Origin of the sequence: Pseudomonas sp. GM25 (assembly GCF_000282255.1) — a bacterium.
Classification (GTDB): Bacteria; Pseudomonadota; Gammaproteobacteria; order Pseudomonadales; family Pseudomonadaceae; genus Aquipseudomonas; species Aquipseudomonas aphyarum.
This window is the reverse complement of record NZ_AKJQ01000041.1, coordinates 1-57249: the sequence shown is the minus strand read 5'-3', so window position 1 is coordinate 57249 and position 57249 is coordinate 1. Positions and strand designations below refer to the sequence as shown.

Sequence of the window (57249 nt, the reverse complement as noted above, 5' to 3'; positions counted from 1 at the left end):
TGATACAGGTAAATGCCATAGCGTTTTTCCAGTTCGATATCGATCAGGGTCGAATCCGGATGGCGGGCCATGGCCGTGGCCTTGACGGTTTCAATCGGCACAATGGTACCAGCGTCGATCAGTTTCCGGGCTTCATCTGCGTGCAGGTCGCAGGTATGAGCGCGGTTGGCTGTGAGACCGAACAGCAGGAACGCGATGAACAGGCTCGCGAGGATTTTCATGGAGTTCTCCGTGTGTGGGTGTTGCTTCCTTGGCGGGCACCTTAACGGTGCGAACTTAACTGAAACTGAATGGCCATCATGGGGTCTGCTCCTGCAGCCACGGCAACATGTGCTTATAATCTTTCGCTTGCTAACGATCGAGACCGGTATGACCGCCATTCACATCAAGTTCCCTTCCCTGACCCTCAAGGCCGGCCCCCGGGCCATGGCGCGCATTCGTGCCCAGGGCCTGAACGCCGCCGACGTCGGCACCCTGCCCGGCGCTGCCGGCGGGCCGAAGGCGTTGGGGATTCAGGGGCTGGATCTGGCATTGTTCGGCGAGTGGCTGCCGGCGGCGCCACGCGAGCGTTCGCTGATCGGTGCGTCGGTGGGTTCCTGGCGCTTCGCCAGCGCCTGTCTGCCGGACGCCGCCGAAGGCATTCGCCGTCTCGGTCATCTGTACACCGAGCAGAACTTCAACAAAGGCGTGACCATCGGCGACGTCAGCCGCAGTTCGCAGCGCATGCTCGATGACCTGCTCGACGGGCGCGATGCGCTGCTGCTCGACAACGCCCATTACCGCTTGAACATCATGGTGGTCAAAAGCCATGGCGGGCTGGCGGACGATCATCGCGGCCGGCTCGGGCTGGCGCTGGGTTCGGTGATCGCCGACAACCTGCGGGGCCGCGCGCGGCTGTCGCGGCACTTCGAACGGCTGATCATCCACGACCCGCGCCTGGCGCCGCCGGTGCATGCGCTGAACGATTTCCCGTCGCGCTTCGTCGCCCTTGATGCCGGCAACCTGCGTCAGGCGCTGCTGGCCTCGGGATCGATCCCGATGGTCATGGAAGGCGTGCGCGACCTGCCGGGCGCCGGTGCCGGCACCTTCCGCGACGGCGGTCTGCTCGACTATCACCTCGACCTGCCCTACAGCGGCGACGGCATCGTGCTCTATCCGCACTTCACCGACCGAGTGATTCCGGGCTGGTTCGACAAGACCCTGCCGTGGCGCAAAGCTTCGGTGGAGCGCTTGCAGGACGTGCTGTTGCTCGCGCCGTCGAAGGAATACCTGGCGCGCCTGCCCTACGGCAAACTCCCCGACCGTAACGACTTCAAGCGCTTCATGGGCGATGCGCCGAGCCGGCAGAAATACTGGCGCGCGGCGATGGACGAGAGCCGCCGGCTGGGCGACGAATTCCTTGAACTGACTGCCAATGGTCGCCTCGCCGAGCGCTTGCTGACCCTTTAGTCAGCACAGCCGGGGACAAGCTGGTAAACTCGCCGCCTGCCCGAATTCGCTGCGGCGAACGCCATCTGAACAGAGCTGAAATCACTGTGGAAATTTTCAAAGAGTTCACCTTCGAATCCGCCCACCGCCTGCCCCACGTACCGGACGGCCACAAGTGCGGACGCCTGCACGGTCACTCGTTCAAAGTGGCGATTCACCTGAGCGGCGACCTCGATCCGCACACCGGCTGGATCCGTGATTTCTCCGAGATCAAGGCGATTTTCAAGCCGTTGTACGAGCGTCTGGACCACAACTACCTGAACGACATTCCGGGCCTCGAGAACCCGACCAGCGAAGTGCTGGCCAAATTCATCTGGAATGAATTGAAGCCCCTGCTGCCGGAACTCAGTGCGATCCGTATCCACGAGACCTGCACCAGCGGCTGCATCTATCGCGGCGAGTAATTCCCGCGACACAAAAAAACCACCGAGACCGGTGGTTTTTTTACGCCTATGCTTTTTGGCTCGAACCCGCCAAGAGGACAGGCCCATGACGGACTGGCTGCTGGATCAGGTCTTTGATTTCAACGGGCGACAGATTCGCCACGGGGTGCGCGGCGACGGCCCGCCGCTGGTGTTCGTGCACGGTACGTCCTTCTCTTCCTACGTGTGGCACCGGATCGCGCCGCACTTTTTCGCCACACACCGGGTGCATTACTTCGACCTGCTGGGCTACGGGCAATCCGAGCAACCGGACGCCGATGTCTCCCTCGGCGTGCAGAACGAATTGCTCGCGCAACTGCTGGATCACTGGAATCTGCAACGCCCGGACGTGGTCGCCCACGACTTCGGCGGCGCCACCGTGCTGCGCGCGCATCTGCTCAACGGCAAGGATTACCGCAGCCTGACCCTGATCGACCCGGTGGCGCTGACGCCGTGGGGCTCGCCGTTCGTGCAGCATGTGCGCCAGCATGAAGCGGCGTTCAGCGGCCTGCCGGATTACATCCAGCGCGCCATCGTACCGACCTACATTCGCGGGGCGATCCATCGGGATATTCCCGATGACGAACTGGCGCCCTACGTGCAGCCGTGGCTGGGCGATCCGGGGCAAGCGGCGTTCTACCGGCAGATCGCGCAGATGGATCAGCGCTACACGCTGGAAGCGCAGCCGCTGTACCCGACGATCCGCTGCCCGGTGCAGATTCTCTGGGGTGAAGAGGATCAGTGGATTCCCATCGAACGCGGACGCGAGTTGCACAAGATGATTCCCGGATCGCAGTTTCATCCGATTCCGAATGCCGGGCATCTGGTGCAGGAGGATGCGCCGGAAGCCATCGTTGCTGCTCTGCTGCGGTTCCTCTGATCCAATCCCGTGACCCTGTGGGAACAGCTGCTCCCACTTGGTTCGGTGCAGCGTCCAATGCACTGCTTTCGCGCCGTTCATCCGTACCTCGTCTATAAATACCCGCAACATCGCGTTTGGCACGACCGCTGCAACCTCTTCGCGTCCTCCCCTTTCCAGCAAGGAACGCCCCCATGACGCAAAACGATCCCGGCAACGATTACCCCCTCAGCGAAGTCCCGATGCACGCGCGCAAAGGCCTGGCCTCGACGGCGATGGTGCTGCTGGGGTTCACCTTCTTCACCGCGACCATGTTTGCCGGCGGCAAGCTCGGCGTGGCGTTCAACTTCGGTGAGATGCTCGCCGTCATCGTCATCGGCAACCTGTTGCTCGGCGTGTACGCCGCCGGCCTGGGTTACATCGCCTTCAAGAGCGGGCTGAATTCGGTGCTGATGGGGCGCTTCTGTTTTGGCGAAGTCGGCAGCAAGCTCAGCGACCTGATCCTCGGGTTCACCCAGATCGGCTGGTACGCCTGGGGCACCGCGACGGCGGCGGTGGTGCTCGGCAAGTATTTCGATCTGAACGAAGCCACGGTGCTGGGGCTGATGGTGCTGTTCGGCCTGGTGTTCTGCGCCACGGCGTATGTCGGTTACCGCGGGCTGGAGATTCTGTCGTACATCGCGGTGCCGGCAATGATGTTGCTGCTGATGCTGTCGATGTGGGTCGCGACCGTGAAAGTCGGCGGCCTCGACGGTTTGCTCAGCGTCGTACCCAGCGGCTCGCTGGACTGGTCGACCGCCATCACGCTGGTGTTCGGCACCTTCGTCAGCGGCGCGACCCAGGCCACCAACTGGACGCGATTTTCGCGCTCGGCACGGGTCGCGGTGCTGGCCAGCCTGATCGGTTTTTTCATCGGCAACGGCCTGATGGTGCTGATCGGCGCTTACGGCGCAATCGTCTATCAACAGCCCGACGTGGTCGAAGTGCTGCTGTTGCAAGGCTTCGCCATGGCGGCGATGGCGATGCTGTTGCTGAACATCTGGAGTACCCAGGACAACACCATCTACAACTTCGCCGTCGCCGGCTGCAACCTGCTGCGCACCGGGCGCCGCAAGACCGTGACCCTGGTCGGTGCCGTGATCGGCACGGCGCTCGCACTGCTGGGCATGTACGACATGCTGGTGCCTTACCTGATCCTGCTCGGCACGGTGATTCCGCCGATTGGCGGCGTGATCATGGCGGACTTTTTCTTCCGCTGGCGCGGGCGTTATCCACGTCTGGCCGACGCACGGTTACCGGCGTTCAACTGGCCGGGGCTCGCGGCTTACGCGGCCGGTACCGTCGCGGCGTTCGGCTCGCCGTGGGTCGCGCCGCTGGTCGGCATCGCCGTTGCCGCGTTAACGTATATCGCAGTGACCGGCCTGCTCGGCGCCCGCAACGCGGCCGCCCCTCTACAAGATCTATAAAAGGATTCGCCCGATGCACATCATCAACGCCCGACTGCGCAACCAGGAAGGTCTGCACGAATTGCACCTCGAAGACGGCCTGATCCGCAGCATCGCGCGCCAGACCGAAGCGCCGACCCTGGGCCCCGACGACCTCGACGCCGGCGGCAATCTGGTGGTGCCGCCCTTCGTCGAGCCGCACATTCACCTCGACGCCACCCTGACCGCCGGCGAGCCGCGCTGGAACATGAGCGGCACGCTGTTCGAAGGCATCGAATGCTGGGGCGAGCGCAAGGTCACCATCACCCAGGAAGACACCAAAACCCGGGCCAAGAAAACCATTCAGACCCTCGCCGCCCACGGCATCCAGCACGTGCGCACCCACGTCGACGTCACCGACCCGCAACTCACCGCGCTCAAGGCGATGCTCGAAGTACGCGAGGAAAGCCGTCACCTGATCGACCTGCAAATCGTCGCGTTTCCTCAGGAAGGCATCGAATCGTTCCGCAACGGGCGCGAGCTGATGGAAGAAGCGATCCGCATGGGCGCGGACGTGGTCGGCGGGATCCCGCATTTCGAGTACACCCGCGACCAAGGCGTCAGCTCGGTGAAATTCCTGATGGACCTGGCCGAACGCACCGGTTGCCTGGTGGACGTGCATTGCGACGAAACCGACGACCCGCATTCGCGCTTCCTCGAAGTGCTGGCCGAAGAGGCGCGCAGCCGCGACATGGGCGCCCTCGTGACCGCCAGCCACACCACCGCAATGGGCTCCTACGACAACGCCTACTGCGCCAAACTGTTCCGCCTGCTCGGGCATTCGGGGATCAGTTTTGTCTCCTGCCCGACCGAAAGCATTCACCTGCAAGGGCGCTTCGACAACTTCCCGAAACGCCGCGGCGTGACCCGCGTCAACGAGTTGCTCGAAGCCGGGATGAACGTGTGCTTCGGTCAGGACTCGATCGTCGATCCGTGGTATCCGCTGGGCAACGGCAACATCCTGCGGGTGCTCGAAGCCGGCCTGCACATCTGCCACATGCTCGGTTACCGCAACCTGCAGAGCGCCCTGGACCTGGTCACCGACAACAGCGCCAAGGCCATGCACCTCGGTGAACGCTACGGTCTGGAACAGGGCCGCCCGGCGAACCTGTTGATCCTGTCGGCGGACAGCGATTACGAAGTGATCCGCAGCCAGGGCCTGCCGCTGTATTCGATCCGCAACGGCAAGGTACTGATGAAGCGGCAGATGCCGGTGGTGGAGTTCATGGAGAGTTGAGCGGCGGTTATGGTTCGCAGCGGTTTTATCGCGAAAGGTTAGTGCCGGACTGTCAGATCTGACAGGCGACAAGCGCCGCGGACCGGCCCACAGTAAGTCCCAAGGGATCAATCGTTCCCGGGGGGACGACCATGAAAGGGACTTCACTTTTCTGTCGGGTGCGCCGTGCCGAACAGGCGCACTCGCAGCAGTTCTCCGTCGCGCTCTTCCAGCAGGATCGGCGCGGTTCCGCCGGGCATCACCACCTGCACCTCTCCCGCTGACAACCAACCCACCCGCCACGCCGCACTCGCCACCGCACTAGCGCTGGTGCCCGAGGAAGCGGTCGGCCCCTCGCCCCGTTCGAACACTCGCGCGACGATGCGTTGATCAACGCCGCGCGTCGCCCATTGCAGGTTGACCCCGGCCGGGCATGGCTGGCCGGCGCCGCTGGGCATGGCGTAGGCGATGGCGGTCAGACGGTCCGTCAGCGGCGATTCAAGCATCTGCGCGTTGCTCGGCAATGCGGCTTCATCCTGCACCAGCGTCACGCAGTGCGGATTACCGATACGCACGAACTGGCTGTGCGCCCAGGCAGGATCAAGTTGCGCCAACGGTCGAACACGGCTGACCTCCACACCGTTGAACGGTACCGTTTCAACGCCGAGCGCACCGACCGCTGCCGGGCCGAAACCGGGCTGGCCAAGGTCCAGCCAGAAGCCCTGCACGCCCGCCACTTGCGCCGGCTTGACCGAGGTTGGCACTGGCGATTGCGCGTCGTGTTTATCGTGATGCACCTGCAGCGTCGCCCCCTCCTGCGGCATCAGCCCCTGTTCGAGCAGCGCCTGGGAGAAAATCGTCAGGCCGTTGCCGCTGCGTTCAGCCAGCGTGCCGTCGGTGTTGACGATCAGCAGGTCGAAGGGCGGCGCGGATTGAAACGGGCCGATCAACAGGCCATCGCTGCGATGGGACTTGCTGCCGGCGGGGCGCCGACCTTCGGGCCAATCGCAGCACAGCGCGATGGCAGCGGAGCTCCATGCCTGTCGCGACAGCGCGCACTGCGCGGCGCCCGTTGGTAATTCGATCCCGGCAGCGCGCAGCGCCTGGGGCGACACGACCCCGTAGAGATTGCCTCGTGCATCGTAGAACTGCGTCATGAACCGGCCCTTGTTTTTCCCGTCGACAGGGACGCCACTGTAAATCGCAACGCCCTGCCGACGCGAGCGGGCTCGCTCCCGCGAAAGAGCTGTGCAAGGATGTCCGCTGCTGAAACGTTTTTTGCCAAGGATCGTTATGACCAGCCTCACCCCTCAAGACACGTTCGTTCCCGGACGCCTCGAACAGATGTCCACGCGCATCGCCTTCTTCATTGCCGGGCTCGGCATCGCCGCGTGGGCGCCGCTGGTACCGTACGCCAAGGCGCGGGCCGGTCTCGATGAAGGGACGTTGGGGTTGTTGTTGCTGTGCCTGGGCGTCGGTTCGATTCTGGCGATGCCGCTGGCGGGGATTCTGGCCACCCGGTTTGGCTGCCGTAAAGTGGCCACCGGCGGCACGCTGCTGATCTGTGCAGCATTGCCGTTGCTGGCGACGGTGTCGTCGATCCCGGCATTGATCGCCACGTTGTTCATGTTCGGCGCCGGACTGGGCACGGTGGATTCGACGGTGAACCTGCAAGCGGTGATCGTCGAGCGGGCCAGCGGCAAGAACATGATGTCGGGGTTTCACGGCCTGTTCAGCCTCGGCGGGATCGTCGGCGCGGCGGGCGTGAGCGCCCTGCTCGGTCTCGGGCTGTCGCCACTGGCGGCGATGCTGGTGGTGGTCGTGGTGCTGATCGCGGCGCTGTTCAAGGCGGTGCCGCACATGTTGCCTTACGGCAGTGAAAGCTCGGGGCCGGCCTTCGCAGTGCCCCACGGGATCGTGCTGTTCATCGGCGGGATGTGCTTCATTGTGTTCCTCACCGAAGGCGCAGCGCTGGACTGGAGCGCGGTGTTTCTGGCGCAGGAACGCGGGATCGACACCGCCTATGCAGGATTGGGTTACGCAGCGTTCGCGCTGACCATGACGGCGGGTCGTTTGACCGGTGACCGGATCGTCCGGGCATTGGGTGCGACCCGGATCATTCTGTTTGGCGGTCTGCTGGCGGCGGCGGGATTGTTTCTGGCGACCTTCGCCCCGAGCTGGCAAGCCGCGCTGCTCGGTTATGCGCTGGTCGGTGCCGGCTGTTCGAACATCGTGCCGGTGCTGTACACGGCGGTGGGCAAGCAGACGGTGATGCCGGAAAGCATCGCCGTCCCGGCAATCACTACGCTGGGTTATGCAGGGATTCTGGCAGGGCCGGCGGTGATCGGATTTGTCGCCCACGCCAGCAGTTTGAGTTTTGCCTTCGGGCTGATGGCGACATTGCTGGTGGCGGTGGCCATCGGTGGGAAGGCGCTCAAGGTCTGAGAAACATCTTCTAAGCGCCACCCGAAACGAACCCGCTCCCACAAGATACATGCGATCCCTGTGGGAGCTGCGGTTCGACGATTCGACTTGCCCGCGATGAAGCCACCTCGGTCTATCAGAAACCGACGCTGGCCTGCACGAAGAACGTCCGTGGCGTGCCCACGTAGATCCCCGAGTTGTTGTCGCTGGAGCGGGTGAAGTACTGCTTGTCGAAGATGTTTTTCACCCCGGCGCCGAGCTTCAGGTTCGAGAGCTGCGAGCCGAAGTCATAGCCGCCACGCACGTTCCAGGTCACGTAGCCCGGAATGTCGCCGTACTGCCCGTCTGCCGTGCCTTCGGTGATGTAGTTGCCGTTGAAGCTACCGTCGGCGTTCACACCTGTACCGGGGGCGCGCTGCTTGGACTGGGCGAAACCGTCGATGTTGTAGGTCCAGCGGTTGATGTCGTAACGCAGGCCGACGGTCGCCACCTGACGCGAGTAATACGGCAGATCACGGCCCTTGAAGCCAGGAATCTCGCCTTCGTACGTGGCGCGGGTGTAGGTGAAACCGGCGTTGGCGGTCAGGCCGTCGAGGCGTGGATCGAGCGCCGCCATGTCGTAGTGCACCGACGCTTCGACACCCTGGTGTTTGGTCGCGCCGAGGTTGGTCCAGCCCACGTCGTTGCTGACGTATTGCAGCTCATCGTCGAAGTCGATGTAGAACAGCGTCACTTCCCCGCCCCACACGTCATCGTTGTAGCGCGTGCCGATTTCGTAGGTCTTGGCTTTTTCCGGTTCCAGACCGTTGGCAGTCTGGTCACCCGAGCCGCCCTGGCCGAGCTGGAAGTATTGCAGGCTGCCGAACGACGTCTCGTAGTTGGCGAACAGCTTCCACGCATCGGACAGGTGATACATCACGCTCAGGGCTGGCAGCGGCTCGTTGCTTTCGATGCTGCGGTTTTTCTCCGGGACGCGTTTGCCGGCGGTGTCGAGTACGGCGCGGTCATGCCAGTCGGTGCTGATGTGTTCGAAGCGAATGCCCGGGGTCACGGTCCAGTTGCCAACGTCGATCTTGTTGTCGATGTAGACCGAGTTGGCCTCGGTGCCACCGGTGCGATCCTGGAACACGTGACCGTCGGAGGTCTTGGTGACCACCGGCACATTGTTGACCAGCGCCAGACGGCTCGACTGCTCGTGCATCGCCTCTTTCAAATAACGGTAACCGACGCTGACTTCCTGAGTGGTCGGGCCTACGTCAAACACACGCGAAACGCGCGGCTCGATGCCCAGCGTGTAGTAAGAACGCGGAAACGAGCTGAGGGTTTTCTGATCGCGGGCGGCGATGGTGCTGCCGCGAAAACTGTCGGAATAGTAGGTCAGCACTTCCGCCTGGGTGCGCTCGTCGATCTGCCGGATCCACTTGAACGACACGTCCTTGCGGCGGCCGCTGAAGCCGTCGTAGTCGCGATCGGACTGGAACGGTTTGTCGTCGTACTGCTTCTGCGTCAGGCCGCCGGGCATGTCGGCGCTGGCGTCGTAGTAATGGAAGTTGAGGCTGAAATCGTCCTGATCGGTTGGTGCCCAGTGGGTCTTGAGGATCACGTCGTCGATGTCGTTGCCGTTATTGCGCTCGCGGTAGCCGTTGCCGTTGACGCCCGAGTACAACAGCGCCATGCCGATACCGTTGTCGGCAGTGCCGCCAAGGAATGCGGTGTCGATGTGTTTCCAGCCACCGTGCTGCGAGGTTTCCAGGGTCGTGCCGATTTCACCGGTGGTTTTTTCCGGGATCGCGCGGGTCACGAAGTTGATCACACCGCCGACGTTCTGCGGCCCGTAACGCACGGAGCCGGCACCACGGACCACGTCGATGCTGTCGAGGTTGCCGGAAGAAATCGGCGCCATCGACAGTTGAGGCTGACCATACGGGGCGAACGCGGCCGGCACGCCGTCGATCAATACGGTGGAGCGCGGCGACAGACGCGACGTCAAACCCCGCACGCCGACGTTCAGCGAAATATCGCTGCCGCCGGTGCCGTTGGCTTCCTGCACCTGCACGCCCGGCACGCGACGCAGTACGTCGCCGACGTTCATCGCGCCCTGCTCGACCATCGCTTCGCGGCGGATCACGGTGCGCGCGCCGGGGTGGTTCTGCACCACGGCGGCGTTGGCGTCGCCGAGCCAGTCGCCGACCACTTTGATGTCGGTCACGCCCAGTTCCAGCGGGCCATTGGCGGCGGAAGTCGGGGCTGGGGACAGCGTCACCGAGCCTTCATTGATCTGATAATCCAGACCGCTGCCTTGCAGCAATTGGCGCAGGGCCTGTTCCGGGGAGAGATTGCCGTCCACCGCCGGCGCCTGTTTGCCGGCGACCAGGTCCGGGCTGAAAAACACCTGCAACGAGGTTTGCTGGCCCAATTCGCTCAGGGCCTGACCCAGCGGCTGGGCGCGGATGTGAATGGCTTCGGCGGCGAAAGCCATCGGCACAGCGGCGTTGACCGCCAGCGCGAGCGCCAGCGGCAACCAAGGGGATTTTTTGTTTTTGGCGGTGGAGTTTTTCACGTCGAACGGAGTCCTGTGGATCGCAAGAGTGTGCGGCTGTTAATGCAAACCAGTTGCAGTTGAACAGGAAGACGACGAACTCGAAAAAAACCTGAATTTTATTTTGAAATTATTTCCTGGCTGCCGTCGGCAAGGGTGCGCACGGCCACCGGAAGGATGCTTGGCAAGGCCTTGAGCAAGGCATCGGTATTGTCGGATTTGAACACGCTGGTCAGGCGCAAATTGGCGACGGTCGGGTTGGCGACTTTCAGCGGCTTGTCGCGATAACGCGACACTTCCTCGGCGACTTCGCTGAGGCTGGCGTTGTTGAACACCAGTTTGCCGCTGCGCCAGGCCGTCAGTTCCGCCGGGTTGACCGCATAGGCCGGCGCCACTTTGCCCTGGGCATCGATCCGTGTGCCGAGGCCGGCAGTGAGGCTGATGAAATCGGCCTCGGCCGCATCACGGCCCTGCACTTTGACCGTGCCCTGCTCCACCGCGACCCGGGTCTGCGTCACATCGCGGCGCACATCGAAACGAGTGCCGGTCACCGTGACCTTGCCGCTGCCGGCCTCGACCACGAACGGGCGGGACGTGTCGTGCTCGACACTGAACATCGCTTCGCCTTCGGTCAATTCGATGAGCCGCCGATCCTTCTCGAAACGCACCTGCAAACGGCTGCGGCTGTTGAGGTCGATCACCGAACCATCCGGCAACGCCACATGTTTGCGCTCGCCGAGGGCAGTGGCGAATTCGGCGCTGTAACCTTGCGGGTGATTCAGGCCGCTGAACAGCCCGAGCCCGAGCGCCACCGCGACCACGCTCGCCGCCACGGCATAACGCAACAACGGACGGCGTTCGCGCCGCGCCGGCGGGGTTTCGCACAAAGCTTTAAGCCGTGGCGCCGGCAGCAGATCCGCCGCCGTCCACAAGCCTTGCAGCAACTGGAATTCGTCACGGTGCTGGGGATGTTCGTTCAGCCACGCGTCGAAGCGCTGCTGATCGTCGACACTGACGGCCGGCTCCTGCAAACGCACAAACCAGCGTGCCGCGTCATCGCGCACCGTTGTTTGCCCGCACGCGCAATCACGAGTATCCATCATGGAATGTCCTGTTTGGCTGGGGATGAAAAGACGCCACGGCTCATGATTGCGCCCCGTCCAGGCGATCACGCAGATGCCGCAGGGTGCGGATCATATACTTTTCCACCATGTTCTTGGACAGGCCCAGGCGTTCGGCGATTTCCGCCTGGGTCAGGCCTTCGATCTTCTGCCAGACGAAAATCCGTCGGCAGTTGACCGGAAGCTCCGTGAGCGCCCGTTCGATGGAATCGGCCAGCTGGATCGCATGCATGTAATGCTCCGGATCGCCGGTCGGCGACTCACTGAGATCGATCGCCTCCGACTCCATGGCGCCCCGGCGGTCCTCACGCCGATAGCCGTCCACCGCGATGTTGCGCGCGGTCTGGTGCAGATACGCCCGGGGTTGCTGCACCGCCGACGAATCGGATTCGAGCACCCGCACAAAGGTGTCGTGCGCCAGATCCTCGGCCTGCGAGCGATTGCGCAGGCGACGGGTCCAGGTGCCGATCAACTCTTCGTAATGCTCGAGAAAGCCGGGTCTGCGGGGCAGCATGGGGATCATTGCGGCGTGCTGAGGAAAGGGCTGCGAATAGTAATTCTTCTTATTAAGGCGAAGCAATGGATTCCTCGGGAATGCCGACTGTTGGATCTCTTGGCTGCGGAACAGTTGGACGCGCTCTTATCCTGTAGCGGGCAGCCGCCAAGTTGCTATCGCTACTCCAGAATCATCAGGCCGATGAGATTTCGCACCGTTCTAACGGAATCCCGATAGAACGAGGCATGGTTCTGGTCGACGACATAGAAATCACTCAATGTGGATTCAACCGGCGGACGCAACACAACTAAATTCTGTGTCAGCCTGATCTACATCACCAAGGCGATGAACATCGAACTGGCCGCCGAGCGCTACGTGCCAGCCTTGCAGGCGTTGCCGAGCAGGTCATGCAACGCCTCGAAGAATGTACGCCGCGTTACCAGGGCGCCAGCTTCAGTCTCTCCGGCATCTTGCGTATCTGACCATCTGCGTGGCTTCGCGCAATCGGCTTCCCATCCCCGTCGAAGGCCTGCACGGCCAGTTCCGCCGTCACCGGATCCAGGTCGATCCGGCAGAAGTTGTCATCCTGGCAGAAGCCCCACGCCCTGTAGTGCAAGGTGCCCTGGGTCGGACTGATGGTGAAGCCATCCTGGGTAGCCGCAGCGCGTGAATCGTGGACGTAGCCAGCGGGGTCGCCATCGGCAAAAGCAAACGGCCAATAAAATGCGGAGGAGACAATGGAATAAGCCTTGAGCGCCGCAGCGGGAGCCGAGAACTCCAGTTGTGCCACGCTGGAGCAATGGATGTCTCCGGAGAGGAAGATCACGTTCTGCACGTTCCCGTCCACCATTGTTTGCAGAATCCGCCGGCGCGAGTTGGGAAAACACGGCCACGAATCATCTTTTTCCTTGTGTTTATCACTGAGCAATGTGTCCACCCCGTTTGGCAGGAAGACGCTGGAAGATACGATGAACTTCGGCACATTGCCGCGGGTTTGCTGCATGTGCGTCAACCACGCGCACACCCGATCCAACTGGCTCGGCTCGTTGGGATCAAGAGATGGCCGGCCCAGCAGGTGATTGTCGGCCAGCCCCGGCAGGTCGGCGAGAAAACGCTGGGTGCGGGTGTCGAGGACAAAGAAAGGGTAGCCGGCGCAAACGAAGTCGTAGAACAGGTTCAGCGTACCCATGCGCTTGAGCGCGGCTGGCGCGCCGTACGCAGGGTCGTTTACGTAACTGTCGATGAAGCGCGGTCCGTGACTCCACTGGTAACTCATGTAGGCACCAATGGCCAGATTGAAAAGCATCCTTTTGGCGTTGCTATTGTGCAGGCGATCCTGTGACCAGTTGTCCTCGATTTCGTGGTCATCCAGGATCATGTAGGTTGGCACGCGACTCAACAGCTTGCGCATGTTCCGCGACCCGAACGCAGTATGGTAGCGCTCCTGAAACTCGTCGTAGGTATCAGCGAGGCCGATTGGCACCAGGCGATTGAACATGTCCGAATAGATCTGATCCCCAACCATGAGTGACAGGTTGACCGGCCTTGCCTCGTGCTGCTCGAGCATGGGGCGAAAGATGCGGTCTGCCTCCTTGCGCTTCCATAGCCATCCTGGATAACGGCACGAGCCCAGCAGAAAACTGAGTGGGGATGCGGCTTGTCCTGGCGCCGGCTGCGTGGTGAACGTAGCTTCGGCAAACGCCTCGCCCAAACCATCTTCGAGATTCAACTTGTCCGCCCATACGGACGCGGATGGGAGCTTGGATGCAATCTCCTCGCTGGTTACGTTGCTGTCATTGGGATACGCGTCATCCAGATTCAGCGACGCCATGCGCACGGTGTAGGTGGTGGCGGGATTGAGCGTGTAAGGCTGCAGTAGCTTTTGCTCTGCCGCATCCTTCCAGAGGGACTTGTCTATGCCGAGATTCAACGTGCCGGTACGGTCGTATTCGCGGGGCAGGCGAAAATAGAAAATATCGCCCGGCTTTACCTTGCCGTTATTTCCTACGACACCTAGTACCCCAATGGAGCGAACCTCTTCATCGAGTTCCTTGCGATCGAGGCAATCCGAGGCGGCAATCCAAAGCCGGCACGAACGATAGGTAGTGTGTCCCACGATGGGACCGAGTGCTGGAGCGCGAAGCGTACTCATGGGCGATCATCCTTTTTGGCGGTCTTGTGCACACTGTCGGGTGAATATTCTGGTCGGTTTCTTGATCAGCCTGGCTGAAGGTTGAGTCTGGCAATTGTCATGGTGCTTTATCCTCACAGTGGTTAACGTCGATGATGCTCAACCAGGGACACTGATCGGGTTTCTTTCTCCGCAATCCGGTGTTCCGGCGACTCGGTTTCGGGTAACTCCACTTCGCTCAACGGGAACGGCATGACCATCGGGATGTTGTTGAATCGAGTACTTATACGGGTGAGCATCTGCAGTTCTTTCTGGGCTCTGAGCAGCTGCGGCGGCTTGCTCAGGTCATTGCCGAAGAAATCTTCCCAATGCCCGATGAGCAGCTTGCGCGGATGCAAATAGCGCAGCAGTGCGTCGGGATATTGCGAGACTTCGGTGGTGGAGGCGGCACACATGATCATCACGTCGACCGCCTTGCCATCCGCAATCAAGGGTGGGAAACCGAAGGGCGGATTGCTCGCAGAGTCCTGATAATGAATACGGTAGACAGGCCTGCCAGCGTCATCGAGCAGGTCAATCAGAAACGCCAGGGTGGTGCCCTCTTTCCAGTTGCGGACATACACAGGTAGCGTCTTCAAGTCTTCGTAATAGCTGCCCTTGAGGAAATCCATCCCCGCAAAGTGGGGCGCATGCTGGCTCTGGATGGCCATGAAGCGCACGTGGCCCACCGTGGTCCACTGATCTGGATTGGCCTGGTAGCATCTGGGCGTGGTGCAGTGCACGCGATACATCTTCTGCTCCACGTTGACGAACCTGTGCTTCAGGTGCAATTTCGGCACGGCAAGGATGTGGCCGGCCGTTCTGTTGCCGTAGGCAATCGCGTCGGGCGCGTAGCGCTGCATGATTATTGGAACATCGAGCAAGTGGTCATAGTGTGCATGGCCAATCAGAAGCACTTTGACGTTCTTCACGTCCGGCAGGTAATCGGCGATGCGCTGCTCATTCGCGCGAACGAAGATAGGCGGTACGCTCGGATTACTGAAGGATGGTGCAAGCAGCAGGCCTTCGTCGTGCCAGTTGAGTAGCCAGCCGCCTACGCCGAGATAGGTGATCTTCGGCTTGGTCAGCTCATGTGCGTCGCTCATTGGCTCTGTGTCACACTCCTTTCGTGTGGAGCGATCCTGAGCACAGTCCACCTGGTCGGGAGTGAGATCCTTGGCGCAGCCCGCAAGACATAGCAGCATCAGCACAATGACCAGGCGCATCGCCAATCCTCCCTGTAAAACCCGAACATCAGTACAGCCATTGCACGCTAGTTTACTTTTCGCGGCACCGCTATATCGCGCCGGCTTCTAAATAGAAATAACGCAATCGATTGAAATAGCGTTATTGCAGATCTCTAAAAGCGCTCCATAGAAAATTCAAACAGTTAAAACCACAGCCAGCTAGTGCAATTAGACACCTCCACAACCTAGTGCTAACGTCAGCGGTAATCGGTCCATCCTTCTTCATGAAGGCTTATTCAATATCGAAGGTTTATTTCTGTTCGCGGAATAAAAAAAGCGACCAGTGTTGCGCGTACGTGACAGTCTTTATTACCGTTTTCATTTCAGAGGTGATCAAAGAACATGGCCGTTGCTCTCCCTGAACCCGATCATCTGGCAGGCTCGGTCAAACGAGCCAAGCTTCTGTTGGCATTCGCTGCGCAAGCCGGAATTCCAATCCCCGACGATGACTTGAAAGCGGTACTTGAAGCAGAACAAGCGCTCGAAAAGGGAGAATTGAAGCTTGACCAGGAAGCAGCATTTTGGACCTCGCTGTCGAAACTGGCCGTCGCTGTGCGGCCAGTGACCATCGCCAGCCTTCAGGACACGGAGTTGGTTACCGGAAGATCATTGATCGGTTTGTTTACCAATCGGGCCAGCAAATATGTCGCGTGGGGGTCGATGGCCACTTTGTTGCTGATACTCTGCGTACAAGTTCAGGCGGTACAACTTTCCTCTCGCATTCAAGGCTTTGATGACCTGGTTGCGAAGAATAAGGCCTCCAATGACAGCGTATTCAAACTCTGGGGGGAAAGTCAGAACGCGATCCTGGTTATAAAATCACTGGATCCTAAAACCGATGTGTCCGATCAAAATGCAGCCGAGGCAAAAGGGACTGCTGCCTACTCTGCCTTTGCTGCAGCCTATTACCAGAATCGGGCAATAAAATCGGCACGCGCCTCAGCCGCCAGCTTGCTGGATTTCTCCCGAACATTCTGGATGGCGACATTTTTTAAGGAACCTCCCGGTACAGATAAGTCTCCTCCCAATGACACTATCCCTCCCATGGTGTCTATCTATGAACTCACATCGTTGCTAGGCGAGTCCGTTGATGAATATCGTCCTCGCCAACAGGCGCAAAACCAATACGACATTCTCTATCGCCTGCTCCTGCCAGCGTTGTATGGCTTGCTGGGTAGCTGCGTGTTTGTATTGCGTTCGGTCAGCTCACAATTGGAGACGTTTACATTCACTTGGACACGGCGCCTGCTTGGGTCGGCAAGATTGGCTCTCGGACCCATCCTGGGCATAGCGTCCCTGGTGTTGATAGACCCTTCGAAGACGGACGCCCTGAGCAATTTACCTCAGATCGGGATCGCGTTGATTGCCGGGTACTCGGTAGACCTGGTATTGAACTTCATGGACAGGATCACGGGGGCTTTCGGGCAGCCATCTTCAACACAATTTCCATCAGGCAAGCCCTAGGTTCTGTACGAACAACGATGTCGCAAGTTAGTATCGATTACTTGCGCTGACTCCAGATTGGAATTCTAAAGTCGGGAAATTCAGCATCAGTAAAGACGTTTAGCAAGTCCGGCTCAAAAATGGAGTTTTTCTCTGCCCATTCCCTTAATGCCAACTGGCCAGCTTGAGTTAAAAATATATTTTTGATACTCAAGGGCAGCGGATCTTCTACATCACTTTTAAGGTTTCCTTCCTCAAAGTAATTATTGAGATAGCGGAGAACTATCGTGACGTCCTCATCATCAAGTTCTCGAAGGGCTCTCTCGGTATGTTGTGCCTTTGCCAACTCTGCCTGCGAATTCGCCAGCTGGATTTCGAGGTTTGCTTTGTCGATCGTCTCTCTCGCGACTGCGGCCTCACCTTCAAGGATTTTCTTTTCCAGGACGAGCTTGTCATTCTCGTTCTGCAACCGAACAGCGTCGTTTTGAAGTGTGCGTTGCTTATCGGTGTCTCGCCAGTACCAAAGTAAAAAAGCTATAGGTGCGGGAAACAGCAACGTGCCAAGACCTTTAAACAACTCAATTTCATTGATTGAACTGGCGAACGAAACTACTTCTTTCTGAAAGTGAAAGAGCAGTGCCACCTCAGCGAAGAAAACAGCCAGGATTGCAAGTGGTCTACGCACGTTCTGCTCCGCTCGTACTATCAATGGTTGTCATAATCCGATGAGACGCGGAGCCTTGATGCTTTGCGCCCCAACATCACTCATTCGATCGGGCAACTGTCGTGGCCAATGCATCATCAACTCGTTTCATATCTCCGCACACGGCGATGCAAACAGCCATCACACGCTCCTGGGTGATCGCCTTGATCGCAAGCTGCCCGCTTGAGTAATTTGTATAGCCCACTACCCCATTCGCCACCGATGGACTTTCTGAATAATCGAACAGTTTGCACAGCGCCTCGCGTCGATCTGAACGGCTGCCCCAGTACGAACGCGGGAACGAAAGAACATCCTCCGGCTTGCGGCGGAAAGCGAGCACATCGATAAAATTTCCATCCGTACCGCGATGCTGGAACACCAACGTTCCGGAATTCGACTTACCTACCGGCTTGAGGCCTTGCTCGAGGAGGTAATCGAAAATCGCCCTGAATCTGCGGCCAGGTATGTCGTCCGTCGCGAAGGCCGAGACGATTTGATCTGTTACCGTTGGCTGGAGCATAAGCTAAGGTCCTCAAGTGTCTCAATAATCGATCAGGGGCTTTTCCTCTGTACCTCTACATTTGAACACCTCGTCACAGCGCTCTAACTCGCGGCAATCTCTGCCTTGCGACGGCAGAACCACCCATGCATCAAACCCGCCTGAAAGAACTGCACCGGCGCCTCGAACCCGGCTGACTCGATCAGACCGGCGACCAGCGGCGCCGGCAGAATCGACACATCCCGAGCATAGGCCAAACGCGCTCGCTCGAGCATCTCCGCCGGCACCTGAGCCGACGCCATCAGTGTCATCCAGTGACGCAGCAATGCTTCATAGGCCGAGGATTGAGTATCAGAGGCAAGATCAGCATTCGCCAGAACCCCGCCGGGTACGAGACGAAGGGCAATCTCGTGGAAAAAGTCGATACGGGCCTGAGGGTCGAGCAAAAACTGCGACACCAGAAAACAGGTCGCGCCGTCGTAACCGGATTCATCCGTCAGCGTATCGAGATAGCCTTCGTGAAAACGGCAGCGGGAGAGAAAACCTCCCTCGGTCGCTCGTTGACGGCACACGTCAAGCATCGCGCCTGAAGGGTCGACTGCAGTGAATTGCCAGCCGGGAAACTGCTGCGCCAGATGCGCCATTTCCACACCGGTACCCACGCCGACACAGAGAATCCGGGCATTCTCCGGCAGGCCCGCGAGCACCGAATCCAGCAGCAGGTACAAGGCATCGCGAAGGGGCGCCATCCCGGCCCACTGCTTGTCATAGACAGCGGACTGTTGGTCGAACAAGGCCTTGAGTGCTTGATTGTCCATGGAAAACCTTCCTCTGCATCATGATGGAGTGCACCGCGCAAATCGCGGTGCAGCTTCCATTATCGCAGGACTGTCAAGCCTGCCCTGGCGCGACAATTTCCGGGAACGACTGGCGGCGCGCCCCTAATTCATCTGATTTACCGTTAAGGCCAGATAGTAAGGACACTCCTTCAAGGGGAGATCGACATTACAGGTCAAACGAATGAACTCTGTCCCTCCTGCTGCCAACACTTTCGAGGTACCACGCGCCTCATAAAGATGTTGATTCGGAACTTGAATGGATGAGTCTCCCGAGAGGCATCCCAACCCAGTGTCAGAAACGCACAGTCCCGACTGTCACGATCTGGCGTGCGAGCTATACCTTCAGAAACTCCAATCTCACTTGGCCCATAAAATCTGCTTAGTTGCTCGTCCAACGGAGTAACGGCCGAATTGCGCTGCTTCCATTTTGGTTTTGCCGTTAAAAAAGCACACTTGAAGCCACGCACCTGAGCCCTCGATCGAATAGTCATATCCGACTCGGAAAAAACCCTGATCGGTGCCCTGAGACGTGTTGACTGCAACCGTAACGGTTTTGCTGGAAACAGGATCGTAATGCACGATTCCTGCATCATCGGGCAACCAGACCTTCACTTTCTCCGTCGAGTCAGAAGAGCTGAATCCTTCAAAATATCTCACTGCCAATAACGTCCGATTACCCAGCAGAGCGTCGTTAGACGATAAGCAGGACGCATTGTCTTGTAAAAAATTAGCAGGATGTGCGTCTCGTAAAAATTGAAAGCGTTGCCGCAGTGCCGAGCTTTCAATAATTCCTTTCAACCATTCGCGTCTTAGCTCTACCGCGAAATGGCGTATTTCTTCGAAGCTCGGACGGCCCGCGCAAATAAGGCGATGCTGATTGAATTCAAAGGAGATCGCGATAGCGAAATCCAGCGCCGAAGGAACCGGACGGTCAGGCTTGAACGTGTTGACCATCAAACGCTTGAGGGCTGCCAAATCGTCTAGACGGTTTAATACACTCTCGTCCAGGTCAGCATTTTTCCCGGCAGTTTTCAGACATCTTCGCCAGAGCAAAGATGTCAGCGAATCGCCCAGCTTTTTCACCCAGACAGGTTTCAGCAGAATCCCGGTCACCGAAACGAGGGTTTTGTATATCACTGCCTCCAAACGTCACCTCCATGAACTATCCGGCCTGTGCCAATAGATTAACCTGTCTCGCGATTGATCATTCCACCCATCAACTGGTCGCAATCCATCAACCCCACACCCGCGCCGCGCCCTAGATTAGATCCCACAACAACACGCCGTGGAGATCGCCTCATGCACAGTTTCCAGACCCGCAAGCAGCACAGTCCGGTCGACGCCTGGGATCAGCAGGATCCGGAGCAGGCCTTCACCCTGCCCTCGCGCTACTTCTACGACGACAGCCTGTTCCGTGCCGAGCGCGACAACATTTTCATGAAGGCCTGGCATGTCGCCGGACATGTCAGTGAGTTCGCCGAGCCAGGGCAGTTCGTGGTCACGGATCTGTTCGATCAGAGCGTGGTGGTGGCGAAGAATCGGCAGGGGCAGATCCATGGTTTTCACAACGTCTGTCAGCATCGCGGCAATCGCCTGCTGGAAGAGCGCCGTGGCACCACCGGCGGCGTGGTGCGCTGCGCCTATCACTCGTGGTGTTACGAGATGGACGGCAGCCTGCGCGGTGCGCCGCGTTGCGAGCGGATGAAGAATTTCGAGCTGGCGCAGTTCAACATTCCCCAGGTGCGCACCGAAGAACTTGGCGGTTTCATCTACTTCAACCTCGATCCGAATGCGCCGTCGCTGCGGGATCTGTTCCCCGGTGCCAATGAGGAAATGCGCCGGGTGTTTCCGGATCTGGCGGACATGCGCCTGATCGAGGAACAGGACGTGATCGTGCCGGCCAACTGGAAAGTGATCATGGACAATTCCATCGAGGGCTATCACTTCAAGCTGTCCGGCCCGTGCCACATCGACCTCGCCAAACTGATCGACTTCAAGGGTTACCAGTTGATCAAACGCGACAACTGGTGGACGTACGCCGCCCCCGCCAATCTGTCGGCGACCGAGGCCTATGGCGTGCCGCTGAAAAGCGAGCCGAACCCGCAGGAATGTTTTTTCAACATCGGCATGTGGCCGAACAACACCTTCTACACCTTCCCGTTCTCCGAGTTTCTCGGCTCGTTCATCATGATTCCGCTGGACGCCGAGCGATCGCTGCTGCGCTTCGGTTACTACTCCAGCAACCCCGAGACCGCTGCCGTCAGCACCGCTTGCATGAAGTGGATGAACGAAGACCTCGGCCCTGAGGACATCGCCCTGAACATCTCGGTGCAAAAAGGCCTGCGCTCGCTCGGTTACGACCAGGGCCGCTACATGATCGATGCCCAGCGCAGCAACGAAAGCGAGCATCTGGTGCATCACTTTCATCGCCTGGTGTTCAACGGCATTCACGGCCACACCGTGGACTGATCCGCCCTTCCCTCGTCATTTGTCAGAACGGAGCAAACCATGGACGAAACCGGGTTTGATTACCTGATCGTGGGCGCCGGCTCGGCCGGTTGCGTGTTGGCCAATCGTCTGAGCGAAGACCCGAACGTGCGCATCCTGCTGCTGGAGGCCGGGCCCGAGGACAAGAGCTGGACGATCGACATGCCGTCTGCTGTGGGCCTTGTGGTGGGCGGGTCGCGCTACAACTGGAGTTATCAGTCGGAGCCGGAGCCGTATCTCGACGGCCGCCGAATCGGCACGCCGAGAGGCCGAACCCTTGGTGGTTCATCGTCGATCAACGGCATGGTCTACATCCGTGGCCATGCCCGGGATTACGACGGCTGGGTCGAGCAGGGCTGCACCGGCTGGAGCTATCTCGAAGTGCTGCCGTACTTCAAGCGAGCGCAGACTCACGCCGACGGTGGCGATGACTATCGCGGCGGCGACGGCCATTTGCACGTCACTCCCGGCGATGTCGAAACACCGTTGTGCGCGGCGTTCATCGCGGCCGGGGTCGAGGCCGGTTATGGCGTCAGCGAGGACTTGAACGGTTATCGTCAGGAAGCCTTCGGCCCGGTGGATCGCACTACGCGCAACGGTCGGCGCTGGAGCACTTCGCGCGGTTATCTCAGCGAAGCGCTGGCTCGGGGCAACGTGCGCGTGGTCACCGATGCGCTGGTGTTGCGCATCCTGTTCGAGGGGCGGCGAGCGGTCGGGATTGACTACGAACAGAACGGCGAAACGAACACCGTCCGCGCTCGCCGGGAAGTGTTGCTGACTGCCGGGGCGATCAATTCTCCGCAGTTGCTGTTGCTCTCGGGTGTGGGCCCGGCGGCAGAATTGCGCGACCTCGGAATCAGCGTGATTCACGACCTGCCCGGCGTCGGCAAACGCCTCAATGATCACCCGGATGCCGTGGTGCAATTTCGCTGCAAGCAACCGGTGTCGCTGTATCGCTGGACCACCGCGCCGGGCAAATGGTGGATCGGCGCGCGCTGGTTCGTGCGTCACGATGGCCTGGCGGCGAGCAATCATTTCGAGGCCGGTGCGTTTCTGCGCTCCCGGGCCGGCGTCGAACACCCGGATCTGCAGCTGACTTTCATGCCGCTGGCCGTGCAACCGGGCAGCGTCGAGCTGGTGCCGACCCACGCGTTCCAGATCCACATCGACCTCATGCGCCCCACCAGCCTGGGCAGCGTGACCCTGCACAGCGCCGAACCCCGGCGGCCGCCAAGGATTCTGTTCAACTACCTGAAGACCGCGCAGGATCGTGCCGACATGCGCGCCGGGGCGCGACTGGTGCGCGAAATCATCGAGCAACCGTCGATGGCGCCATTCAAGGGCGAGGAGCTGGTACCGGGCCGTTCAGTGCAGACCGACGCCGAACTCGACGCCTGGGCGCGGCAGGTCACGGAAACCGGCTACCATGCCAGCGGCACCTGCAAGATGGGACCGGCGGGCGACCCCGAAGCTGTGGTCGATCCGCAATTGCGGGTACACGGCCTCGACGGCTTGCGGGTGGTGGACGCGTCGATCATGCCGGTGATCGTCAGCGGCAACACCAACGCACCGACGGTGATGATCGCGGAAAAGGCCAGCGACCTGATCCGCAACCTCGCGCCGTTGCCGGCCCTCGATGTACCGGTGTGGATCAACCCGCACTGGCAGACCGAACAACGATGAAGCAGAGATGGCGATGACCCGATCCGCTGAAGCTGTACCGCGCAATGAAGCACCGCTGCGAGTTGCGGTGCTGTTGCTGCCGGCGTTTTCCAATTTCGGTCTGGCGGCAGTGCTCGAACCGCTGGCCATCGCCAACTGGCTGAGCCAGCGCACGCTGTTCGAGTGGACGTTGCTGTCGCTGCAGCCCGGCCCGGTGACGGCCAGCAACGGTCTGGCGAGCATCGCCGAAGATGGCTTGAACAACGAGCAGGCCTTCGACGCCTGCGTGGTGCTGGCCAGTTTCGAGGTGCATCAACACAGCCGCAATCCGGCGCTCAAGAGTTGGCTGCGCAAGCAGGCGCTGTTCGGCGCGGTGTTGATCGGCGTCGAAACCGGCACTGAGTTGCTGGCCGCTGCTGGCGTGCTCGACGGCTACGAGGCAGCGGTGCATTGGGACAATCTTCAGGGTTTTCAGGAAAGCTACCCCAAGGTCCGCGCCCGACCGCAGCTCTACACCCTTGAACGCCAGCGCCTGACCTGTGCCGGCGCGACCACCATTCTCGACATGCTGCTGGGCTGGATCGGCCAGCGCTTCGATGCGGATCTGGCACGGGAAATCGGCCTTCACCTGTTGATGGGCCAGATGCGCGCCCCGGCGGACAATCAGCTCGACGGCGGCCTGGGCAACAGCGGGATGTACGGCAACAAGATCCGCCGCGCTGTGCAACTGATGGAAAAGGCTCTGGAGGAACCGCTGGACTGCGAGGCGATAGCCAGCGAAGTCGGCCTGTCGCGTCGGCAACTGGAGCGCCAGTTCAAGCATCAGACCGGGCTCTCGCCGCTCAAGTACTACATCACCCTGCGCCTGGCCCGGGCGCACAACCTGTTGCAACAGACGCAGATGAGCGTGGCCCAGGTGGCGGCGTGTTCAGGGTTTGGCTCGCTGGAGCATTTCTCCCGCACTTACCGCGCGCGGTTTGGTTGCCCGCCGAGTGAGGATCGGCGCCAGGCGTGGAGTGCGCCGGTGATGCGTCAGCCGTTGAGCAAGGCGCATTTGTCACCGGAATGAATTACTGCCGATACGCCGGCTCTTCCTCATCAAGGATTTCCATCAACGCGTTGAAATGCTTATCCGCAAACCCCGGATACTCCAGCCATTGCCGACACGTCTTGCGCGCCACCTCATCGCTGGCCACACGCAACTCACGCCCGGTCGCCAACGCCGTGATGTACACCTCGCACGCCCGCTCGAAGTAATACAGATCATCAAACGCCTGAGCCACGCTCGGCGCCGCGACCAGCAATCCGTGATTGCCCATCAGCAGGATCGGCTTGTCACCGAGCAGCCTGCTCACCCGCTCCGCCTCTTCCCCAAGACCCATGCCATCGAAGCCGTCATCAATCGCCACCCGCTCGAAAAACCGCATGCTGTTCTGCTCGATCGGTGGCAGCCGCGAGTCTTTCAGGCAGGCCAGCGTCGTCGCGTATTTGCTGTGGGTGTGCAGGATGCAACGGGCCTGGGGCTGGTTGCGGTGCAAGGCGCTGTGCAAGGCCCAGGCAGTGATATCCGGGGCGTCCGGGCGGTCGAGACTGTCCGGATCGTCGGCGTCGAGCAGCAGCAGATCACTGGCGCGGATCCGCGAAAAGTGTTTGCCGTAGGGGTTGATCAGAAACTCGCGACCGTCCTGCGAAGTGGCCACGCTGAAATGGTTGGCGATGGATTCGTGCAGGTTCAAACGCGTAGCCCAGCGCAGGGCGCAGGCCAGCTGGATTCTCAGGCGTTCGACGTTGTCGTGCATGGCGCGGCCTCCCGGTTTCACCCGAGTGTAGAGCGCATGCTTTTATCGACTTGACGGGAAACGACAGTGGCTGCCGTTTTGAGCGGGGTGCCCATCAGAAGCGGGAGCGAGCAGGCTCGCCCCCGCCGGTTTCACTGACGGTGAATCAGCCTTTTTCGTCGATCCCCGCTTGCAGGGGCTGACTGTCCAGATGACCGCTCAGGGTCACCGGGCCGACTTTCAGGTTGCCGTTTTCAAGGGACACCTTCGGTGCGTTTTCTTCGGTTTTGTGTGGCAGGTCGAGGCCGGCTTTTACGCCGTAGTCGAGGTTGCTCAGATCGCTGCTGCTGACCTTCGAACCACCCAGATCGACCTTGCCTTCGGTGGCGGAAATCCGCGCGCCGGTCAGTTGCGTAGCGCCGCCGACGGTGAGATTCACACCCTGACCAGCGCTGATACCGGAGACTTGTTTCACGCTGTCCTTGTGCGCGTATTCACCATCGACTTTCAGCGTTGGCTTGTAGTCGGTGCCAGCCAGTTTGCCCTTGTCGTCGGCCGGGGTCTTCTTGGCGGTCAGGCCCAGATCCACGTCGACCTTGGTGTGAGTGCTGGAGTCCTGACGGCTTTCGACCGACAGATCACCCGCCACGTTGCCGCTGACGTTACGCGCATCGATCCGCGCGCCGTTGAGGCTCGCATCACCGCCGCTGTTCAACACCACAGTGTCAGCCTTGATCTGGCTGTTCTGCTGGGTAGTGCCTTGCAGGTAGTCCACGCCGACCTTGGCCCCGGCATTGAAGCCGTGGTCGCTGCTGACTTTTTCATCGGCGGCGGTCGGTGTGCTTTTGCTCAGGTTGCCGCCGGCGTTCAGCGCAACGTTCCAGTTATTGCGGTTGTCGGTGGACTGCGCGGACTCCTGAACGAAACCGCCCTTCTGCGCGTCGATGCTGACGTTTGGCGCGCCGACCTGAGTGCCTTGCAGGTGCACCGAATCACCGCTCAACGCGATGCCATTCTGGCTGTTGAGCTGGCCACCGCTGAGGGTCTGGGTGTTCTCGTTGACCCGGCCGATGTTGAAGTTGCCGCTGAGGTTGCCGCCCTGATCGCGGCTCTTCTCGCTGCTGGTCTTGCTGCCGCCGGCCTTCAGGCCGCCGCCGAGATTGCTGCCGGTGGCGACGTGCGAATCCGTGGCCGCTTGCAGATCGAGCTTGCCGCCAGCCTTCAGGTCGATAGCACCAGCGCTGTCGATCTTCGTGCCTTGCTGCACCTGATTGCCGCCACTGCTCAATTGCACCGGGCCGTTGCCGCTGAGGCTGGCGACATGCGCCTGGCTGTCGGTGGTCTGGTTGCCTTTGTGATCGAGCTGGAAGCCAGCGCCGAGATCGACATTGGTGCCGTCGGTGCCCGGCAAGGTGCCGACGGTCAGCGAACCGTTGCCACGCAGGCTGGAGCTGTCGCTGCTCTGACGGTCGTTGGCCTGATTCAGCGCCAGATCACCGCCGGTCTTGACGCTGACACCGCCCTGGCCGCCATCGAAACGGCTGCCTTCGAACTGGGCATCGCCGCCGACATTGATGTTCACACCCTGGTTGCCAGCGTAACCGCCGACCACCGCCGTGGAGCTGTTTTTGCTCGACTGACTGCTGCCACCCGCGCCGCTGCCGGCCACGTTCACGTCTTCACCGGTCTTGGTGTAGACGCGCACATCGACCTTGGCATCCACCGAATTGTCGGTGCTGCTGTGGGTGTTTTTCGCGGCATCGGCCACCAGTTTGTCGGCGCTGATGTTCACTTTGCCGGCGCTGGCGTTGTACTGCGTGCCTTGGTCGTGCAGTGTGCCGCCGACCTTCACGTCCACGGTCTGGCCGTCGAACCGACTGACCACGGCGTTGCTGCCCTGATCGGTTTTATCGGCGCTGGCATGACCGATTGTCACGTCGATACCGACGTTCGGCTGACCGAGATTGGCCAGTGCGTCCTTGTCCGGCACCTTGCCGCCGAGCACGTCTTTCACCGCGCCGGCAATCGGCCGGGCGATGTCTTTGTACTCGACGTTGGCGCCGATGTCCGCCGACCAGTTGCTCTCGCTGTGGGTGCTGCTTTCGGTGTTGCTGGCGGCACGGTTGTCGACTTCGTTGGCGGCGACGTTCAGACCGTTGCCAGACTTGAGTTGCGCACCTTCGGTGGCGAGTTTGTCAGCGTTGATGTTCAGGCTGCCGCTGCTCTGCACACCGGTGGTTTGCGCGGTGGTTTTAGCGGTGGTGTCTTGCGAAGTGCTGTGCGAGAAATCCACGCCGCTGCCCGCACGGTCGAGGCCGCCGGTGTAGTAGAAACCGCCGCCGGTGCTGCGGGTTTCGGTCGAGGTGCTGTGGCTGTCCTGCTCGGCCAGCAACGAGACGTTCTTGCCGCTCAAGCTGGTGTCGCCAGCGGTGGATTTCACCTCGGAGCCCTTCAGCGTCACGTCGCCGCCCGCCTTCACTTGCACGGTGCCGCCGCTGAGGCTGGAACCCTGCTGGGTAACGTCGTTGACGGTGACGGTTTGCGCCTTGTCTTCGTAATGCACGCCAGCGCGATACTGCTCCGCCGTCTGCTCCTTGGCGTAGGCATCGAAACCACGGGTCTGCGTGCTGTTGCTGCTGTCGTGGGTGTTCTGCGTCGAATGCACCTTCACATCACCGCCCGCATCCGCCGTCAGCGAACCGCCGGCCTTGACCGTGGAGCCGGCAACTTCGATGTCCTTGGCGCTCTTGAGCTTGAGGTTGCTGTCGGAAGCCAGCTCGCTGCGCACCGTGGTGCTGTCCTTGCTGTTCTGCCGGGACTCGTCCTTGGTGATGCCGAAGAACTTGCTGTCCTTGTCGTGGTTGTTGCTGTGCGAGGTGTCCTGCACGCCGTCGATGGTCAGCGAACCGTTGTCGCTGATCACGCTGGCGTCCTTGCCGCCACGCACGTGGCTGCCGCTGATGCGCACGTCGTCAGCCTTGACCACCAGTTTGCCGGCCGCGTTGACCTTGCTGCCCTGATGCTGGGTCTGGCCCTTGTCGGCGTCGCCGGTCTTGCCGAAGAAACCGCCGCCAACCAGATCGCCGGAATAGCGGTTGTCGCTGCTGCGGTTGGTGCGGGTCGCGGTGGTGATTTCCACTTGTTTGCCGGCCAGTTGCAGATCGCCGGCGCTGGTCAGTTCGGCGCCTTCGGAGCGCAACAGTGCAGCGGTTTGCAGGGCGATGTTGCCACCTTTCAACTGGCTGGTGACGCTGCGCTGCTCTTCGCTACTGCTGTCCCAGTCGGCTTTCCACAGGTGTTTGCGGTGCTTGCCCTGATCGGTCTGGGTGTGGCTTTCAGTGGCGGCGGTCAGGCGCAGGTCGCCGCCGCTTTGCACGCTGAGGTTGTTCTTCGCGTCGATCTTGGCGGCTTTCAGTTCGGTGTCTTTGCCGGACGTCAGTTGCGCGTCGCGGCTGGCAACGATCTGGGTGCCGTGCTGGCGCGAATCGCTGTCGGTCTTGGTCCGCTCGTAGGTTTCCCAGGTGATGCCGATGGTGCTGTTGTTCCAGTTCTCGCGTTGCTCCTGGAGCTTGCGGCTTTCGACGGTGGTCAGAGTCAGATTGCGTTTGGCCTCGACCTTCACGTCACGACCGCTGACATCGGTGGCGGCCAGCGTCAGGTCCTTGCCGCTGTGCAGCCCGACGTCGCCCTGGCTGCTGCGAATGCCGGCGCGGGTCACGTCGAGGCTGTCCGGGATCGCCTGACCGCTGACGCTCAAGTCGCCCGCCGAGCGAATCTGCACACCGTCACGCCCGGCGACTTGCACAGCGCCGACCTTCACGCCGGCACCTTCAGCGGTGCTGACGATGTTGATGCGCCCGGCCTGCATCGCGCCGAACAGGCTGGCGTCGATCCGTTGATCGGTGGTGTTGCCCGCCGGGTCCACGGCTTTCACCTGGCCGCTGGCGTAATCGATCTGATTGTGTCCGACGGTGAGGTTCAGTTGATCGCGAGCGCTGATTGCGCCCTGGCTGTCGATACGCGGTGCGATCAGGTTGATCGAACCCTCGCCGTTACGCAGTCCGCCGCCCTGAATCTGCAACTGACCGGTGGCGTCGCGGGTGCTCAGGGCTTGCAGCTTGCCGTCGTTCAGCTCGGGACGGCCGACTACCAGATTGGCGTTCGGCGTGTTGATGAAGCTGCCGCCGTTCACCGAAATGCCGTTCGGGTTGGCGAGTACGTAGTCGGCGGCGCGACCGAAGATTTCCTGGGCGCCGTTGATGGCCGACGGGTTGCGGCTGATCACTTCGTTGAGGATCACGCTCGCGGCCTGGCCCTGCAATTGCGGGTTGGCCGCCAGTTGCCCGGCGAGCTGCGATTGCCCGGCCTGAAGGGCGTTGTTCAGCACCAGGCCCTGACGGTCGACGTTGTAGTCGAGGAACTGGTTGTGCGACAGACCCGAGCCGTTCGGCGCGACGATGTTGACGATCGGGACGCCGCCCTGGGTTTGCAATTGCGCGGTGCCGCCGGGGCCGGGCGCGACCACCACACCGCCGGCCATGGCGCCCGGCAGGTGAGCGACCAGAAACAGGCTGGCGATGGCCCAGCGCAGTTTGCCCCGTGGGGAAAGATGAAACGCAAAGGTATTCATTGGCATAAAAAACTCTCCATGTAGTGCGGCATCACGTTGCGCGTTGAGTTGAAGGCCACGGCTGTCGCGCTCAGGTCCGATGGCTGTTGTTCACTGACGTTCATATCTGTAATCCGACCCGCATCAGCCAGGTTTCAGGCTCGCGGTGCAGGCCGGTCGGGGTGTTGAGGCTGCGTTGGTAATCGACATCCACCTGCAGGTTTTTCCAGCCCAGATTGAGGCCGATGCTGGCGCCGCTCAGGCGTTGGACCGGAGCGCCGTGATCGGCCTTGATCCAGCCGTGGTCGAGGCCGACACGCGGGGTCAGCTGCACTGGCAAATCGCTGCGCAACGGCAGGCGCAAGGTGTTGCGCCAGATCGCGCCGCTGGCGCCGGACGCACTGCTGACCCGGTAACCGCGCACCGCGGAATCGTCGGTGCCGAGCAGTTGTTCGATGGCTGGCAACGGATCCGGGCTGTACTGCAAATTGAGTTGGCTCTGCCATTGCCAGGCTTGCGCGCCGAGCTGGCCGTTGCGCCATTGGCTGAGGCCGGCGCGGTACTTGCGAAACTGTGCTTTGGGCAGGTTCTTGACCTGGTGATCGGCATCGTCGTCGGCGCCGAACCCGCTTAAACCCTGGGCGTAATTGACGTCGAGGTTCCACACCGCGCGGTCGAGCCAGAACAGATTGAGTCCGGCCTCGGCCACGGTCAGGGTCGGGCTCTGGATGCCGAGGCGGACGTTTTCCAGATAGCTGTCGACGTCCTTGTGCGCCAGTTGCAGGTTGGCGCTGAGCTGATGACTCTGGTCGCGCCACAACACACGGTCGGCGCGCAGGCTGAGCTGATCGGTGATGCCGGTGCTGTGGAAAGTCAGCGTGCTGAGCTTGAACGGCGCGCGGTATTCGGCGTGGCTGGCGAAGGTGCTGAACGTCCAGTAACCGTAGGGAATCGCGTAATAGAGGCTGGCGTTGCGGCTGTAGCGGTCGCCCTGATTGAGGGTGTCGCTGGCGCTGAGGCTCAACAGATCGTTGAGTTCGAGCGGACTGTCGAAGGTCAGGCTCAGCGTATCTCGATCACGACCGGTGCTGGCGCTGCCGAGGTTGTCGAAACCGGCACCCAGGGCCCAGCGTGACTGCCCGGAAGTACGTGAACGCAAGATGATTTTTGACGCACCGGGCTGGCTGCCGGGGGCGATGTCGGCGGTCAGATCGAGCGAACGCAGACGGTTCAACTGATCCAGTCCCTGCTCCAGATCCCGCAGGTTCAGCGGTTTGCCTAGCATTCCGGGAAACGCCCCGCCGAGGGACACCGGCAGGCTTTGATCCGCCAGTTCGATGGACTCGATATAGCCTTCGTCGATCAGGATATCCAGCGATTGCCCGGCCGCTGGCGCACTGCTCAAGTACGGCCGACTGGCGATGTAGCCCTTCTCCACGTACAGCGCGGTGATGGTCGCCAGCAAATGGTTGATCTGGCCGACGCCCATGCACGGCGCCAGCAACGGTTTGATCCGGGCGTTGAGTTTGTCTTTATCGATCAGCGTGACACCACCGATGCGCGTGCCGCTCAAGGGCCAGCAGCGTTCGTCGGGTTTGATCGATTCAGGAATGGCCGGATTGGCCGGCGCCGGGCCGAACGCGCCGCGCTCCAGTTGGCGCTTGCGCTGTTCGAGTTGCAGTTGTTGCAGGTCACGCTGTTGCAGTTGTTGCTGGCGCAGCACTTCCTGGCCAGGGGCTGGAGCTTCGGCGGCGAGAACGCTGGGCGCACACACACTCAACAACAAGGCCGACAACAGCGGGCGAGGCAGGGAACGACTACGAGAAACAACGCAAAGCGAATACGGCACTCAACATCCTTGCAATCAACTGGCTTAATGCCACCCCATCAATAGCGGTGATAGTCAGAGCCTTCCTACACAATTGCAAGACGCTTCCTACGCTGCTTACATTTCTTAAACAAATGCCCTTTTAGCGCGGATCGCCAGCGATAACGCCAGCAAGTTGCAGATCATCAGGGTTTCCCCGAGGGCCTGAGACCTCGTGGCTAACACCAATCCACCGCTCATAAAACAGCCTTGGCATCGTGCCGTTGTTGCTCGATCGATTGATCGTGGCGGTCGCAGCGTCGTTTCGACCACGCTCCAATCCCTGAGGCTCTTGCGCAATTAATCGGACATCTGAAGCAACTGACGACCGGCGATAAAAATCAATTGCCACAAAATATTACTCGCGTCATATTACAGCCGTAATAACGATCCGCTTTCCCCAGGTATTACGCCATGACCAGCATGCCCACCGTAGAACCCGATCTCGCCGTTCCGGTCAGCGCCCCCAAACCTCCCCTGCTCAAACGCCTGCTGTTGCCGACTGCGGGTCTGGCCGCGCTGGTGTTGGCCGGGCTGTACGCCGTGCATTGGTGGGGCGCCGGGCGTTTTCTTGAAGAGACCGACGATGCCTACATTGGCGGCGATGTTACGGTGATCGGGCCGAAAGTCGCCGGTTACATCGAAGAAGTGCTGGTCAGCGACAACCAGAAGGTGAAGGCCGGCGACGTGCTGATTCGCCTCGACGCCCGTGACTACCGCGCCAATCTGGCCAAGGCCGAAGGCGCGGTCGCCGCCGAGGAAGCGCTGCTGGCCAACCTCGACGCTACCGAACAATTGCAGCAAGCGGTGATCGGTCAGGCCCGCGCCGGCATTGATGCCGCCAGCGCCGAAACCGCCCGTTCGCGGGACGACAACGCCCGCTACAAGCGTCTGGTGACCACCAATGCAGTCTCGGTGGAAAGCGCGCAACGGGCCGATGCCACCTTCAAGACCGCGCAAGCCTTGAGCGCCAAAGCCCAGGCCGAACTGCTGGCCGCGCAACGCCAGCTCACCGTGATCGAAACCCAGAAACAACAGGCCCGCGCTGCCCTTCAGCAAGCCCGGGCCGAGCGTGATCTGGCACAACTCAACCTCGGTTACACCGAACTGCGCGCCCCGGTCGACGGGGTAATCGGCAACCGCCGCGCGCGGGTCGGCGCTTATGCACAGGCAGGTTCGCAGCAGCTGTCAGTGGTGCCGGCCAGCGGCCTGTGGGTCGATGCCAACTTCAAGGAAGACCAATTGGCGCGGATGAAACCCGGCCAGCGCGTAAGCATCCGCGCCGACGTGTTGTCCGGCCAGGAATTCCACGGTCGCCTCGACAGCCTCGCCCCGGCCACCGGTTCGCAATTCAGCGTGCTGCCGCCGGAAAACGCCACCGGCAACTTCACCAAAATCGTCCAGCGCGTGCCGGTGCGGATCCTGCTCGACCCGGCCGACGGCGTGCTCGGCCACCTGCGTCCAGGCCTGTCGGTGACCGCTGAAGTCGACACCCGCGCCCAACCTGAAACCACCGCCGTGGCCAGCGCGCCATGAGCACCGCCCTCACCGCCTCCGCGCAGCCGTTCAATGCCGCCGACATGGCGACGGCGACCAAAGTGTTCGCCTTCGCCACGATGTGCATCGGCATGTTCATCGCGTTGCTGGACATCCAGATCGTCTCGGCCTCGCTGCGCGATATCGGCGGCGGGTTGTCCGCCGGCACCGATGAAACGGCGTGGGTGCAGACCAGTTATCTGATCGCCGAGATCATCGTGATTCCGCTGTCGGGATGGCTGTCGCGGGTGTTCTCGACCCGCTGGCTGTTCTGCGCTTCGGCCGTCGGTTTTACCCTCGCCAGCCTGTTGTGCGGCGCGGCCTGGAACATCCAGAGCATGATCGCCTTTCGCGCGCTGCAAGGGTTTCTCGGCGGGTCGATGATTCCGCTGGTGTTCACCACGGCGTTCTTTTTCTTCACCGGCAAACAGCGAGTGATTGCTGCCGCGACCATCGGTGCTGTGGCGTCGCTGGCACCGACGCTGGGCCCGGTGATCGGCGGCTGGATCACCGACATTTCGTCCTGGCATTGGCTGTTCTACATCAACCTGGTGCCGGGGATTTTCGTTGCCGTGGCAGTGCCGATGCTGGTGAAGATCGACCAGCCGGAACTGTCGCTGCTCAAGGGCGCGGACTATTTGAGCATGGTGTTTCTGGCGCTGTTTCTCGGCTGCCTGGAATACACGATGGAAGAAGGCCCGCGCTGGAACTGGTTCAGCGATCAAACGATTCTGACCACCGCGTGGATCAGTGGCCTCGCCGGGCTGGCCTTCATCGGCCGCACGTTGCATGTAGCCAATCCGATCGTCGACCTACGCGCGCTCAAGGATCGCAACTTCGCCCTCGGCTGCTTCTTTTCCTTCGTCACCGGGATCGGCCTGTTCGCGACGATCTACCTGACGCCGCTGTTTCTCGGCCGGGTGCGCGGCTATGGGGCGCTGGACATTGGTCTGGCGGTTTTCTCCACCGGGGTGTTCCAGATCATGGCTATTCCGCTGTACGCCTTTCTCGCCAACCGCGTCGATCTGCGCTGGATCATGATGGCGGGCCTGGCGTTGTTCGCGTTGTCGATGTGGGAATTCAGTCCGATCACCCACGACTGGGGCGCCGGAGAATTGATGCTGCCGCAAGCCCTGCGCGGGATCGCCCAGCAACTGGCGGTGCCGCCGGCGGTGACATTGACTTTAGGGGGGTTGGCACCGGCGCGGCTGAAGCATGCATCGGGCCTGTTCAACCTGATGCGCAATCTGGGCGGTGCAATCGGGATCGCCGCGTGCGCGACCATTCTCAATGACCGTACCAACCTGCACTTCACCCGGTTGGCGGAACATCTGAACAGCAGCAACGAAGCGGTGAATCAGTGGCTGGCCCAGGTCGGTGGCAACTTTGCCGCGCTGGGTCAGAGCGGCGATGTCGGCCTCACCGCCAGCCTGCGTCAGCTATGGCTGCTGACCTACCGTGAAGCGCAGACGCAAACCTACGGCGACACGTTTCTGATGATCATGGTGTGCTTCGGCATCGCCACGGCGATGGTGCCCTTGATGCGCAAGGTGCAACCACCGGCCGCGCCGAGTGCCGATGCACATTGATCGATCAGGCTTGCGGGGTTTTACGGAAGCCCACGGCCAGACGGTTCCAGCTGTTGATGGTGCTGATCGCCACGCTCAGGTCGACCATTTCTTTGGGCGAGAACTGGGCGGCGACCACTTCGTAGTCTTCGTCCGGGGCGTGGGTCAGGCTCAGTTGAGTCAGGGTTTCGGTCCACAGCAGCGCGGCGCGTTCACGTTCGGTGAAGAACGGCGCCTCACGCCACGCGGTCACGGCGAACAACCGGCGCGGGGTTTCGCCGCCCTTGATCGCGTCGGCGGTGTGCATGTCGATGCAGAACGCGCAGCCGTTGATCTGCGAAGCGCGCAGCTTGACCAGTTCGATCAGGGTCTTTTCCAGCGGCAGTTTCGAGACGGCGGTTTCCAGGGCGATCATCGCTTTCAGGGCATCTGGGGACGCGGTGTAGAAATCGATACGAGGTTTCATGGCGACTCTCCGGGGCAAGTGAATGTGTGGCTACGTTAGTCCCGGCGCCGGGCCAGGCAAATAGCCAATCTCCCGGAAGACGGGTAGGCCACTCCTCTGGCGTCAGAAAAGAAAGTGTTGCGGGGCAATTGCCAGCGCTCGTTCTGTGCCACTAGAATGCGATCAATTCTTAATTGCACCGTTTTCGCACTCACGATCGCACCCTTGGCAACGGACGCCCGAAACGAGTATCTGCCCTTCATGTCGTCCCTTGATCAGCCGTTGAATCAGCAAGTCCAGACGCTCTACAGCGAACACCACGGGTGGCTGCAGGGCTGGCTGCAGCGCAAGTTGGGCAACCGCTGCGAGGCGGCTGACCTGGCGCACGATACGTTCCTGCGCCTGCTCACCCGTCAGGTGATCAAGCCACTGGGCAGCGAGCCCCGGGCGCTACTGACGCACATCGCCAAAGGTCTGGTGATCGACCGCTGGCGGCGCCAGGACCTGGAGCGCGCGTACCTGGAAACCATCGCGCACCTGCCCGTCGCCGAAGTCCCGTCGCCGGAAACCCGCTACCTGATTCTCGAAACCCTGTGGCGCATCGAAGCGCTGCTGCGCGAACTGCCGGAACAGACCCGCGAGACCTTCCTGCTGTCGCAGATCGAAGGCCTGACCTACGCGCAGATCGCCACGCGCCTGAATGTTTCGCTGATCACCATCAAACGGCACATGCGTGCCGCGTTCATTGCCTGCCTGAGTGTCGCCTGATGAATTCGTCGATGATCAATCCGCAGATTCTCGGCGAAGCCGCCGACTGGCTGGTGCAACTGCATTCCGGCACCGCGACCCCGTCCGACCATCAGGCCATCGCCCAATGGCGCAGCCGCAGCGCCGAGCACGCCATCGCCTGGCAACGGGCCGAAGCCCTGTTGGGGGATTTGCGCAGCGTTCCGGCCAATGTCGCGATCCAGACCTTGAAACGCGCGTCCCGCAAAGAAGGCCTGAGCCGTCGCCAGACCCTCACCCGCCTCGGCTTGCTGTTGATGGCCGGGCCACTGGGCATGGCCTCGCAACATGTGCCGTGGCAGCAATGGACCGCCGACCAGCGCACCGCTGTCGGCGAGCAGAAGAACCTGCAATTGCCGGACGGCACTCAACTGGTGCTCAACACCGACAGCGCCGTGGACATCGCTTTCAGCCCGGTGGAGCGTCGCGTCCTGCTGCTCAACGGTGAAGTGCTGATCAACACCGCCGCAGACGCCAGCGCCCGTCCGTTCATTGTCGAAACCCCGCAGGGTGTGGCCCGCGCGCTGGGCACGCGATTCTGCGTGCGCACCGAAGGTTCGCGCAGCCAGGTGTCGGTGCTCGAAGGCCAGGTTCAGATCACCCCGCAACTGCTCAAGCAGAGCGCGATTCTCCAGGCGGGCGAACGCCAGCGCTTCAAGCTCAACAGCTTCGACAGCGCCGAAACCTTCGACACCGCGTCCCTGGCCTGGGACAAAGGCATGCTGCTGGCCAGCAACATGCGTCTGGACGAATTGCTCGGCGAGCTGAGCCGCTATCGCCGGGGCGTGCTGCGCTGTCATCCGGACGTGGCGGCGATGCGCGTGTCCGGGGCATTTTCCCTGCGCGACACCGACGCCAGCCTGCGTTTGCTCAGCGATACGTTGCCGCTGAACATCAACAGCCTGACCCGCTATTGGCTGTCGGTAGAACCGCGAGTCTGAGCCCTCGGAAAATATTTTCGATATTTGCTGATACCTTTTCGCGACTCGTCCGGTGAGTGGATAGACCTTTCAATTCCACGCCCCCGACAGGAACACCGAATGACCGCAATGCCATCGCCCCGCCCCGCCACCTTTGCGCTCAAGGCCCTGAACCTGAGCCTGGCCCTGGCCTTCAGCGCACTGCTGCCGACCGCCGCCCACGCCGCCGACAGCGTCAGTGAAAGCGCCAGCCGCACCGTCAACATCGGCCCCGGCCTGCTCAGCCATGTGCTGGCGCAATTTGCGGTCAGCGTCGGCGTGCCGCTGTCGTTCGATCCGGCGCAACTGGGCAATCGTCAGAGCCCGGGCCTGCAAGGCAGCTACACCGCGCAGAGCGGTTTTGCGCGGTTGCTGGAAGGCAGCGGTTTCGAACTGATCAGCACCGGCCACAACGGTTACACCGTGGCCCCGAAAGTCGCGGCGGACGGCGCGCTGGAACTCGGCGCCACCAACGTCAGCGCGCTGCATGATGACAGCGGCGACACCTACGGCGGCGAACAGGTCGCGCGCCGCGCGCAGATCGGTATGCTCGGCAACCAGGAGGTCAACGACCTGCCCTTCAGCGTCACCAGCTACACTGCCAAGACCATGGCCGATCAGCAGGCCCAGACCGTCGGCGATGTGTTGCTCAACGACTCTTCGGTGCGCCAGTCCAACGGCTTCGGCAACTTCTCGCAGATGTTCATGATCCGCGGCCTGCCGCTGGCCTCCGATGACATTTCCTATAACGGCCTCTATGGCGTGCTGCCCCGACAGATCATCGCCGTCGAAGCGCTGGACCGGGTGGAACTGTTCAAGGGCCCGAACGCCTTCGTCAACGGCGTGACCCCGAGCGGCAGCGGCATCGGTGGCGGGATCAACCTGCAACCCAAACGCGCGATGGACACCCCGACCCGTAGCGTCACCCTCGACTACAGCGCCGACGGCCGGGTCGGCGGGCATCTGGATCTGGGCCAGCGCTTTGGCGAGGACAACCGCTTCGGCGCGCGGGTCAACCTGATGCAGCGCGAAGGCGACACCGCGGTCGATGACGAAGATCAACGCTCGTCGCTGTTCAGCGTTGGCCTGGACTATCGCGGCGATCGCCTGCGGGTCTCGACCGATTTCGGTTATCAGAAGCAGGTGATCAACCAGGGACGCTCGGTGATCTACGTCGATTCGAGCCTGACAAAAGCCCCCAAAGTGCCGCACGCCAATGCCAGCTACGCCCAGAGCTGGAGCTACTCGCAACTCGAAGACACTTTCGGCATGGCCCGCGCCGAATATGACCTGAACGATAACTGGACGGCCTACGTGTCCGGCGGTGCCAAGCACACCCGCGAGAACGGCGTGTACTCGTCGCTGACCGTCACCGACCTCAACGGCAATGCCCGTGGCGGCATGCTCTATTCGCCCCACGACGAAGACAACCAAAGCGCCATGGCCGGGCTCAACGGCCGCTTCGACACCGGCCCCGTCACGCACCAGTTGAACATCGGCTGGGCGGGCATCTGGGGCGAGCAGCGCTCGGCGTTCGAAACCATCGGCACCGCCGGGCGCTACAGCACCAACCTGTACAACGTCACCGACAAGCCGCGCCCGGCGCCCACCTCGTTTGCCAGCGACATCAACGACCCGCGCATCACCGGCAAGAACATCCTGCGCAGCGAGGCGATTTCCGACACCCTCGGCTTCGTTGATGACCGCATCCTGCTGACCCTCGGCGTGCGTCGCCAGGCGCTGAAAGTCGACGGCTGGAGCACCGCCACCGGCGCCCGCACTTCGAGTTATGAAGAGTCGATCACCACCCCGGTCTACGGTCTGGTGATCAAGCCGTGGGAACACGTGTCGTTCTACGCCAACCGCATCGAAGGCCTGGCCAAGGGCCCGACGCCGCCGACCACCGCGATCAACCGCGACGAAACCTTCGCCCCGGTGCGCAGCAAGCAGATCGAAGCCGGCGTGCGCCTGGACATGGGCAGCTACGGCGCCAACCTCGGCGTCTATCGCATCGAGCAACCGTCGAGCTACACCCAGGACGGTATCTTCCGGGTCGACGGCCAGCAGACCAACAAAGGCGTGGAACTCAATGTCTACGGCGAACCGCTCGACGGCCTGCGCCTGCTCAGCGGCGCAACGTTGATGAAGACTGAACTGGAAGGCAGCAGCAACGGCGTGAATGACGGCAACCGCGCCGTCGGGGTGCCGCGCTTCCAGTTCAACCTTGGCGCTGACTGGGACATTCCGGGCCTCGAAGGCGCCGCCCTCAGCGCGCGGATGTTGCGCACCGGCGGCCAGTACCTGAACGCGGCCAACACCCAGAGCATTCCGGCGTGGAACCGCTTCGACCTCGGCTCACGCTATGCCTTCAAGCTGGATGAAAAGCAGATCACCCTGCGAGCCAATCTGGAGAACGTCGCCAACGAAGCCTATTGGGCCTCGGCCAACGGCGGTTACCTGACCCAGGGCACGCCGCGCACGCTGAAGGTTTCGGCGACTGTGGACTTCTAAAAAACCGCTCGTCACTCGGCCGGCACCAAGCCTTGTGCGCGTCAGACCAATATCAGGTAGATCCCCTTTCCGGAGACAGACCATGATGACGCGCACATTGACCTCAATTTTGTTGGCAGGCTTGTTGGCCGCCGCCTCTACCGCCAGTTTTGCCGCCAACGATGGCGCCGATGCCACGGGCACCAAGTCCGGCGCCACCAGCGGCTCGACCCAGCCACCAAACAGCACGCCCGGCGCACCTTCGGGTGGCAGCACTTCCGATGGCATGGGCAAAGGCACCGGCACCAACGGCGGCGCCAGCGGTTCAGGCTCAGGGGCTGGCGGCGGGACCGGTTCGGCCGGCGGTGGGACTGGCGGCGCCGGTGGTGGCACCGGCAGCTGAACGAACAAGAGCAGGCCGTGGTAAGTGCCATGGCCTGTGTCTGAACCCGACCGCGTGTTTTGTCAGCGATCCGAGCGCAGCAATTCGCCGAGGCCGACGTCCATCGACAACACGGCCGCGCGATTGCGGCCGGCGTTCTTGGCCTGATACAGCGCCGCGTCCGCGCGCTGGATGAACAGCTCCGGGCTGTCGTTGCCCAGCGGAATAAACGAATAGCAGCCCAGGCTCACCGTCAGATAACCGGTGGGCGAGCCGCTGTGGGTGATGTGTTTGTCCATGACGCTGCGGCGGATCTGCCCGGCAATCGCCAGTGCGCCGTTGATGTCGGTGTCCGGCAGCAACACCGCGAACTCCTCGCCGCCGTAGCGCACCGCCAGATCGGATTTGCGCTGGCAGCAGTTTTTCACCACCAGCGCGACCTGCGTCAGGCAATGGTCGCCGGCCACATGGCCGTAGGCATCGTTGTAGCGTTTGAAGAAATCGATATCGAGCATGATCAGGCTGACCGGGCTCGACTGCCGCGCGCCCCGGGCAAACTCCACTTCCAGCGAGCGCTCGAACAGGCGCCGGTTGGCCAGCCCGGTCAGGCTGTCGTGGGTCGCGATCTGCTCCAGCGCCCGCTGGGCCTTGCGCAGGTTTTTCTCGATCCGCTCGCCATCGCGCACCTGATGAATGAACACCCAGCCGAACAGCCCCACGCCGAGCATCACCAGCGCCACGATCACGCTGGACTGGAACGCCCGGTCATGCCAGCCCTGAAGAATCGTGTCCCGCGATGAAGAGGCGGACACCACCAGCGGATAACTTTCCAGCTGCCGATAGCCATAAAGGCGCGTCACACCGTCGACCACCGAATCGATCATCGCGGTGCCGGCGGAGGCGTTGGGCAGCAGCTTCTGATAGATCTCGCCCTTGGCCAGCGAGGTGCCGATCAGGGCCTCGTCGAACGGCCGACGGGCGAGCAAGGTGCCGTCGGTCAGGCCGAGGAACATGGTGCCGTTGTCATCCAGGCTGAAGCTTTTGAAGAACTTGTCGAAGTACGACATCTTGATCCCGGCCAGCAACACGCCCTGGAAGTTGCCGGCGCGGTCGTTGACCCGTTTCGAGATCGGGATGATCCACTCGCCGTTCTCGCGGCTGCGGATCGCCGGGCCGATGTGCGCCACGGCCGACACGTTCTGCTGGTGAAACTTGAAGTACTCGCGATCCGCCACGCCATTGCCGCGCGGCAGATCCGGGAAAGAGGTAATGACCCACTGCCCTTCGCGGTCGAACAGGAACATGCCGTGCAACTGCTCCAGTTGCTGCACCCGCCGGGCGAGGGTTTTCTGCAAGCGAGGCTTCTGCGCCGCGCCGTAGCCGTCGTCCTGAATCCAGTCGACCAGGCTGGTCAGCACCAGATCCGCCGCCAGAAAGGTGTCTTCAGCCTGCTGCGCCATGGCCCGGGTCAGGTTGGCCGACGACATTTGCGCGTTCGCCAGATCCTGGCGCCGCGACTGCTCGATCTGCAAATACAGCAGACCGGACAGGCACAGACACACGGCAACGATGAACAACACCGCCGCCTTGCGCAGGGGCAAACGCTTGAGAGTGCCGCCGGGGGCCTGGTGCGGATCGTGAATGGGGATAGGCAAAAGCGTGTCCTGGGCAGGTACGACAGGGGCAAAGGCCCGAAACCCTTGTTTTTTGTGAGCGTAGCCCACCGGGTTGTGTGGGGCAACCAAGTGCCACCGCGACAATCCCGACCCTGTTGCTATCGGCGCGCAGGGCAATTGGATGACCTGCGACACAAATTATTTTTGCCTGCCCGTTTTTGCCCGCATCAGCCCTGACGGGCCAACCGCCGCATCGCACTGTGCATATGCGCCCGCGCACTTTCCGGATCGCCCTCGCGCATCTGCTCGTACGCCCGTTGCGCAATCGCGTGCGGCACCGGTTTCAACACCCGTTGCGTGGCCATCGCCAGCAGTTGCACTTGCGCGGCACGTTCCAGGTAATACAGGTCGTCCCAGGCTTCGGCGATGGTCGGCGCCGCGACAATCACCCCGTGATTCTTCAGAAACAGGATGTCGGCGTCGCCCATGACCCCGGCAATCCGGTCGCCTTCACGCTCATCCAGCGCCAGCCCGTTGTAATGCTCGTCCACCGCCGTGCGCCCGTAGAACTTCAGCGCGGTCTGACTCAGCCACAACAGCGGCGGCCCCTCCAGCAGACACAACGCCGTCGCGTTCGGCATGTGCGTGTGGAATGCGACCTTCACCCGGGGCAGCCGCTGGTGCAGCCGCGCATGAATATAGAAAGCAGTGGCCTCCGGCTGGCCCTCGCCGTCCACCACGTTGCCGTCGAAGTCGCAGACCAGCAGGTTGTGTGCCGTCACTTCGGAAAACGCATAGCCGTACGGATTGACCAGAAACAGGTCAGCGTGCCCCGGCAACATCGCCGAAAAATGATTGCAGATCCCCTCCTCCAGCCCGTGCAGCGCCGCCAGTTGAAAGCACGCTGCCAGTTCGTGGCGGGCGGTGATGATGACTTCGCTGTCGAGGTTCAACGAGCCGGAACGCGTGGGTCGGGCGCTGCCGGTCAGGGTGTGGGCCATGGCGAAACTCCTCTATTACCAGCCAAGGGACGCGAACAACGGCAGCACTTCGTCCAGCGTGTTGAGGATCGCGTCGGGCCGATAGTCCGGCAGCAACTGACGACCGGTCCCGCGATCGATCCATACGCAGCGAAAATGCATGTCGCGGGCCGCCGTGTGGTCGAGCATCGGGCTGGCGCAGATGTGCACCACCTGATCGCGGCTGACGCCCAATTGCTCATGAGCGTAGTCGAACAGCCGTGGCGCAGGTTTGTAGGCGCCGGCCTGTTGCGCGGTGATCACCCGGTCGATGTGGCCGCCGAGTTGAGCGACGTTGCCGGCGATGATGTCGTCATCGGTGTTGGAGACGATGCACAGTTTGAAACCCTTGGCCTTGAGCTGCGCGAGGGTCTCGACGACTTCGGGGAACGGCGGCATCTGCGGAATCGCGGCAGCCAGGCGCTGACTGTCTTCGCTGGCACTCGCCAGGCCCAGTTCTTCCAGGGCCAGTTGCAGGCCGAGGGTGCTCAGTTCGCGAAACGAGCGGTGCGGCGGCGTTTGTTCCAGGCGATGCTCTTGGCGGTCGTAGACCTCGATCAGGCGTCCGGCGTCGACCCTGTGTTCGCCCTTCTCGCTCAGGATCCGCTCGGCCACGGCGCGCAGTCCTTCGTCCCATTGAATCAAGGTGCCGTAGCAATCGAAGGTCAGCCATTGCGGGCGCGGTGTGTTGATCAAGGTCATGGGGGCATTCCTCTGCAAGTGAGGGCTTCAGCTTATGAACTCGGGGTGATAGTGTGAAATTAAATAAATAGCCAACCGTCAGTTGCCAAACAAATATCGAGACCGCCGCCATGCTGGATCTGGAGCTGCTGAAAACCTTCGTCTGCGTGGTCGATGAAGGCAGCTTCACCCGCGCCGCCGAACGCGTCCATCGCACCCAATCCACGGTCAGCCAACAGGTGCGCAAACTCGAAGACCTGGTCGGCCATGCGCTGCTGTTGCGCGACCGCACCGGGCTGAACGTCAGTGTCACCGAGCACGGCGAACTGCTGATCCACTACGCCCGCCGCCTGCTGGCCTTGTCCGCCGAGGCCAGCGAAGCCCTGGCCAGCGATCTGGACCTGGAAATCCTGCGCATCGGCATGCCGGAAGACTTCGACGCCCGCCGCATGGCGCTGATCCTCGCCGGCTTCACCCGCAGCCACCCGCAAGCGCGGCTGGAAACCGTCAGCGGCATGAGCCTCGACCTGCGCCAACGCCTCGACAGCGGCGAAATCGACATCGCCCTGATCAAACGCGAACCCGACAGCGGCCCCGCCTGGGCGACGTGGCCGGAGCGACTCGTTTGGGTCAAAGGCGTGGAATTCGACTCATCCACTGGCGTATTGCCGCTGGCGCTGTTTCCCCAGGGTTGCCTGTACCGGCAACGGGCGATTCGCCTGCTGGACGTGGCGCAACGCCCCTGGCGGGTGGCCTTCGGTAGCCACAGCCTGACTGGCATTCAAGCGGCGGTGGCCTCCGGGCTTGGGGTTTCGGTGCTGCCGGCGTCGGCAGTGCTGCCGGAACATCGGGTGTGCACGGACTTGCCTCCGTTACCGCCGACGGAGCTGGCGCTGGTCAGCCGCGAGGGGGTGTTGAGTGGATTGCAGCGGGGGCTGGTGGAGTTTTTGCGGGGGGAGTTGGGTGTGGATGCGGGGGGATTTGCTTGACCCCCCCCGAATGGCGCTGAGCTCAGGGCTTGTTGACTTCGCGCAGCAGGTCTGCGACCGGGAGGTTCATGGTGTTTGAGTAGTAGGGTTTGTAGCCGTAAGCGGTGACGACGACTTTGCAGGGGATTTGTTGTTTGCCTGAGAGGAGTTGGTTGATTTCTGCCACTGACAAGTATCTTTCCGAGCTTCGGTTGCTAGAGGTCTCGGAAATGAAAGCATGGGTCAGATAAGAGTATCCCGCCGGGGCTCCGTCTCTTTTATCCGGCGATATCAATCCAAACGCTGAAAACCGAATGGCTTTACCAACCGAGAAATCCTGATCTTCAGCCAAAGCACAATGAAGCATGCCTGAAGCCATTCCTACCCTCTCTCCCCGACCAAAAAGATCCAAGACATCAACATTCGACTGATACCTGATTACATATAGAGACCTGTCTCTCTCAACAGACACGTAGCTCAAATTCGCCGGAGGCCATACATGGTCTTTTGCACAACCAGAACAAATCACGAAAAGCAGGCAAACGAACAGTCTATACATTAGGAAAATTCCTCCATGATCGAGTCAAACAGCAGTTTTCCGCGATACGTGCGTAAGCAGGCTCCTTGCAGTATCACGTCATCATCCGTGGGGCGCGCAGCTTGAACAAAGTCCTTCCGTCGTTCAAACCCGCACGCAAAAAAACAGGCGCCTGAAAAGGCGCCTGTTTTTATGGTCGGTAACCGCTCCGGTCAACGCGACGGCGGCACCCGGATATCCCCCGCCCGGCACTGGGTTTTCACGCCCTTGCCGCAGGCGCCGAATTGCAGGTCCTTGCCCATGCACACGCGCACTTCCGAGAGTTCCGGGCCGTTGCAGATCACGGCGATACCGTCTGACGGTATGCCCGGATTGCTCTTGCGGAACAGATCGGCAATTTCCTGCGCTTCGAAGTAATAAGAGCTACTGAAGGGTTGCAACTCTTCCGGGATTTTTACCGCGGCCACGGCTTTGTCCGCTTCGTCCAAATAGCCCATCGCGCCGAGGCCGCTGCAGGTGCCGTGCTTGCTCCATTCGTGATCGAGCAATTTTTTGGTCGGGAACAGCGTCAGGCCTTTGGCCGTCTCGGCGGCGGACAGGTTGGTCAGCGGCGGGCAGGATTCCGGCCAGCCGCCCTTGGCGTATTGCGGCCACAGGCCATGCAAGACAAAACCGTAGCCCTTGCCGGTGCATTGCGGGTCGTCCTTGTGGGTCAGGCAGAACGTCGGCGACCAGGACAACGTCAGTAGGTAGTAATCGAATACCCCCGCCACCGATTCCGCCTTGCTGGCAGACGACTGGCGTGCCGAACTCAGGCCGATGCTACCGACCGTCAGCGCAATCAGCGCCATAATTGTAAAAAGCTTTTTCATGTTCCCGCTCCTTGGGACGCGTGCGTCCGTGGTTTCTGTGGTCTGACCATCACTTGGCCAGACGCTGATTGAGTCATGCCCGTGTTGCAAGCGCATGACGCAGGGCAAAACCTGCATTACTTTGAAAGGACTACGATGAAGTTGAAATCACCACAGGGAACCGACATGAGTAAAGCAGACGAACTCGCCGCGAAACTCAAACAAACCCGGCACACCCATGCTGACGAAATCACCTGCGCCGAACTTGAGATCGATTGCTGGCCGGCTCAGGTCTACGCCTTGTATCACCGCATCGAGGGCTGGTTGCAACCGGTCACCGAAGTCGGCCTGAAAATCCGGCGCAATCCTACCCATGTTTGCGAAACTTCGCCGGATGGCGAGACACACGACTACGCCATCGACCAGTTGATCATCGAAGCCAACCACCACAGCCTGACGTTCGACCCCATCGCCCGCTTCACCGAAGACGGCTCGGGACGCGTGCAAATCGTCCTGCCGGGGCGCGAAGCATCGCTGCTGCGTACGGTCGATGAACATGGCGAAAGCCATTGGTGGTTGCAGACGCTTGAGACCGGGCAACAGCTGGATGCGATTGCGTTGACGGAAAACAACCTGCTGTTGGTGGTCCAGGAAGGTCTAGGTCTGTAGGCCGAACCTGACACAACTGTAATCCGCCCCTCAGCCAGCTGAAAGCTGCCGCTGGTTAGCCTCCCCGTCATTGGTCAAACGGGGACTTCCAGCGCATGCCTTCCACCACCTCAAGACGCACTTTCGTCAAAGGCCTCGCCGCCGGCGGTCTGCTCGGCGGCTTCGGCCTGTGGCGCACGCCGGTCTGGGCCTTGAACAGCCCTGGCCAAGTGAATGAGTTAAGCGGCACCGACTTCGAGCTGTTCATCGGCGAAACCCCGGTCAACTTCACCGGCCAGCCCCGCACCGCCATGACCATCAACGGCAGCCTGCCCGGCCCGCTGCTGCGCTGGCGTGAAGGCGACACCGTGACGCTGCGGGTGCGCAACCGGCTCAAGGACAGCACGTCGATCCACTGGCACGGCATTCTGCTACCGGCCAACATGGACGGCGTGCCGGGCCTGAGTTTCAAGGGCATCGAGCCGGGTGGCGTGTACGTCTACCAGTTCAAGGTCCGCCAGCACGGCACCTACTGGTATCACAGCCATTCCGGCTTGCAGGAACAGGCCGGCGTCTACGGGCCGTTGGTGATCGATGAGCGGGAGCCGGAGCCGTTCCAGTACGACCGCGACTACGTGGTGATGCTCAGCGACTGGACCGACGAAGACCCGGCTAGCCTGATGAAGACCCTGAAAAAACAGTCCGACTACTACAACTTCCACAAGCGCACCGTCGGCGATTTCATCCACGACGTCGGCGAAAAAGGCTGGGGCGCCACCGTCGCCGACCGCACGATGTGGGCGCAGATGAAGATGAATCCCACCGACATCGCCGACGTCAGCGGCGCCACGTACACCTTCCTGATGAACGGCCATGCCCCCGATAACAACTGGACCGGCCTGTTCCGCCCCGGCGAAAAACTGCGTCTGCGGCTGATCAACGGCTCGGCCATGACCTACTTCGACGTGCGCATCCCCGGCTTGAAAATGACCGTGGTCGCCGCCGACGGCCTGCACGTCAAACCGGTCAGCGTCGACGAGTTGCGCATCGCCGTGGCGGAAACCTATGACGTGATCGTCGAGCCCGTGGCCGACGCCTACACCCTGTTCGCCCAGGCCATGGACCGCACCGGCTACGCCCGAGGCACCCTCGCCGCCCGCCCCGGTTTGTCGGCACCGGTGCCCGCGCTGGACCCGCGCCCGCTGGTGACCATGGACGACATGGGTATGGGCGGCATGGATCATGGCTCGATGGACATGAGCGACATGAGCGGCATGGATCACTCGAGCATGAACATGGGCCCGATGCAGTCGCACCCCGACAGCGAAAAGGACAACCCGCTGGTGGACATGCAAGCCATGACCACCGCCGCGAAACTCGACGACCCCGGCCTCGGCCTGCGTAACAACGGGCGCCGGGTGCTGACCTACGCCGACCTGCGCAGCCCCTTCGAAGACCCCGACGGCCGCGACCCGAGCCGCACCATCGAGCTGCATCTCACCGGCCACATGGAGAAATTCGCCTGGTCGTTCAACGGCATCAAGTTCTCCGACGCCGAGCCGCTGCTGTTGAAGTACGGCGAGCGAATCCGCCTGGTGCTGGTCAACGACACCATGATGACCCACCCCATCCACCTGCATGGCATGTGGAGCGATCTGGAAGACGAAAACGGCGACTTCCAGGTGCGCAAACACACCATCGACATGCCGCCCGGCACCCGCCGCAGCTACCGCGTGACTGCCGATGCGCTCGGCCGTTGGGCCTATCACTGCCATCTCCTGTACCACATGGAAATGGGCATGTTCCGCGAAGTGCGGGTGGAAGAATGAGGACGCCGACCATGACCCGATTTGCCGCGTTTTCGTTGTCACTTCTGTCGATGGCTCCGGCGTTCGCCGCCAGCGACATGCAAGGCATGGATCACAGCCAGATGGGCGATATGCAAAGCATGGACGACGGCATGATGCAGCCCGCCGCGCCGACCGAAAGCCGCACGCCGATCCCGGCGCTGACCGACGCCGACCGCGCGGCCGTGTTCACCAGCCACGCCGGGCATCAGGTCCACGACAGCGCCATCAACACCTACTTCCTCGCCGACAAACTCGAATGGCAGAACGCCGACGACGCCAGCACCCTGGCCTGGGATTTGTCCGGCTGGATTGGCGGCGACATCGATCGGCTGTGGTTGCGCTCCGAGGGCGAGCGCAGCAACGGTAAGACCGAAGACGCGGAAATCCAGGCGCTGTGGGGTCATGCGATTTCGCCGTGGTGGGACGTGGTCAGCGGCGTGCGCCAGGACTTCAAACCCGGCGCCCCGCAAACCTGGGCAGCGTTCGGCCTGCAGGGCATGGCGCTATACAACTTCGAAGCCGAAGCCACGGCGTTCCTCGGCGAAAACGGCCAGAGCGCGGTGCGGCTGGAGGGAGACTACGACATCCTGCTGACCAATCGCCTGATCCTGCAGCCGACCGCCGAACTCAACGTCTACGGCAAAAACGACCCGCAACGCGGGATCGGCTCGGGCCTCGCGAACACCGAAGCCGGGCTGCGCCTGCGCTATGAAATCCGCCGCGAATTTGCGCCCTACATCGGCGTGACCTGGAACCGTACCTACGGCCGCACCGCCGATTACGCACAGGAAGAAGGCGAGGATCGCAGCGAAGCGCGACTCGTCCTCGGCGTGCGGCTGTGGTTCTGAATCCCATCAAAAAACAACACCGAGGTCTTGCATGCGCACATTGAAAATCTCCCTCGTCCTCGCCAGCGGTTTGCTCCTGAGCACCCTGGCCCAGGCCCATCCGAAACTGCTGTCGTCGACTCCGGCCGAAGGTGCCGACGGCGCGGCGCCCGGCAAGATCGAACTGCGTTTTTCGGAGGATCTGTTGACCCAGTTCTCCGGCGCCAAACTGGTGATGACCGAAATGCCCGGCATGGCCCACTCGCCGATGCCGATGAAGGCCAAAGTCAGCGCCGGCAGCGACCCGAAAACCATGTTCGTCACCCCGCTCTCGCCTCTGCCGGCCGGCACCTACAAGGTCGAATGGCGCGCGGTGTCGTCGGACACGCACCCGATCACCGGCAACGTCACGTTCAAAGTGAAATGAGCGATGGCTGAACTGATCAACATCCTCCTGCGTCTGGCGCTTTATGTGGATTTTCTGCTGTTGTTCGGTCTGGCGTTGTTCGGGCTGTACAGCATTGACGCGGTGCTGCGGTTTCGGCCGATGCTGCGCGGGATGGCGTTGATCGGAGCATTGCTGTCAGTGGCGGGACTGGTGCTGATGACCCGCGCCATGAGTGGAGAAACGCAATTCGCGGCGCTGTGGCCACATCTGCAAATGATGGTGCTGGAAACCGACGTCGGTCTGGCCTGGGCGCTGCGGATGACTGCGCTGATTGTCGTGATGATCTGGCCGGGGTTGTGGCTGGCATCGGTGGCCGGCGCCGTCGCCCTCGCCTCCCTGGCCTGGAGCGGACACGGCGCGATGGATAACGCGTGGCATCTGCTCAGCGACATCCTGCACCTGCTCGCGGCGGGTGCGTGGCTAGGCGCAATGCTCGCGTTGATCTTGATGTCGCGGCTCGACGCACTGTGCAGCGAGGCGCGCATTCGTTCGCTGGCCGATTCCGTCAAACGCTTCGAAGGCGTCGGCGCGGCAATTGTGCTGATCCTGTCGGCCACCGGCGTGGCGAATTACCTGTTCATCGTCGGCCCGACACTGGGCGAAGTCCTGCTCGGCACCTACGGGATTCTGTTGGCGATCAAGGTTGTGTTGTTCGGGGGCATGCTGGTGCTGGCCGCGTTGAACCGCTTCCACCTCGGGCCGTTGCTCGAGCAATCGTTGCGCGCCGGGCAGTATCAAGTGGCGGCCAATGCCTTGCGCCGCAGCGTGGCATTGGAGCTGGTGATTGCGCTGTTGATCGTGGGACTGGTGGCGTGGCTGGGCACGTTGAGCCCGGAGCCGGGATGACACCCGGCAAACGCATTCACTACACTGGCCCGCACTCCCACTGCACAAGCCCGATCTCCATGACAATTCCAAAAAGCACGATGATCTTCTGCGGCCTGCTGGCCATGGCCGGCGCCGCTCAGGCACAAGAACCGGCCTCGCACCTCGACACCGTTCAGCAACAGGGCCAGTTGCGCGTCTGCACCACCGGCGACTACAAGCCCTACACCTTCAAACGCCCGGACGGCGGATTCGAAGGCATCGACATCGCCATGGCGCAAACGCTGGCCGACAGCCTCGGCGTCAAGGTCGAATGGGTGCAAACCACCTGGAAAACCCTGATGCCGGACATGCAGGCCGGCAAATGCGACATCGGCGTCGGCGGCATCTCGGTAACCCTCGAACGCCAGAAAAAAGCCTTCTTCAGCAACACCCTCGACGTCGACGGCAAGATCCCGCTGGTGCGCTGCGCCGACCAGTCCAAATACCAGACCATCGACCAGATCAACCAGCCGAACGTGCGCCTGGTCGAACCCGCCGGCGGCACCAACGAAGCTTTCGTCCACGCCTTCCTGCCCAAGGCGCAGCTGGCGTTGCACGACAACGTGACGATCTTCGAGCAACTGCTCGATAACAAGGCCGACGTGATGATCACCGACGCTTCCGAAGCCCTCTACCAACAAAAACTCAAACCCGGCCTGTGCGCCGTCAACCCGAGCCAGTTCATGCAATACGGCGAAAAAGCCTACCTGCTGCCGCGCGACGACATCAGCTGGAAACTCTACGTCGACCAGTGGCTGCACCTGAGCAAAGTCACCGGCAAATACCAGAAAGTCCTGAGCGAATGGATCGCCGTACCCGCGGCCCAGTAAACCTCAATCGTCATGCATCAGGCCGGAGCTGTACTGGTTGAAACTGTTACCGATATTGCTCCCGCCAAACTTCAACGTATTCACGTTCCGCGCCTCCGGCGACTGACAGTCGCTGGAGAAACAACTGGTGGTCGTCAGGCCACCGGCGCCGGAGCAGGCGCTTAAAACCGAGATGGTTGCGACGATCAACAGCGCTTTGAGTGGATTGTTCATGGTGTGTGGCGCTCGGGTGGGATCGGGATCTTGTGGATGGATCGTAGGCCTGTGTGGGTGGCGGGAAGATGAAACTTGCGGGGTTTTCAGCGTGGGTTCAGGTTCGGCCTTTCACAAAGGTTTACATCGGCCTTGCAGTTCGCTCGGTATAGTTTTTTGCAACTTACGAGACCTAGAGCACACGCAATGCCGTCGAACAGCCAGTTGGTAAATCCTGACCTGATAAAGATTCGACGATTGTTTACAACACCCCTCGCCAGCCTCCAGTACCCCGACGCCGCAAAACTCAATTCCCAACTCAAAACCCTCATCACAACCCGCATGGCGCAAGACCGCAGCGGCGCCAAGCGCAGCAACGACGGCGGCTGGCAGTCCGCGAACGACTTCCATGACTGGGGCGAAGAAGCCAGCGACGCTCTGGTGAAGTTCGCCAAAGCGTTCGCCGTGCAAATGACGGCAGTGCACAGCGAGCAATTCGGACTGACCGAACCGAGTTTCGAATGGAAACTCAACGCCTGGGCCAACGTGAATACCGCAGGCCACAGCAACGCCCTCCACGGACATCCAGGCGCCTTCTGGTCAGGCGTCTACTGGGTGGACGCCGGCGGCCGAGAAGACGACCCGACCGTCGGCGGCGACCTGGAATTCGCAGACCCACGCGGCATGGTCGCCTCCACCTACAACCCCGCGCTGCGAATGCGCGTCGAAGACTGCATAACCGCCGGCTTCAGCAGCACCTGCGCCGCCAGCAGCGGCACCTTCATCATGTTTCCATCGTGGCTGATGCACTCGGTTCGACGGTTTGAAGGGACGAGACCAAGGATTTCGATTGCGTTTAATTTTGGTGCTTGAGATGAAAAAGTTGATAGGTTGTTTACGGCTCTAAGCTTCAGAACAAATCAATTCAATCTCGTTTTTTGGTAAGTTTTGAAAGCTACATTCCCGGTCGCCCTTGGAAGCAAGGCTGACACCATCGCATGACAGGACGTCAAAAATGGCTGAACCAACCACTCGGAAGACATCTCCTACCAAGCGTGATTGGGCGTCAGCGACTGAGAAAGAGCGCTCCCACGTCTATTGGGCACTGTCCGACGCGTTTGTAGACAATGAGGTCAACTACGAATCCATCGCGCGCCAGACCGAAGATTACGACCCGCAAGAGATAAAGCGAATTCTCTACGAGGAAGTCGCACCTGTCTGCCATTCGAACCTTGAGACAGTGATCCCGATGATCTGGTCTGCTTTCAACCTTGAACAACTAACGTCTGACATTAGTGAAAATCTGAAAGCCCGAGAGCGCAGCCGTTATCGACGCCAAATAGACAAACTGCTGATACGTTGGCTTGAGTTTCGATACCGATACATATGGAAAGAAATCTCCAGGCACTATCGAAAATAACCTGCGCTGTGCGCGCATTCTCTACTGCCCTTCCCTTCATCGCTCGAGTGACGAACCCTCCGCGACAGCAAGCTGTCCGTCTGCCACAGAGGGTTGCAACGACCTACTTCGGCTCGACGTTATCCAACGCCTGATTCACCGCCAACGACCCCAACATCACCAACTGCGCAATGCCGATGGCGGTTTTGCGGTGGGCGGGTTCCAGGGTGGCGGCGAAGTTGTTGAGCATTTCGGAGGCTGAACCCAGGGATTCGCTGGCGTTGGCGAGCAGGGATTCGGTGTCGTAGGCCGGGTTGGCGAAGTACATCGGGTCATGTTGGGTGTGGCTGCCCATGATCCGTTGCTGTGGGGTGAGGTAGTGATCGAGGGCGCGCTCGGCGGCTTCGTTCAGGGTTCGTGAATCGGGGAATTTGTAGGGGGAAACCGGATCGGTTTCTGGTGGGTTGGGTGTTGGTTTGAACATGGATGAAACTCCTAACACTTTTAGTGAAGGCTTCACCCTTTCGCTACCAAACGAAGGGTGGCGGCCATGAACAGGTTGGTAGACCGGGTGTCAGGAGCCGGCGCGCCCGAAGACGCCCTGTACATGACCACCATAGACCCCGATCGAAAGCACGACCGGAGACGATGACGCTGTACATCTAACACACGGGCTACCAAACCCGATCACTGGATTTCAGTGACCCGAGAACGATAAAAGCCACGGGGTAGACGCACAAGCCGGCGGATTCTGTCTTAGGTGTAGGGGGTGGCGCAAGGTTGTGTAGGGCACGAGCATCAATGGCAGTTCGGATTTAAACACGACGAAATTTGTTGTTTATCCGCCCCTCTAATCAGACAGCTTAGGAGGGGCACCGGCCAGTGAATACTAGAAAATTCAGTTAAATAGATCTGTCCCCCTATTGAGGATCGCACTCCTCCAACCAGTGGGCGAAGAAGGCTACCTCTGCCTCACTTTGGGCACGGAAGAAGAAACTTTCCGCGTGTTGCTTCGCACATCAGAACTCAGTGAAGATCGGGTTCGTGCATTAATTGCGGATCATGAGCAATGAGATCTATTTTCTGGCCTTCAAAAACGCACACGAGGGCTGTCCCTTCGGCTATGCGCTTGCTGGTGATCCATCAAGTGAGAACCGCATGGCTGAGGCTGGCGTCAGCTATGCTGACATACGCCACCTCATCCTCTGGCTATTTGCAATCAGCTACTCCAGCACACGTCGATTGTGCTGGGATATATGTGTCGAGTTCAGCTCTGGAGGCCGGTATTCAAAGACAATAACGCTGTCCTGCCATATGAATGACATCGTATCAATTACTTCTCCGATCAAGAACAGGTTCTCTGCGCATGACTATTCAACCGGAACTCTTCGAATCAGTGAAAGAATTTTTTAAAGTCGCTCCCGGCCTAATCCTCCTTCCCCTTACCGGATACTTGGCATGGAAAAAAATAAACAACAAGATACTTGCATCTTTTTCCACCTATCACAGTAGAACATCAGCAACCAGAATTGGAAACGTCGTATTAAGCAACCTTAAAGACAAGCCTGTCCCCATATTTTCTATTTATGTAACAATTGATCGACACATAGCAATCAAAGTAGAGGAATTCAACCCCCCAATTATACTTAAGAGCCTTGAGAGCTTAAGCATCGACACTTCACCAGTTTCGAACTACTACATAGGCATGGACGAATACGAATCAAATTTCATGCCGCCGCAAAAAATAGAACTTTATGTATTCAGCATCGGCCGTCCGATCAAATGCAAAATCACCAATTCACACTCGATAGAATCATTCAAGGAGTTCTCACACTATTCAATAGCTACAAACAGCACTAGAAAATTTAATGGATTCGTGTATAACAATAATGTTTTGTACGCAATCATCTATCACTTTGAGGGAAAGCTCAAGACTGCCTTCGTAGAGGATGGAGGCTTCATTACCAATGAATGGGACTTCCAATACAACATGATCCCAATGGAACAAATGAAAAGCATTAGCGGGGTCATCGATTTTCTAAAACATTGCAAGTACAATCAACTATTTACAAATTTTAGCGTTATCTCACCAACTGACAATGAACGACACAAATAGGCATTTACCTCCACAAAATTAAATAAGCTCGAGATCATCAAGCATGACGCAAAAAACCTTATCAGCTTTCGAGATGGAATAAATCAATGCTGCAATTTTTCGCAGACCAAATTGATCAGATGGATTTGGCATTGGACCAACTGGCAATGCACGATCGAAACTTCGACCGTTTCGCGCTTATGCTCATCGACAACGTTGTTGAACTCACACTCCACAAGTATGCACAAGACCGTTTTTATGAAAACGACATGTGGAAACGTTTTTCTAAACCAAGTACTGACCCAAAACTTGTGGCTGCAGCTCTCGGACAAAACTTTGATTCAAAAATAAAGCTCGCCAGGATGAAAAAACTTATACCACCAGCCACATGCGATAGAATCCAATACTTACATACTTTTAGAAACACTGCATATCATCGCGGACTTCGTCATGATGGAATACTTCACTCACTTGCATTATTTTACTTTAAAAATGCGTGCACGGTCCTCTCCAGTTTCTCACCCTTAATATGGTCATCAGGTAGCGGTGACAAAATATCTCATCGCGCAGCCAAATATATTGGAAAAATTGACTTTTTTATGTCCCGACTCGCCTTCGACTCCGCATGGAAACGGTTAGGCGAGGTTGCTGAGTCCATGAATGACACGATGATATCTGACCTTCATTTTGACATGAAAGAAACAATCGAGCGCACCGACAGCTCGCTTATCTTCTTAGAAGAATACGAATTCGGCTCTCCTAAGAGCCGTGCATCTATAATAATCGATTGCCAAGTTTGGCCCTTCATTAATAGTAAAGCAGGTAGAAAATATGCCGAGGACAACAACATAACAGTTAACAACACTGGTGAATACATTCAACAAATTGCCTCCAGCTACCCATGGCCAGTCAAATCAGACCCGCTCCCAAGCTGGATGAACCGGCTCGACTCCCTTGCCAGAGAGAAAGACTCAGATGCAGCACTAAAAAAATATTGTGATTTCATGAAGCAAACGGACGAAATCCGTTCGCACATCAGCGAAGCTGAATCCCAGTTAGACGCTCACATCCAAAACATGATAGATACCCATCGTGGCAAATAACCATTACCCGCACCTACAACAGATACTGTGATTACATACGGCACGCTAGATAGAAAGCGGAGGGTCGATTTTCTGGGGTAGTTATTCAAAAAAATAGTTATAGGGATTTGGACCAGTCCTTGTGGCGCCTGGTAGGCATGCAAACTAATAACTTTACCACTGGATAGCAAAGTGCAATATTCCACAAAGAGAACTATTGCTAACCCCACCAATAATTAACGGGCAGCACGGTTTTTTTATTTTTACAGCCCCGCTGCGATCCAGGAGATAAACTTGAAATCAACATGGATTAACCCAGCCTACATTTCCGAGCTTGTAAATACAATTCGCGACTGCTACAGCTTAACCTCAGACGGCAACGTCAGCTATAAAATTCAAGCAACTTTTTTCTTCGACACAATATTCGGACTAATCAAACACAACCACAAACTTGACGAAAACACTTTGCATTCAACTCTAAAAGAAACAATAGACAAGTGTTACAAGAAAAACAAAATTTCCAATCACAACGATTTACTTTTAGAGTTTGACAAAAGCTGCAACCTGAAGGCAAAAAAGCAGGAAACATACAAGCTCATCACACAAATCAACATTAAAAATATTTATAAACTACCAACAGTCAACATAAATGACTGCCGTATTAGCTTCCACAACACCTTGCCTAAAAAATACTACACAGCCAGACACTACCAACTAACACGCAACGAGGAGAGCGATTTTAAAAACCAAGAATCCTACACTTTTGTCTGCATCACAACCAGCGCTGCTAACACAGAGCACGCCGTTAATAACGCAATCGATACGTTAAGCTGCGTCAGAGCGCTCCTGCAAATCGGCTTTAAGAAAAATCGCCAATTAATCACAACTTCAAAAGAGCGAGAATATCCTACGAAAAGCGTAGTTCAATGCGGTGAGGTTCACACACTGCATCATCTGAACGGCAAGAGAGCCGGAGACGGCTGCTGGATCAATCTATCGTTTGAGGACAACCCAGCACTGACGCTAAAATCACCTCCCAAGACTCTAGAGCATTTGAGAAAAAATGTCTCTCGACTAAAAAAATGCCCATATATCACAGCTACGATTTCCGCACTCATTAACTATATTGACGCCACAGACCGAGCAGACCCCGAGCTTAGATTTATGAAGTTGTGGTCAACCCTCGAAAGATTAACTATGACTCACGAGTCCGCAGCGCTGATAAAAAGAGCATCATTTTTCTATCAAGATAGAATACTGCACCAAGCAATATTAGAGTCATTACGAACCTCTAGAAATACTCATATTCACGGGGGACACCCTCCAATAAATATTGAGTTGAAAAATTTTCAACTCTGCGCTTTCATCGAACACCTAGTAGCCTTCTTTATTATGAATCCATTCAAATTTTCAACTACCGATGATATTAAAAATCTAATTTCCCTTCCGACACAAGCCATAAACTTAAAAACACAGATTGCCATGCTCAAAACGGTTCAAAAATTTATCGGAGAATCTCCCCGCTGACTTCCTTTATAAAAATTTTGGACGCATTTAAAAAATGAGGACGGATTTATTTGCAACCCAAAATTCCAGAAAAAATAAATCTGTCCCTTTGTTCCCAAAAATAACACATGCGTTTCCGGCTACGATCTTTTATTAGCTACAGGAGACTCGATCAAGAATTTAGGCTTCAAAGAGGTTTTCCGCGAAAGTGATCCAGTATCATTTCACATGATGTTTTACCAGCGAGCCACGCCTTCTGAAAATTCTCCATGTGCTGTTCCTTCTGCTCATTGAATCGCCCCGGGTTTTCTAG

General features: G+C 59.9%; 50 protein-coding genes (1 of these 50 only partly in view). 28 read left to right on the top strand and 22 right to left on the bottom strand.

The features are described from left to right. A protein-coding gene (locus PMI24_RS16855; RefSeq protein ID WP_007955946.1) for a PepSY domain-containing protein crosses the window boundary here: on the bottom strand, nucleotides 1-221 show its 5' portion. The gene continues 91 nt to the left of window position 1, outside the view; 221 of the gene's 312 nt are visible here — the first part of the coding sequence; its start codon is at nucleotides 219-221; the stop codon falls past the left edge of the window. Nucleotides 222-369: 148 nt separating this feature from the next. Here PMI24_RS16855 and PMI24_RS16850 point away from each other — a divergent pair, with 148 nt between their 5' ends. From PMI24_RS16850 to codA, 5 genes are all read left to right on the top strand, one after another. Continuing rightward, nucleotides 370-1449: a hypothetical protein gene (locus PMI24_RS16850; RefSeq protein WP_007955943.1), complete on the top strand. Its 1080-nt coding sequence runs from the start codon at nucleotides 370-372 to the stop codon at nucleotides 1447-1449. A gap of 86 nt (nucleotides 1450-1535) precedes the next feature. Then, the gene (gene queD / locus PMI24_RS16845) at nucleotides 1536-1892 is read left to right on the top strand and encodes a 6-carboxytetrahydropterin synthase QueD (RefSeq protein WP_007955941.1); all 357 of its coding nucleotides are present in this window, start codon (nucleotides 1536-1538) and stop codon (nucleotides 1890-1892) included. An 85-nt stretch (nucleotides 1893-1977) separates the two neighbouring features. Then, nucleotides 1978-2790: an alpha/beta fold hydrolase gene (locus tag PMI24_RS16840; protein ID WP_007955940.1), complete on the top strand. Its 813-nt coding sequence runs from the start codon at nucleotides 1978-1980 to the stop codon at nucleotides 2788-2790. Between the two features lie 173 nt (nucleotides 2791-2963). Continuing rightward, nucleotides 2964-4235 (top strand): cytosine permease, encoded by a 1272-nt coding sequence (gene codB, locus PMI24_RS16835; RefSeq protein WP_007955938.1) that lies wholly within the window; start codon nucleotides 2964-2966, stop codon nucleotides 4233-4235. A 13-nt stretch (nucleotides 4236-4248) separates the two neighbouring features. Beyond that, entirely contained in the window at nucleotides 4249-5490 is a 1242-nt protein-coding gene (codA, locus tag PMI24_RS16830; RefSeq protein WP_007955931.1) for a cytosine deaminase, read from the top strand. A gap of 143 nt (nucleotides 5491-5633) precedes the next feature. Here codA and PMI24_RS16825 read toward each other — a convergent pair whose 3' ends face one another. Next, the gene (locus PMI24_RS16825; protein WP_007955929.1) at nucleotides 5634-6626 is read right to left on the bottom strand and encodes a diaminopimelate epimerase; all 993 of its coding nucleotides are present in this window, start codon (nucleotides 6624-6626) and stop codon (nucleotides 5634-5636) included. Nucleotides 6627-6762: 136 nt separating this feature from the next. On the opposite strand from PMI24_RS16825, the gene PMI24_RS16820 reads away from it, so the two are divergent. Further along, a complete protein-coding gene (locus tag PMI24_RS16820; RefSeq protein ID WP_007955928.1) occupies nucleotides 6763-7914 on the top strand; it encodes an MFS transporter in 1152 nt (383 codons plus the stop codon). A 115-nt stretch (nucleotides 7915-8029) separates the two neighbouring features. Here PMI24_RS16820 and PMI24_RS16815 read toward each other — a convergent pair whose 3' ends face one another. The 5 genes from PMI24_RS16815 to PMI24_RS16795 all read right to left on the bottom strand — a co-directional run bounded on the left by PMI24_RS16815 (nucleotide 8030) and on the right by PMI24_RS16795 (nucleotide 15445). Further along, nucleotides 8030-10453, bottom strand: a complete 2424-nt coding sequence (locus tag PMI24_RS16815) for a TonB-dependent siderophore receptor (RefSeq protein WP_007955926.1) — start codon at nucleotides 10451-10453, stop codon at nucleotides 8030-8032. 98 nt (nucleotides 10454-10551) lie between these two features. Next, on the bottom strand, nucleotides 10552-11535 hold the full coding sequence (locus PMI24_RS16810) for a FecR family protein (RefSeq protein ID WP_007955922.1): 984 nt from the start codon (nucleotides 11533-11535) through the stop codon (nucleotides 10552-10554). 40 nt (nucleotides 11536-11575) lie between these two features. Further along, the gene (locus tag PMI24_RS16805) at nucleotides 11576-12076 is read right to left on the bottom strand and encodes a sigma-70 family RNA polymerase sigma factor (protein ID WP_045121794.1); all 501 of its coding nucleotides are present in this window, start codon (nucleotides 12074-12076) and stop codon (nucleotides 11576-11578) included. A gap of 409 nt (nucleotides 12077-12485) precedes the next feature. Beyond that, nucleotides 12486-14201: an alkaline phosphatase D family protein gene (locus PMI24_RS16800; RefSeq protein WP_007955919.1), complete on the bottom strand. Its 1716-nt coding sequence runs from the start codon at nucleotides 14199-14201 to the stop codon at nucleotides 12486-12488. 122 nt (nucleotides 14202-14323) lie between these two features. Next, the gene (locus PMI24_RS16795) at nucleotides 14324-15445 is read right to left on the bottom strand and encodes an MBL fold metallo-hydrolase (RefSeq protein WP_007955918.1); all 1122 of its coding nucleotides are present in this window, start codon (nucleotides 15443-15445) and stop codon (nucleotides 14324-14326) included. Between the two features lie 363 nt (nucleotides 15446-15808). Between PMI24_RS16795 and PMI24_RS16790 the strand changes: the two genes are divergently transcribed. Further along, nucleotides 15809-16930: a hypothetical protein gene (locus PMI24_RS16790; protein WP_007955917.1), complete on the top strand. Its 1122-nt coding sequence runs from the start codon at nucleotides 15809-15811 to the stop codon at nucleotides 16928-16930. Nucleotides 16931-16967: 37 nt separating this feature from the next. Here the strand turns inward: PMI24_RS16790 and PMI24_RS16785 are convergent, their stop codons facing one another. From PMI24_RS16785 to PMI24_RS16770, 4 genes are all read right to left on the bottom strand, one after another. Further along, on the bottom strand, nucleotides 16968-17594 hold the full coding sequence (locus PMI24_RS16785; RefSeq protein WP_007955916.1) for a hypothetical protein: 627 nt from the start codon (nucleotides 17592-17594) through the stop codon (nucleotides 16968-16970). 76 nt (nucleotides 17595-17670) lie between these two features. Beyond that, nucleotides 17671-18132 (bottom strand): hypothetical protein, encoded by a 462-nt coding sequence (locus PMI24_RS16780; protein ID WP_007955915.1) that lies wholly within the window; start codon nucleotides 18130-18132, stop codon nucleotides 17671-17673. Between the two features lie 83 nt (nucleotides 18133-18215). Then, nucleotides 18216-18929, bottom strand: a complete 714-nt coding sequence (locus PMI24_RS16775; protein WP_007955914.1) for a class I SAM-dependent methyltransferase — start codon at nucleotides 18927-18929, stop codon at nucleotides 18216-18218. Between the two features lie 378 nt (nucleotides 18930-19307). After that, the gene (locus tag PMI24_RS16770; RefSeq protein ID WP_007955913.1) at nucleotides 19308-20096 is read right to left on the bottom strand and encodes a hypothetical protein; all 789 of its coding nucleotides are present in this window, start codon (nucleotides 20094-20096) and stop codon (nucleotides 19308-19310) included. A gap of 153 nt (nucleotides 20097-20249) precedes the next feature. On the opposite strand from PMI24_RS16770, the gene PMI24_RS16765 reads away from it, so the two are divergent. The 3 genes from PMI24_RS16765 to PMI24_RS16755 are packed head-to-tail and all read left to right on the top strand — an operon-like array spanning nucleotide 20250 to nucleotide 24168. Next, nucleotides 20250-21419 carry an aromatic ring-hydroxylating oxygenase subunit alpha gene (locus PMI24_RS16765; protein WP_007955912.1) on the top strand — a complete coding sequence of 390 codons (1170 nt, stop codon included), beginning with the start codon at nucleotides 20250-20252 and terminating at the stop codon, nucleotides 21417-21419. 39 nt (nucleotides 21420-21458) lie between these two features. Further along, nucleotides 21459-23120, top strand: coding sequence for a choline dehydrogenase (locus tag PMI24_RS16760; protein ID WP_007955909.1), 1662 nt, complete (start codon nucleotides 21459-21461; stop codon nucleotides 23118-23120). Nucleotides 23121-23133: 13 nt separating this feature from the next. Further along, nucleotides 23134-24168 carry a GlxA family transcriptional regulator gene (locus PMI24_RS16755; RefSeq protein WP_007955907.1) on the top strand — a complete coding sequence of 345 codons (1035 nt, stop codon included), beginning with the start codon at nucleotides 23134-23136 and terminating at the stop codon, nucleotides 24166-24168. Between the two features lies 1 nt (nucleotide 24169). Here PMI24_RS16755 and PMI24_RS16750 read toward each other — a convergent pair whose 3' ends face one another. The 3 genes from PMI24_RS16750 to PMI24_RS16740 form a co-directional block, all read right to left on the bottom strand. After that, nucleotides 24170-24898, bottom strand: a complete 729-nt coding sequence (locus PMI24_RS16750; protein ID WP_007955905.1) for a class II aldolase and adducin N-terminal domain-containing protein — start codon at nucleotides 24896-24898, stop codon at nucleotides 24170-24172. Between the two features lie 145 nt (nucleotides 24899-25043). Continuing rightward, on the bottom strand, nucleotides 25044-29513 hold the full coding sequence (locus tag PMI24_RS16745) for a hemagglutinin repeat-containing protein (protein ID WP_007955903.1): 4470 nt from the start codon (nucleotides 29511-29513) through the stop codon (nucleotides 25044-25046). 94 nt (nucleotides 29514-29607) lie between these two features. Further along, nucleotides 29608-31335 carry a ShlB/FhaC/HecB family hemolysin secretion/activation protein gene (locus tag PMI24_RS16740; RefSeq protein ID WP_007955901.1) on the bottom strand — a complete coding sequence of 576 codons (1728 nt, stop codon included), beginning with the start codon at nucleotides 31333-31335 and terminating at the stop codon, nucleotides 29608-29610. 432 nt (nucleotides 31336-31767) lie between these two features. Between PMI24_RS16740 and PMI24_RS16735 the strand changes: the two genes are divergently transcribed. After that, complete coding sequence (locus tag PMI24_RS16735; protein ID WP_007955900.1) at nucleotides 31768-32889, top strand: HlyD family secretion protein; 1122 nt, start codon at nucleotides 31768-31770, stop codon at nucleotides 32887-32889. Continuing rightward, nucleotides 32886-34478 (top strand): DHA2 family efflux MFS transporter permease subunit, encoded by a 1593-nt coding sequence (locus PMI24_RS16730; protein WP_007955899.1) that lies wholly within the window; start codon nucleotides 32886-32888, stop codon nucleotides 34476-34478. Before PMI24_RS16735 ends, PMI24_RS16730 begins: the two co-directional genes overlap by 4 nt. A 4-nt stretch (nucleotides 34479-34482) precedes the next feature. Here the strand turns inward: PMI24_RS16730 and PMI24_RS16725 are convergent, their stop codons facing one another. Continuing rightward, nucleotides 34483-34923, bottom strand: a complete 441-nt coding sequence (locus PMI24_RS16725; protein ID WP_007955895.1) for a carboxymuconolactone decarboxylase family protein — start codon at nucleotides 34921-34923, stop codon at nucleotides 34483-34485. A 240-nt stretch (nucleotides 34924-35163) separates the two neighbouring features. On the opposite strand from PMI24_RS16725, the gene PMI24_RS16720 reads away from it, so the two are divergent. The 4 genes from PMI24_RS16720 to PMI24_RS16705 all read left to right on the top strand — a co-directional run bounded on the left by PMI24_RS16720 (nucleotide 35164) and on the right by PMI24_RS16705 (nucleotide 39540). Then, nucleotides 35164-35670 (top strand): sigma-70 family RNA polymerase sigma factor, encoded by a 507-nt coding sequence (locus PMI24_RS16720; RefSeq protein ID WP_007955892.1) that lies wholly within the window; start codon nucleotides 35164-35166, stop codon nucleotides 35668-35670. After that, on the top strand, nucleotides 35670-36629 hold the full coding sequence (locus PMI24_RS16715; protein ID WP_007955890.1) for a FecR domain-containing protein: 960 nt from the start codon (nucleotides 35670-35672) through the stop codon (nucleotides 36627-36629). Before PMI24_RS16720 ends, PMI24_RS16715 begins: the two co-directional genes overlap by 1 nt. A 99-nt stretch (nucleotides 36630-36728) precedes the next feature. After that, nucleotides 36729-39158, top strand: a complete 2430-nt coding sequence (locus PMI24_RS16710; protein WP_007955888.1) for a TonB-dependent receptor — start codon at nucleotides 36729-36731, stop codon at nucleotides 39156-39158. Between the two features lie 82 nt (nucleotides 39159-39240). Next, entirely contained in the window at nucleotides 39241-39540 is a 300-nt protein-coding gene (locus tag PMI24_RS16705; protein WP_007955886.1) for a hypothetical protein, read from the top strand. A gap of 62 nt (nucleotides 39541-39602) precedes the next feature. Here the strand turns inward: PMI24_RS16705 and PMI24_RS16700 are convergent, their stop codons facing one another. The 3 genes from PMI24_RS16700 to PMI24_RS16690 form a co-directional block, all read right to left on the bottom strand. Then, nucleotides 39603-41174, bottom strand: coding sequence for a sensor domain-containing diguanylate cyclase (locus PMI24_RS16700; RefSeq protein WP_007955884.1), 1572 nt, complete (start codon nucleotides 41172-41174; stop codon nucleotides 39603-39605). Between the two features lie 188 nt (nucleotides 41175-41362). Further along, nucleotides 41363-42136: an aldolase gene (locus PMI24_RS16695; protein ID WP_007955882.1), complete on the bottom strand. Its 774-nt coding sequence runs from the start codon at nucleotides 42134-42136 to the stop codon at nucleotides 41363-41365. A gap of 15 nt (nucleotides 42137-42151) precedes the next feature. After that, a complete protein-coding gene (locus PMI24_RS16690; protein WP_007955880.1) occupies nucleotides 42152-42856 on the bottom strand; it encodes a haloacid dehalogenase type II in 705 nt (234 codons plus the stop codon). 110 nt (nucleotides 42857-42966) lie between these two features. On the opposite strand from PMI24_RS16690, the gene PMI24_RS16685 reads away from it, so the two are divergent. Then, on the top strand, nucleotides 42967-43824 hold the full coding sequence (locus PMI24_RS16685) for a LysR substrate-binding domain-containing protein (protein WP_007955878.1): 858 nt from the start codon (nucleotides 42967-42969) through the stop codon (nucleotides 43822-43824). A 22-nt stretch (nucleotides 43825-43846) separates the two neighbouring features. Here PMI24_RS16685 and PMI24_RS16680 read toward each other — a convergent pair whose 3' ends face one another. Then, nucleotides 43847-44182, bottom strand: coding sequence for a hypothetical protein (locus PMI24_RS16680; RefSeq protein WP_007955877.1), 336 nt, complete (start codon nucleotides 44180-44182; stop codon nucleotides 43847-43849). Nucleotides 44183-44553: 371 nt separating this feature from the next. After that, nucleotides 44554-45213 carry a ribonuclease T2 gene (locus PMI24_RS16675; RefSeq protein ID WP_007955874.1) on the bottom strand — a complete coding sequence of 220 codons (660 nt, stop codon included), beginning with the start codon at nucleotides 45211-45213 and terminating at the stop codon, nucleotides 44554-44556. A gap of 165 nt (nucleotides 45214-45378) precedes the next feature. Here PMI24_RS16675 and PMI24_RS16670 point away from each other — a divergent pair, with 165 nt between their 5' ends. The 6 genes from PMI24_RS16670 (at nucleotide 45379) to PMI24_RS16645 (ending at nucleotide 50662) form a co-directional block, all read left to right on the top strand. Beyond that, nucleotides 45379-45861 (top strand): hypothetical protein, encoded by a 483-nt coding sequence (locus PMI24_RS16670; protein WP_045121792.1) that lies wholly within the window; start codon nucleotides 45379-45381, stop codon nucleotides 45859-45861. A gap of 95 nt (nucleotides 45862-45956) precedes the next feature. Further along, nucleotides 45957-47669 carry a copper resistance system multicopper oxidase gene (locus PMI24_RS16665; protein ID WP_007955871.1) on the top strand — a complete coding sequence of 571 codons (1713 nt, stop codon included), beginning with the start codon at nucleotides 45957-45959 and terminating at the stop codon, nucleotides 47667-47669. Between the two features lie 11 nt (nucleotides 47670-47680). Beyond that, nucleotides 47681-48538 (top strand): copper resistance protein B, encoded by an 858-nt coding sequence (locus tag PMI24_RS16660; protein ID WP_007955870.1) that lies wholly within the window; start codon nucleotides 47681-47683, stop codon nucleotides 48536-48538. A 31-nt stretch (nucleotides 48539-48569) separates the two neighbouring features. Next, a complete protein-coding gene (copC, locus tag PMI24_RS16655; RefSeq protein ID WP_007955869.1) occupies nucleotides 48570-48944 on the top strand; it encodes a copper homeostasis periplasmic binding protein CopC in 375 nt (124 codons plus the stop codon). A 3-nt stretch (nucleotides 48945-48947) separates the two neighbouring features. After that, complete coding sequence (gene copD, locus PMI24_RS16650) at nucleotides 48948-49811, top strand: copper homeostasis membrane protein CopD (RefSeq protein WP_007955868.1); 864 nt, start codon at nucleotides 48948-48950, stop codon at nucleotides 49809-49811. Nucleotides 49812-49870: 59 nt separating this feature from the next. Further along, a complete protein-coding gene (locus PMI24_RS16645) occupies nucleotides 49871-50662 on the top strand; it encodes a transporter substrate-binding domain-containing protein (protein WP_177323253.1) in 792 nt (263 codons plus the stop codon). A 3-nt stretch (nucleotides 50663-50665) separates the two neighbouring features. Here PMI24_RS16645 and PMI24_RS16640 read toward each other — a convergent pair whose 3' ends face one another. Beyond that, complete coding sequence (locus tag PMI24_RS16640) at nucleotides 50666-50875, bottom strand: hypothetical protein (protein ID WP_007955866.1); 210 nt, start codon at nucleotides 50873-50875, stop codon at nucleotides 50666-50668. Between the two features lie 186 nt (nucleotides 50876-51061). Here PMI24_RS16640 and PMI24_RS16635 point away from each other — a divergent pair, with 186 nt between their 5' ends. Both PMI24_RS16635 and PMI24_RS16630 read left to right on the top strand, forming a co-directional pair. Continuing rightward, nucleotides 51062-51727, top strand: coding sequence for a TIGR02466 family protein (locus PMI24_RS16635; RefSeq protein WP_007955865.1), 666 nt, complete (start codon nucleotides 51062-51064; stop codon nucleotides 51725-51727). A gap of 142 nt (nucleotides 51728-51869) precedes the next feature. Next, nucleotides 51870-52274: a DUF7079 family protein gene (locus PMI24_RS16630; protein ID WP_007955864.1), complete on the top strand. Its 405-nt coding sequence runs from the start codon at nucleotides 51870-51872 to the stop codon at nucleotides 52272-52274. A gap of 103 nt (nucleotides 52275-52377) precedes the next feature. On the opposite strand, the gene PMI24_RS16625 is transcribed toward PMI24_RS16630, so the two are convergent. Then, nucleotides 52378-52737, bottom strand: a complete 360-nt coding sequence (locus PMI24_RS16625) for a DUF6124 family protein (protein WP_007955862.1) — start codon at nucleotides 52735-52737, stop codon at nucleotides 52378-52380. Between the two features lie 882 nt (nucleotides 52738-53619). Between PMI24_RS16625 and PMI24_RS16620 the strand changes: the two genes are divergently transcribed. The 3 genes from PMI24_RS16620 (at nucleotide 53620) to PMI24_RS16610 (ending at nucleotide 56957) form a co-directional block, all read left to right on the top strand. Then, nucleotides 53620-54369, top strand: a complete 750-nt coding sequence (locus PMI24_RS16620) for a hypothetical protein (protein WP_007955861.1) — start codon at nucleotides 53620-53622, stop codon at nucleotides 54367-54369. Nucleotides 54370-54455: 86 nt separating this feature from the next. Further along, a complete protein-coding gene (locus tag PMI24_RS16615) occupies nucleotides 54456-55451 on the top strand; it encodes a hypothetical protein (protein ID WP_007955860.1) in 996 nt (331 codons plus the stop codon). Between the two features lie 273 nt (nucleotides 55452-55724). After that, nucleotides 55725-56957 carry a hypothetical protein gene (locus tag PMI24_RS16610; RefSeq protein WP_007955859.1) on the top strand — a complete coding sequence of 411 codons (1233 nt, stop codon included), beginning with the start codon at nucleotides 55725-55727 and terminating at the stop codon, nucleotides 56955-56957. The last annotated feature ends 292 nt before the right edge of the window (nucleotides 56958-57249 follow it).

What these genes read in the sequence shown, in the direction of transcription:
- PMI24_RS16850 (WP_007955943.1), top strand. Translation starts at nt 370, where the DNA reads ATGACCGCCATTCACATCAAGTTCCCTTCCCTGACCCTCAAGGCCGGC.
- PMI24_RS16840 (WP_007955940.1), top strand. Translation starts at nt 1,978, where the DNA reads ATGACGGACTGGCTGCTGGATCAGGTCTTTGATTTCAACGGGCGACAG.
- codB (WP_007955938.1), top strand. Translation starts at nt 2,964, where the DNA reads ATGACGCAAAACGATCCCGGCAACGATTACCCCCTCAGCGAAGTCCCG.
- codA (WP_007955931.1), top strand. Translation starts at nt 4,249, where the DNA reads ATGCACATCATCAACGCCCGACTGCGCAACCAGGAAGGTCTGCACGAA.
- PMI24_RS16825 (WP_007955929.1), bottom strand. Translation starts at nt 6,626, where the DNA reads ATGACGCAGTTCTACGATGCACGAGGCAATCTCTACGGGGTCGTGTCG.
- PMI24_RS16820 (WP_007955928.1), top strand. Translation starts at nt 6,763, where the DNA reads ATGACCAGCCTCACCCCTCAAGACACGTTCGTTCCCGGACGCCTCGAA.
- PMI24_RS16810 (WP_007955922.1), bottom strand. Translation starts at nt 11,535, where the DNA reads ATGATGGATACTCGTGATTGCGCGTGCGGGCAAACAACGGTGCGCGAT.
- PMI24_RS16805 (WP_045121794.1), bottom strand. Translation starts at nt 12,076, where the DNA reads ATGATCCCCATGCTGCCCCGCAGACCCGGCTTTCTCGAGCATTACGAA.
- PMI24_RS16800 (WP_007955919.1), bottom strand. Translation starts at nt 14,201, where the DNA reads ATGAGTACGCTTCGCGCTCCAGCACTCGGTCCCATCGTGGGACACACT.
- PMI24_RS16795 (WP_007955918.1), bottom strand. Translation starts at nt 15,445, where the DNA reads ATGCGCCTGGTCATTGTGCTGATGCTGCTATGTCTTGCGGGCTGCGCC.
- PMI24_RS16790 (WP_007955917.1), top strand. Translation starts at nt 15,809, where the DNA reads ATGGCCGTTGCTCTCCCTGAACCCGATCATCTGGCAGGCTCGGTCAAA.
- PMI24_RS16780 (WP_007955915.1), bottom strand. Translation starts at nt 18,132, where the DNA reads ATGCTCCAGCCAACGGTAACAGATCAAATCGTCTCGGCCTTCGCGACG.
- PMI24_RS16775 (WP_007955914.1), bottom strand. Translation starts at nt 18,929, where the DNA reads ATGGACAATCAAGCACTCAAGGCCTTGTTCGACCAACAGTCCGCTGTC.
- PMI24_RS16765 (WP_007955912.1), top strand. Translation starts at nt 20,250, where the DNA reads ATGCACAGTTTCCAGACCCGCAAGCAGCACAGTCCGGTCGACGCCTGG.
- PMI24_RS16760 (WP_007955909.1), top strand. Translation starts at nt 21,459, where the DNA reads ATGGACGAAACCGGGTTTGATTACCTGATCGTGGGCGCCGGCTCGGCC.
- PMI24_RS16755 (WP_007955907.1), top strand. Translation starts at nt 23,134, where the DNA reads ATGACCCGATCCGCTGAAGCTGTACCGCGCAATGAAGCACCGCTGCGA.
- PMI24_RS16750 (WP_007955905.1), bottom strand. Translation starts at nt 24,898, where the DNA reads ATGCACGACAACGTCGAACGCCTGAGAATCCAGCTGGCCTGCGCCCTG.
- PMI24_RS16745 (WP_007955903.1), bottom strand. Translation starts at nt 29,513, where the DNA reads ATGCCAATGAATACCTTTGCGTTTCATCTTTCCCCACGGGGCAAACTG.
- PMI24_RS16735 (WP_007955900.1), top strand. Translation starts at nt 31,768, where the DNA reads ATGACCAGCATGCCCACCGTAGAACCCGATCTCGCCGTTCCGGTCAGC.
- PMI24_RS16730 (WP_007955899.1), top strand. Translation starts at nt 32,886, where the DNA reads ATGAGCACCGCCCTCACCGCCTCCGCGCAGCCGTTCAATGCCGCCGAC.
- PMI24_RS16725 (WP_007955895.1), bottom strand. Translation starts at nt 34,923, where the DNA reads ATGAAACCTCGTATCGATTTCTACACCGCGTCCCCAGATGCCCTGAAA.
- PMI24_RS16720 (WP_007955892.1), top strand. Translation starts at nt 35,164, where the DNA reads ATGTCGTCCCTTGATCAGCCGTTGAATCAGCAAGTCCAGACGCTCTAC.
- PMI24_RS16715 (WP_007955890.1), top strand. Translation starts at nt 35,670, where the DNA reads ATGAATTCGTCGATGATCAATCCGCAGATTCTCGGCGAAGCCGCCGAC.
- PMI24_RS16710 (WP_007955888.1), top strand. Translation starts at nt 36,729, where the DNA reads ATGACCGCAATGCCATCGCCCCGCCCCGCCACCTTTGCGCTCAAGGCC.
- PMI24_RS16705 (WP_007955886.1), top strand. Translation starts at nt 39,241, where the DNA reads ATGATGACGCGCACATTGACCTCAATTTTGTTGGCAGGCTTGTTGGCC.
- PMI24_RS16695 (WP_007955882.1), bottom strand. Translation starts at nt 42,136, where the DNA reads ATGGCCCACACCCTGACCGGCAGCGCCCGACCCACGCGTTCCGGCTCG.
- PMI24_RS16690 (WP_007955880.1), bottom strand. Translation starts at nt 42,856, where the DNA reads ATGACCTTGATCAACACACCGCGCCCGCAATGGCTGACCTTCGATTGC.
- PMI24_RS16685 (WP_007955878.1), top strand. Translation starts at nt 42,967, where the DNA reads ATGCTGGATCTGGAGCTGCTGAAAACCTTCGTCTGCGTGGTCGATGAA.
- PMI24_RS16680 (WP_007955877.1), bottom strand. Translation starts at nt 44,182, where the DNA reads ATGGCTTCAGGCATGCTTCATTGTGCTTTGGCTGAAGATCAGGATTTC.
- PMI24_RS16675 (WP_007955874.1), bottom strand. Translation starts at nt 45,213, where the DNA reads ATGAAAAAGCTTTTTACAATTATGGCGCTGATTGCGCTGACGGTCGGT.
- PMI24_RS16670 (WP_045121792.1), top strand. Translation starts at nt 45,379, where the DNA reads ATGAGTAAAGCAGACGAACTCGCCGCGAAACTCAAACAAACCCGGCAC.
- PMI24_RS16665 (WP_007955871.1), top strand. Translation starts at nt 45,957, where the DNA reads ATGCCTTCCACCACCTCAAGACGCACTTTCGTCAAAGGCCTCGCCGCC.
- PMI24_RS16660 (WP_007955870.1), top strand. Translation starts at nt 47,681, where the DNA reads ATGACCCGATTTGCCGCGTTTTCGTTGTCACTTCTGTCGATGGCTCCG.
- copC (WP_007955869.1), top strand. Translation starts at nt 48,570, where the DNA reads ATGCGCACATTGAAAATCTCCCTCGTCCTCGCCAGCGGTTTGCTCCTG.
- copD (WP_007955868.1), top strand. Translation starts at nt 48,948, where the DNA reads ATGGCTGAACTGATCAACATCCTCCTGCGTCTGGCGCTTTATGTGGAT.
- PMI24_RS16645 (WP_177323253.1), top strand. Translation starts at nt 49,871, where the DNA reads ATGACAATTCCAAAAAGCACGATGATCTTCTGCGGCCTGCTGGCCATG.
- PMI24_RS16640 (WP_007955866.1), bottom strand. Translation starts at nt 50,875, where the DNA reads ATGAACAATCCACTCAAAGCGCTGTTGATCGTCGCAACCATCTCGGTT.
- PMI24_RS16635 (WP_007955865.1), top strand. Translation starts at nt 51,062, where the DNA reads ATGCCGTCGAACAGCCAGTTGGTAAATCCTGACCTGATAAAGATTCGA.
- PMI24_RS16630 (WP_007955864.1), top strand. Translation starts at nt 51,870, where the DNA reads ATGGCTGAACCAACCACTCGGAAGACATCTCCTACCAAGCGTGATTGG.
- PMI24_RS16625 (WP_007955862.1), bottom strand. Translation starts at nt 52,737, where the DNA reads ATGTTCAAACCAACACCCAACCCACCAGAAACCGATCCGGTTTCCCCC.
- PMI24_RS16620 (WP_007955861.1), top strand. Translation starts at nt 53,620, where the DNA reads ATGACTATTCAACCGGAACTCTTCGAATCAGTGAAAGAATTTTTTAAA.
- PMI24_RS16615 (WP_007955860.1), top strand. Translation starts at nt 54,456, where the DNA reads ATGCTGCAATTTTTCGCAGACCAAATTGATCAGATGGATTTGGCATTG.